Origin of the sequence: Streptomyces triticagri, from assembly GCF_003429565.1 — a bacterium.
GTDB lineage: Bacteria > Actinomycetota > Actinomycetes > Streptomycetales > Streptomycetaceae > Streptomyces > Streptomyces triticagri.
In genome coordinates, this window is sequence record NZ_QUAK01000064.1 from 1 (window position 1) to 56,797 (window position 56,797).

Here is a 56,797-nt window from a genome sequence, read left to right on the forward strand (position 1 = left end):
CGCAGCCGTTTCGAGCACGATCGTGTCGCCGACGCCGGCCTTCGCCGTCCGGGCCGTATCCGCGTCGAGTACGACCTCGCCGCTACGGGGCGCGGAACCGGAGGCGAGCGCCGTGCCCGTGAAGGCATGCGAGCCCCAACCATGCCCGGTCAGCGCGCCCTTGCCCTGCCGTACCGGGAAGCTGAAGTCCGCCACCGCCGCCCGTGCACCGGGCGCGCGAGCCGCCCTGTCCACGAGCGCGGCGTCCACCCGCGCCGTGTCCGGCAGCGGATGCGCCGACTCGTACCGTTCGTCGCCGCTGCCGACGGCGAGGCGGGCCTGCTGGTCGGCCGCGGCGACGACGGGCGCGTGCGCGTACCGGTCGGCCGGCACCGAGGCACGCAGCCCGGTCTCCAGGAGGATCCCGCAGGCCGACACGATCAGCGACGCCATCAGCAGCGCGACGAACGTCCCCACGAACGACGCAGGCTTGAAACGGACCGCCGCACGCGCCAGCCCGTTCGGTACGCACCTCACGCCGCGACACCCGCCACACCTGCGACATCTGCCTGCGGGCCGGTGCGGGCGCCGGCGGTGAGCGCCGCCATCCGTGCCGCGATCTCCTCGGCCGTGCCGTCGTCGACACGGCCCGCGAAGGCGCCGTCCTGGAGGAACAGGACGCGGTCGGCCCAGGCCGCGGCGGCCGGGTCATGGGTGACCATGACCACCGTCGCTCCCAGGCGCGAAACGGCGTGCCGCAGCAGACCGAGGACCTCCGCGGCCGTGCCGGTGTCGAGAGCGCCCGTCGGCTCGTCGGCGAAGATCACATCCGGCTCTGTCACCAGTGCCCGCGCGATCGCCACCCGCTGCTGCTGACCACCGGAGAGCTCGCCGGGCCGGCGCTTCGCCTTCCCGTCGAGACCGACACGGGCGAGCGCCTCCGCGGCCAGGCGCCGGTCCTGTCGCCGGCCGGCGAGCCGCAACGGCAGCAGCACGTTCTGCTCCACGGTGAGGGACGGCAGCAGGTTGAAGGCCTGGAAGACGAAACCGATACGGGCACGGCGCAGCTCGGTCAGCGCGTTCTCCCGCAGCCCCGTGATCTCCGTACCGCCAAGGCGCACCGAACCCGCCGACGGGCGGTCGAGGCCCGCGGCGCACTGCAGGAAGGTGGACTTGCCGGACCCGGACGGGCCCATCACCGCGGTGAACGTGCCGCGCGGCAGGGCCAGATCGACACCGGCGAGCGCCTGCACGGCCCCGGCGCCCCGGCCGTACTGCCGCCGGACGCCGCACAGTTCGACGGCGAGACCGGGAGTGCCCTCGGCCTCCGGCCGTTCGTCCGGCATCCGCCGCCTGCTCCTGCGCAGCCCCATGATCCGCCCTCTCACGATCTGCTCGTTCCGGTGCTTTCGAAGCTACGGATCGTGGTGATCACGGACCATGGCGGCTGCCGCCGAATCAGGGGTGGGGAAAACCCGACCGTCCCGCCGATCAGCCCTTGACGGACTCCGCGACACGCAGGGCGGCCTCGGCGGGTGAGAGGTGCGTGGTGTCGACGACCTCGGCGTCCTCGTGCAGCCAGGTGCGGCACGCCTCCGCGTACGGCTCCAGGTGGTCGAGGCGGAACTCCGAGGGCCCCATGACCTCGTCCCCCTCGATGCGCCGGCGCAACGTGTCCTGGTCGGCGTGCAGGACGAAGTGCCGTACGGGGATGGCGTGTCGGGCGAGGCCTGCGCTGATCTCGCGCCAGTACTCCTCCACCAGCACGGTCATCGGCATCACCAGGGTGCCGCCCGTGTAGTCGAGCACCCGCCGGGCGGTCTCGACGACGAGCGGCCGCCACGGCGGCCAATGCTGGAAGTTCCCCGTCGAGGGCAGCGCCGGCTTGATGTCCATCAACGCCTCGCCGACCTTCTCGGCATCGAACACCCGCGAGTCCGGCAGCAGTTGCTGCACCAGCGCGCTGGTCGTCGTCTTGCCGGCCCCGTGCGTCCCGTTCAGCCATACGATCATGGGCGTGACGCTAGCGTCCGCACGGTCCCGGGCGACAGGTCTCACCAGGCGTCGATGACCGGCGCGTCGGATGCGTGGCTCCCCCACGCCTCACTGAGGCGCTGCAGCCGCGCCGCGTTGCCGACGCCGCAGAGGGACGCGACCTTGCCGTCCCGCACCTCGATCGCCACGGCACCGACCACACGGCCCTCGATCACGGCCACGACGGCCGTGGCGCCGTTGACCTGCGCAAGGTGCATCGCGGGCGAGCCGCCGGCGAGGCGTCGCTTGGCGGGCGTGGGCGTGAAGCCGGCGCGCACGAAGGAGGCGACCCGCTCGGGCGTCGTGTGGTGCACGAGCCGCTTGCTCAGTCCGGCGCCGTCCGACACCACCGTCACGTCGTCGGTGAGCAGCGCCACCAGACGTTCGGTGCGCCCCGACACGGCGGCGGCCAGGAACTCCTCGACCACCGGGCGCGCGGAAGCGGGGTCGGCCGCGGCACCGCCTCGGCGCTCGACGGTGACCCGGGTGCGCGCCCGGTGGGCGTGCTGCTGACTCGCGGCCTCGGTGATGTCGAGGATCCCGGCGACCTCGGCATGGCTGTACGAGAAGGCCTCCCGCAGCACATAGACGGCTCGCTCGACCGGCGAGAGGCGTTCCAGGAGCAGCAGTACGGCCAAGGACACCGACTCGCGCTGCTCGACGGTATCGGCGGGTCCCAGCATCGGATCGCCGTCGAGGAGCGGCTCGGGCAGCCAGGCACCCGCGGCGCGCTCGTGGCGCATCTGTGCCGAGCGGAGCCGGTCGAGGCATACGCGGGTGACGACCTTGGTGAGCCATGCCTCCGGCACCTCGACCCGGGCACGGTCGGCGGCCTGCCAGCGCAGGAAGGTGTCCTGCACGGCGTCCTCGGCGTCGGCCGCCGAGCCGAGCAGACGGTACGCCAGCGAGGCCAGCCGGCCGCGGCTGGCCTCGAACCGGTCGACGGCGGTGCGCTCCATGCGGGACAGCCTATGCAGCAGCCCGCACGCCGGGCCGCTCGGTCGCGGCGGCCAGCCGGCGCCTGCGCTTCGGCATGCCGAAGGTCGGGTGGACGATGCTCCATCCGGCGCCGTTGAGTATGCCCGCCTTGAGCCGAGCGGCGGCCCGGCCGCCCAGGTACCAGGCCTTCGCGTGGGCGTCCTCGTCGACCATCTGGAAGATGGCGTCGCGCCGTCCGAGGCTGATGTGGTTGCCGACGTAGTTCATCCGGGTGGCGGGGACTTCGCTGCCGGTCAGGCGGGCGATGATCGCGGCGGTCGCCTGCATGCTGGTGTGGCCGGCCGAGGCGCAGGACATCGGCAGCGGCAGGCCGTTCGCGCCGATCGCGTAGGCGCTGTCGCCGGCGGCGTAGATATCCGGGTGCGAGACCGAGCGCATGCTGCGGTCGACGACGATCTGGCCGGTGCCGGCGACTTCGAGGCCGCTGTCGGCCGCGAGGGGCTGGACGGCGAACCCGGCCGCCCAGACGGTCACATCGGCGGGGACGGACCGGCCGTCGGCGGCGATCACCCGTGTCGGCTCGACTGCTTCGACGGCGGTGTGCTCGTGGACCGTGATGCCGAGCCGGTCGAAGGCCTCCCGCAGATGCCGGCGTGCCTTCGGGGAGAGCCAGGCGCCGAGCTCTCCGCGGGCGGCGAGCGCGACCGAGAGGTCGGGCCTGGTCTCGGCGAACTCGGTGGAGGTCTCGATGCCGGTGAGCCCTTCGCCGACGACGAGGACGCTGCTTCCCTCGGCAAGGTCGGACAGGCGCCGGCGCAGCCGCAGCGCCGACGACCGGCCGGTCACGTCGAAGGCGTGCTCGGCCACGCCGGGGACGCCGCCGCGGTGGTCCGCGGAGCTGCCGAGCGCGTAGAGCAGCGTGTCGTACTCGATCTCGGCGTCGCCTCCCTCACCGGTGACGGCGACGGTCCTGCGCTCGGGGTCGACGCCGGTGACGTGTGCCAGGCGCAGCCGAATCCCGGTCCCAGCGAAGACGTCGGCGAGCGTGCGGGGTGCGAGGTCCCGACCGCTCGCGAGCTGATGCAGCCGCATCCGCTCGACGAACACGGGTGCGGCGTTGACGACGGTGATCTCGGTGTCGGCCGGGGAGAGCCGGCGGGCCAGGTTTCCGGCGGCGTAGGCGCCGGCGTAACCGGCTCCCAGTACGACGATGCGGTGCTTCATGGCGTGCTCCTGTTCTCCTGCGCGGGCCCTTTGAACGAGATGGCGGCCCGATTGCTGACAGGCACCGCATGTGATGTGGATCACTACGACGACGCGACGCCCACCACCCCCGCCGAAATGCGTCGCAACACTCCGCCCTCGCTTCGCACGATCAAGGGAACATGTGTTCTATTCTCGATGCAGTGCTATCCAGGAGGCGACATGCGCTGGGACAACCTCACCGAGGGGACGACGGACGCCGCGCTCTTCGGCGCGGATTCCGTGACCACCAGGACGTTCGACACCCCCGAGTTCCGGGGCGTGACCTTCCACGAGATCCGGGCCAGGTCGATCGTGAACCGGGTGCCCGGCGCCTCGCGGATGCCCTTCGAGTGGACGGTCAACCCCTATCGGGGCTGCACACACGCGTGCGTCTATTGCTTCGCGCGCAAGACGCACAGCTATCTCGACCTCGACACCGGCCTCGGCTTCGACTCGCAGATCGTGGTCAAGGTCAACGCGCCCGAGCTGCTCCGCCGCCGCCTCGCGGACCGTCGCTGGCACGGCGAGCACATCGCGATGGGCACCAACGTGGACTGCTATCAGCGGGCCGAGGGCCGCTACCGCCTGATGCCCGGGATCATCGCGGCCCTGCGCGACCACGCGAATCCGTTCTCGATCCTCACCAAGGGCACGCTGATCCTGCGCGATCTGGACCTGCTGCGGGAGGCGGCCGCGGTCACCGAGGTCGGCATCTCGGTCTCGGTCGGCTTCACGGACCAGGCACTGTGGCGCACGGTCGAGCCCGGCACCCCTTCGCCGCAGCGCCGACTCGACGTCGTACGGACCCTCACCGAGCACGGCATCGGCTGCGGCGTCCTGATGGCCCCGGTGATCCCGTACCTCGGCGACTCCCCCGCCGCGCTCCGGTCGACGGTGCGGGCGATCGCCGAGTCGGGCGCGACCTCGGTCACCCCGCTGGTGCTGCATCTGCGGCCGGGGGCGCGCGAGTGGTTCATGGCCTGGCTCTCCGAGCACCACCCCCATCTCGTACGGCGGTACGAGCGGCTCTACGCCGGCGGGGCCTATGCGCCCACCTGGTACCAGCGCCGGATCACCGGCCAAGTGCACGAACTGGCCGAGGAGTTCGGCATCGGGCCCGGGACGCGCGGGGGCGCGCGCCGGATATCCCGCACGCCGGAGCCCGCGCCCGCGTCCGGGCGCGACGATGCACCGACCCAGCTCACACTTCTCTGACGCCCACTCAGGCCCGTACCAGCGGACGGGACATCCCGCCCCGCGCCGAGGGCCACTTGGGCGCTGATCGCCCACCCCGCGGCCCTCTTCCAGCCGACTTCGGCCCTGAATACGCCCCTCCGGGCGGGTTTTCCGGGACGATGCGCCTCGGACTGTGACCGGCACAGTCCGGAGGTTCCCCGTCCCGGGAGGTCGGATGAGAAAACGCGCAGTCGCCGTGCTCGGCACCGCCGCCGTACTGAGCGGCATGGTCACGGCGGTGCCGTCCGCGGCGGGCACCGCAGCACCCGCCGCCGCGCCCAGGCCCGCGGCCGAGCGAGCGCCCGTCAAGTGGACGGACTGTTCCACCGACGACTACCCCACGCTGCAGTGCGCCACGGTGAAGTCCCCCCTCGACCACGACCGGCCCGGCGGCCGGCAGATCACCCTGGCCCTGTCCCGGGTCCCGCACACCGCGAAGAAGTCCCAGGGCCCGCTGCTCGTGAACCCGGGCGGCCCGGGCGGCAGCGGCCGCTCACTCGCCGGCTTCGTGGCACGCTCCCTGCCGAAGGACGTCGCCTCCCAGTACGACGTGATCGGCTTCGACCCGCGCGGCGTGGGAGCGAGCAAGCCTGCGCTGGACTGCAAGCCGGGGTACTTCGACCCGGTCAGGCCCGACTCGCTGCCGGCCGGCGGCGGTGCCGAGCGCGCCAATCTGGCGCGGGTGAAGGACTTCGCCGAATCCTGCGGCAAGAAGCACGGCTCGCTGCTGCGGTACATGGACAGCGCGAGCGCCGCCGAGGACATGGACGTGATCCGTCAGCAGCTCGGCGCCGAGCGCATCAACTACCTCGGCTACTCCTACGGCACCTACCTCGGAGCCGTGTACGCCAAGCTGCACCCCGAGCGGGTGCGCCGCGCCGTCTTCGACTCCGTCGTCGACCCGTCCGGTGTCTGGTACGAGAACAACCTGGGCCAGAACGTGGCCTTCGAGTCCCGCCAGCAGGCGTTCACCGCCTGGATCGCGAAGCACGACGCCACCTACGGGCTCGGCGGGAACCCGGCCGAGGTCGAGGCCAAGTGGACCCGGATGCGCCAGGCGCTGGCCCGGAAGCCGGCCGGCGGCAAGGTGGGCGCGGCCGAGCTGGAGGACACCTTCCTGCCGGGCGGCTACTACAACGGCTACTGGCCCGACCTGGCCAAGGCGTTCGCCGCGTACGCCAACGACGGGAAGACGGCGCCGCTGGTCGACGCGTACCAGAAGTTCGGCGCGGTGGATGCCGCGGGCGACAACGGCTACTCGGTCTACACGGCCGTGCAGTGCCGCGACGCGGGCTGGCCGCGCGACTGGAACCAGTGGCGGCACGACATGTGGCGCTCGCACGCCAAGGCCCCGTTCATCACCTGGAACAACGCCTGGTACAACGCACCGTGTGCGTTCTGGCCGACGCGTTCGCTGCAGCCGACCGACGTGACCAATGCGAAGCTGCCGCCAGTGCTGCTCTTCCAGGCCACCGAGGACGCGGCGACCCCGTACGAGGGCGCGGTCTCGCTGCACCACCGGCTGCGCGGCTCGAGCCTCGTCGTCGAGGAGGGCGGCGCCAACCACGGCGTGACCCTCGCCGGGAACAAGTGCCTCGACCGGCACCTCGCGGACTACCTGGACACCGGCAAGGTCCCGCGCTCGGCAGGCGTCGCCGACGCGATCTGCGACCCGCTGCCCGAGCCGGAACCGGCGAAGGCCACCCGGGCGGCGTCCGCCAACGGTCCGGAGAAGGCTCCGGCCTCCCGCGGCTCACAGGCCGCCTCCCTGCACGACCTCCTCGGCCACGACTCCTGACCACGGCCGGCACGGCAGCCGGTGGCCCGCTCCCACGGACCACCGGCTGCCCGGGAGTTGCCCGCCGGCCGGTCAGACCACGTCGGCCGGCAGGATCGGCTCGGTGAGCAGGCGCCGCACCCGGGACTGCCGGTCCGGTTCGTCGATCCAGGTCTGCAGCAGCCGCCAGCCGTGGAAGTAGCCGAGGACGTACGTACCCATGACGGGTGTGCGCAGCGAGCCGAGCGCCCAGGCGGTCTCCGCTTCGGAGAGCAGGGCCCAGCGCTTCAGGTAGGCGGCGACCTCCGCGTCCGGCCGGCCCTCCGCGGCGAGCATCGCCGCATTGCCCCAGGCTCCCCAGAGTGCGTTGCGCGCGTCGTGGATCGCAGCGAAGTCGCTTCCGTCCAGGGGGATTTCGAGCGGGGTGAGCACCTTGTCGGTGATCCAACGCTGCGCCTCGTCGCCGGGGAAGGCGACCTGTTGGGCATGCAGGCCGAGGCCTTCGCTGACCACGAACGGCGGCGAGATCATGAAGCGGACCGCATGCTCCGGCTGGTGTGCGAGATGGACGCCCTTGAGCAGCGATTCGGCGATGTGGCCCGGGAAGCCCTCGTGGGCGACGACGTACAGCAGGTCGGCCGCGTTGAAGGGGAAGCTGTCGTTGATGTACATCGTGCCGCGACCGGCGCCCGCGTAGTGCCCGCGGTGCGGGCCGGGGTCGAGCCGCACGCCGATGTCGATGTCGAGCCCGTCGGGCAGCTCGACGATCGTGCGGGTACGGGCGACGGTCTCGGCGATGGCGGACCGCACCAGATCCGCGACGCGGTCGACCGGCACGCTGTGGGACTGCTGCCAGGCGTGCAGCCGCCCGGCCAGCGGACCGGGCCCTGACGGCAGCGCGGCGGACAGTTGGGCGTGGGCGGCCTCGAAACGGTCCTCGGGCTGCCGGTCCACGGTCACGCCGAGACACTGCCGCGCATGCTCGGGGAAGGGGACGTCCGCGCCGTCCACCTGCCGGACCATCGCACGCATGGCGGTGAGCTGCGCGGTCAGACAGGCGGCCCGGTGGCCTTCGAAGGGGATGTCCGCCTCGAGCGCGTCGCACTCCTCGACCAGCTGCGCCGGCGGGGCGGGCTCCGGTGCCGCCACCTCGGACCGCAAGGCGTCGGGGCCGTCGTAGATGAGCATGGTGCCGCCGCCCGACTCGGCGAGAAGGCGGTCGGTACGCAGGGCGAGCAGGGCATAGGAGCGCAGCCAGTCACTCGGGACCTGAGTCGTCATGACTCAACCATGGCGCAGTCGGACCGGGCTCGCGAAGACCTGCCGCAGCCGCCGCAGTCCCCGGGCGCATCGGACGCCCGAAGCGACACGGCTTACGCTCCGCACCATGGACGTACGGGTACGCGAGATGACCGCGGCGGACGCCGGGGCGGTGGCTTCGGTCCGGGTGCGGGGATGGCAGAGCGCCTACCGCGGCCTGATCCCGGACGGATATCTCGACGCGATGGACATCGCGGCGAACACGGCGCGGCTGCGCGCACGCGTGCTGCGGCGCGATCCGTCGGTCAGCGATCTGGTCGCCGAGCGGGAGGGTGCGGTGGTCGGCTGGGGGTGCGTCGGACCGTACCGCCACGACGAGGAGCCGGCACCGCAGCAGGGCACCGGCACGGACGGTGAGCTGTACGCCCTCTATGTCGACCCGGATCAGGTGGGCACGGGCGCCGGCCGGGCCCTGATGCAGGCGCTCCTCGATGCCGCGCGTGCGGCCGGGCACGGCCGGGTGCTCCTGTGGGTCCTGGAGGGCAACGACCGCGCCCGCCGCTTCTACGAACGCGCGGGCTTCGCCGCGGACGGCGCCAGGGAGCCGTTCGAGGTGGACGGCGTCGCGGCACCCGAGGTGCGCTACTGCCGTTCCCTGTCGGGCAGTTGAGGGAGTCGAAGGAGTCGTAGGAGCCGAGGGAAGAGGCTCAGACCTGGGCGACGCGGCCGAGCGCGCCGGCCGCCGCGGCCGCGAGGCGCGGATGTCCGGTGGCGGCGGTCAGCACCGGCTCGGCCCGGGGGTCACCGAGGGCGCCCAGGCCCTCGACACAGGCAAGCGCGACCCGCCAGTACGGGTCGTGCGGCGCCGCAAGTCGCCGCTCCAGGGCGGTGATCAGGGCCGGTGCGGACTCCGGTGCGCGCAGCGCGGTGAGCAGCCGTACCGGGTGCAGGGCATAGGCGACGCGGAGTTCGTTGGTGGCGAGGGCGGCGGCCGCGCGTGCGGTGCGCGGATCGCCGAGGCGGGCCAGGGCGTGTGCGGCGGCCTCGCAGCGGTCGGGGTCGCGGTGGTTGAGCAGCAGGACAAGGGTCTCGAAGGCCCTGCGGTCGCCCGCCCGGCCGAGCCGGAAGGCTGCCGTCTCCCTTGCCCACAAAGGGCGTTCGGGTTCCACCAGGACACGGGCGAGTGTGTCGTGATCGTCCGTCGAGCTGAGGAGTTCGAAGGCGGCTTCGGCGCCTGCCGCGCCGGCCTCTCCCCGTAAGCGTGCCGTCACCGATCGCAACAGTTCGTCCATGGGGCCAGGGTAGCGAGCGATCCAGCTCACATGCCCCGGACAGGATCCGGGTCTGGCGCGCTCGTTACTGGGCGGTTAAGCTCATACGAGCGGGTGACGGACAGTCCCTGATCCCGCACCTCACGGCGGCCTGGTGACGCAGCCGCCGAGAGCGCCAGTCGGTTCGGCATCGAGCAGTACGCGTACGACGTGGTTCCGGGACAGGACCCGTCGCTTCTCCCACCCGGCGCACCCGCGCCCGGTGGCGACACTCAACTCCCGCACCGGGCAGGCCACTTCATGCCGCCCCTCGTGCGCACCGACTCAGTCGTCACTCACTTCCTGGAGTCCGCGATGGACCGTACCTCCTTGCAGACCGTGGCCGTTGTCGGCCTCGGGACCATGGGCACCGGCATTGCCGAAGTGCTCACCCGCGCCGGCCGCGAGGTCATCGGCATCGACATCAGCGAGGTGGCGGCCGCTCAGGCGGTCACCGCACTCGAGACCTCCACCGCCCGCGCCGTGCAGCGCGGCCGGCTCACCGAGGAGCAGCGCGCCGACGCCCTCGCCCGCTTCCGTACCTACTCGGAGCTCGCGGCCGCCGCCGACGCGGACCTGGTCATCGAGGTCGTCCCGGAGTCGTACGAGATCAAGCACCAGGTGCTGCGGGAGCTCGACGGCGTGGTGCGCGCCGACGCGGTCCTGGCGACGGGCACCAACGCGCTGTCCGTGACGCGTCTGGCCGCGGACTCCGCCCGTCCGGAGCGCGTGGTGGGCCTGCACTTCTTCAACCCCGCACCGGCGATGAAGCTGGTCGAGGTGGTCTCCTCGGTGCTGACCGATCCGACCGTGGTGGACGCGGTGACAGCTCTCGCGCTCGACCTCGGCAAGGAGCCGGTCGCGGTCGGCGACCGCCCCGGATTCGTCGCGGACGGCCTGCTCTTCGGATACCTCAACCAGGCCGCGGCCATGTACGAGGCGCGCTACGCGACCCGCGAGGACATCGACGCCGCGATGAAGCTGGGCTGCGGACTGCCGATGGGCCCGCTCGAACTGCTCGACCTGATCGGCGTCGACACCGCACGCACCGTCCTCGAGGCGATGTACGCCGACTCGCACGACCGGCTGCACGCACCGGCGCCGATCCTGGGCCAGCTCAGCGAGGCCGGTCTGACCGGCCGCAAGGCGGGCCGCGGCTTCTACACGTACGAGGCGCCCGGCAGCGCCACCGTGGTCCGGGACGCCCTCACCCCGATCGAGGACGGCCCGCTGGCCGGCGGACGTCCGGTCTCGTCGGTGGGCGTCGCGGGCTCCGGGACGATGGCGTCGGGCATCGCCGAGGTGTTCGCGAAGGCCGGTTACGCCGTGGTGCTCGCGGCACGCAGCGACGAGAAGGCGGGGAAGGCCAAGTCCCGTATCGCCAAGTCGCTTTCGCGCTCTGTCGCCAAGGGCCGCACGACCCAGGAGAAGGCCGATCGGACGCTGGCCCTGATCACTCCGGCCGGTTCGCTCGACGCCTTCGCGGAGGTGGATCTGGCGGTCGAGGCGGTCGCCGAGGACCTGGAGGTCAAGCAGCAGCTCTTCACCACCCTGGACAAGGTGTGCAAGCCCGGGGCGGTGCTCGCCACCACCACCTCCTCGCTGCCGGTCGTCGCCTGTGCGCGGGCCACCTCGCGCCCGCAGGACGTGATCGGTATGCACTTCTTCAATCCGGCCCCGGCGATGAAGCTGGTAGAGGTGGTGCGCACGGTGCTGACCTCGGACGATGCCCACGCCACGGTCCGCGACGTGTGCACCCGGGTCCGCAAGCACCCGGTGGACTGCGGCGACCGGGCCGGGTTCATCGTGAACGCGCTGCTCTTCCCGTACCTGAACAACGCGATCAAGATGGTCCAGGAGCACTACGCGACCCTCGACGACATCGACACCGCGATGAAGCTCGGCGGCGGCTACCCGATGGGCCCCTTCGAGCTGCTCGACGTCGTCGGGCTCGATGTCTCGCTCGCCATCGAGCAGGTGCTGCACCGTGAGTTCCGGGACCCGGGTCTCGCGCCGGCGCCGCTGCTCGAGCATCTGGTGGCCGCGGGCTGCCTCGGCCGGAAGACGGGCCGCGGCTTCCGCGAATATGCCCGGCGCTGAGGAACGTACGGGCTGGGGAGGGCTGCTCGATCCGTCGGGCGGCCCTGCCCCGGTTCCGGGAAGGTCCGTACCGGAGCAACATCCGGGCCTGTACATGGGTTACGTTCAGTGCATGCCCAAGGCCGCCAAGTCCCCCCGTACGTCCCCCGCTCCCGACGCTCCCGAGAGTGCGGCAGGAAGCCGCGCGGCCGCCCAGCGGCTCAAGATGCGCAGGGAGCTCGCGGCCGCGGCCATGGAGCTCTTCGCGACGAAGGGCTACGAGGCGACGACGGTCGACGAGATCGCCGCGACCGCCGGAGTCGCCCGCCGGACCTTCTTCCGGCACTTCCGCTCCAAGGAAGAGGCGATCTTCCCGGACCACGACGACACGCTGATCCGCGCGGAGGCGGTGCTGAATGCGGCCGCCCCGCACGAGCACCCGCTCGACACGGTGTGCCGCGGCATCAAGGAAGTCATGAAGATGTACGCGGCCTCGCCGGCGGTCTCGGTGGAGCGCTACCGGCTGACCCGCGAGGTGCCGACCCTGCGCGAGCGGGAGATCGCCTCGGTCGCCCGCTACGAGCGGCTGTTCACCCGCTATCTGCTCGGCCACTTCGACGAGCACGCCCACCACGACGGCAACGACGACCCGTTGCTCGCCGAGGTCGCGGCGTCCGCGGTGGTCACGGCACACAATCACGTACTCCGCCGCTGGCTGCGCTCGGGCGGTCAGGGCGATCTGGAGATCCAGCTCGACCACGCCTTCGCGATCGTCCGCAAGACCTTCGGAACCGGTATCGGCGCCGGGCGCGACCCGCAGGCGCCCGCCACCGCCTCAGCCGCGACGGTGCAGAGCAGCGGGGACGTACTGGTCACAGTGGCCCGCACCGACGCCCCTCTCGACGAGGTCATGCGCACCATCGAGAGCGCCCTGCGCGAGCACTCCTGAGCGACCGTCCGGGCCGCCCGGACACTCCGTGCCATCCCGGGGTCCCGAGAGGGCTCCACAGAGCGCCGTACGAGCCGGTCACCGGCCCGTACGGCGCTTCCTTTGTGCTCGGACGACACCAGGGTGATGCATGGCACTGCATCTGACCTGCAATGATCGATCATCGCTCATTTGAAGCGGCGAAATGACAACTGAGAAAAATTGTTGGCACTGCGTGCCTTGTGGACTGGCACGCGGTGTCATACGTTGAAGGTGTCCGGGCGGCCGGCGTGCAGAGAACATCCGTACGCCGGCTGTCCCCAGGCACCCCTGCACGCCAGGGAGCCCAGCGCCCGGACGCCTGCGTCACAGGCACCTCCCGCGCCCACCCGGCGCTGCCGCACCACCGCTCCACCTCCGCCGAACCGACGGCACGAGCAGTCCCCAACAACATCCCGACGCCCCTCGAGCGTTCCCCTCGACGCTTCCCCAGGCGCCCGGCACGGCCGGCCCGGGGAGACCCTTTCGCCGGAGGCAACACCGTGAAGGAAATCCTGGACGCGATCCAGTCGGCCGACGCCACGTCGGACGACTTCGCCGCACTCCCCCTGCCCGACGCGTACCGCGCCATCACCGTGCACAAGGACGAGACCGAGATGTTCGCCGGTCTCGAGACCCGCGACAAGGACCCCCGCAAGTCGCTGCACCTGGACGAGGTGCCGGTCCCCGAACTCGGCCCGGGCGAGGCCCTGGTGGCCGTCATGGCCTCCTCGGTCAACTACAACTCGGTCTGGACCTCGATCTTCGAGCCGCTGTCCACCTTCGGTTTCCTGGAGCGGTACGGCAGGGTCAGCGAACTCACCAAGCGCCACGACCTGCCGTACCACGTGATCGGCTCGGACCTCGCCGGCGTCGTGCTGCGTACCGGGCCCGGCGTGAACGCCTGGAACCCGGGTGACGAGGTCGTCGCGCACTGCCTGTCGGTGGAGCTGGAGTCCTCCGACGGACACAACGACACGATGCTCGACCCCGAGCAGCGGATCTGGGGCTTCGAGACGAACTTCGGCGGACTGGCCGAGATCGCGCTGGTCAAGTCGAACCAGCTGATGCCCAAGCCCGACCACCTCAGCTGGGAGGAGGCCGCCGCCCCCGGCCTGGTCAACTCCACCGCGTACCGCCAGCTGGTCTCCCGCAACGGGGCCGGCATGAAGCAGGGCGACAACGTGCTGATCTGGGGCGCCAGCGGCGGACTCGGTTCGTACGCCACCCAGTTCGCCCTCGCCGGCGGCGCCAACCCGATCTGTGTGGTCTCCAGCGAGCAGAAGGCGGAGATCTGCCGGAAGATGGGCGCCGAGGCGATCATCGACCGCAACGCGGAGGGCTACAAGTTCTGGAAGGACAAGCAGAACCAGGACCCGCGCGAGTGGAAGCGATTCGGCAAGCGCATCCGTGAACTGACCGGCGGCGAGGACGTGGACATCGTCTTCGAGCACCCCGGCCGGGAGACCTTCGGCGCCTCCGTCTACGTCACCCGCAAGGGCGGCACCATCGTCACCTGCGCCTCCACCTCGGGCTACCAGCACGAGTACGACAACCGCTACCTGTGGATGTCCCTGAAGCGCATCATCGGCTCCCACTTCGCCAACTACCGGGAGGCCTGGGAGGCCAACCGGCTGATCGCCAAGGGCAAGATCCACCCCACTCTGTCCAAGGTCTACTCCCTGGACGAGACCGGCCAGGCCGCCCACGACGTGCACCGCAACGCCCACCAGGGCAAGGTCGGCGTCCTCGCGCTCGCCCCGCAGGAAGGCCTCGGCGTGCGCGACCAGGAGAAGCGCGAGCAGCACCTCGACGCGATCAACCGCTTCCGGAACGTCTGAACCCCGCGAGGAGCAGCGGCTTATGACTGAGCGTCAGGCACCCAGAGAAAAGGACCGGCCGTGGCTGATGCGGACCTACGCCGGCCACTCCACGGCGGAGGCGTCCAACGAGCTGTACCGGCGCAATCTCGCCAAGGGCCAGACGGGTCTGTCGGTCGCCTTCGACCTGCCGACCCAGACGGGCTACGACCCGGACCACATCCTGGCCCGCGGCGAGGTCGGCCGGGTCGGCGTACCGGTCTCCCATCTCGGTGACATGCGACGGCTGTTCCAGGACATCCCCCTGGAGCAGATGAACACCTCGATGACCATCAACGCCACCGCCATGTGGCTTCTGGCGCTCTACCAGGTCGTGGCGGAGGAGCAGGGCGCGGACACCAGCAAGCTCCAGGGGACGACGCAGAACGACATCGTCAAGGAGTACCTGTCGCGCGGTACCCATGTGTTCCCGCCGGGCCCCTCGCTCCGCCTGACCACCGACATGATCGCGTACACGGTGTCCCACATCCCCAAGTGGAACCCGATCAACATCTGCAGCTACCACCTCCAGGAGGCGGGGGCCACTCCGGTCCAGGAGATCGCGTTCGCGATGTCCACCGCCATCGCGGTGCTCGATGCCGTCCGCGACTCGGGGCAGGTCCCCGAGGAGAAGTTCGGGGACGTCGTGGCCCGTATCTCCTTCTTCGTGAACGCGGGTGTCCGCTTCATCGAGGAGATGTGCAAGATGCGGGCGTTCGGGCAGATCTGGGACCAGGTCACCCGCGAGCGTTACGGCATCGAGAACGCGAAGCAGCGCCGCTTCCGCTACGGCGTGCAGGTCAACTCCCTCGGCCTGACCGAGGCGCAGCCGGAGAACAACGTCCAGCGCATCGTGCTCGAGATGCTGGCCGTGACACTGTCCAAGGACGCCCGGGCCCGCGCCGTCCAACTCCCGGCCTGGAACGAGGCGTTGGGCCTGCCGCGGCCCTGGGACCAGCAGTGGTCGCTGCGCATCCAGCAGGTCCTCGCGCACGAGAGCGATCTGCTCGAGTACGAGGACATCTTCGCCGGTTCGCACGTCGTCGAGAAGAAGGTCGACGCGCTGGTCGCCGAGTCGCTCACCGAGATGGACCGGATCCAGGAGATGGGCGGCGCGATGGCCGCCGTCGAGTCGGGCTATCTGAAGTCTCAGCTCGTCTCCTCGCACGCCGAGCGCCGGGCCAGGATCGAGGGCGGCGAGGAGAAGATCGTCGGCGTCAACATCTTCGAGTCGACCGAGCCCAATCCGCTCACCGCCGATCTGGACGCCGCGATCATGACGGTCGACCACGAGGTCGAGGCGAAGGTGGTCCGGGCCATCGGCGACTGGCGGACCACCCGTCAGGAGTCCACGGACCGGCAGGGCATGGGCGATCCGTACCACTACCCGACCACCCAGCAGGCCCTGGAGCGCCTGAAGGAGGCCGCGGCCGGCACCGAGAACCTGATGGAGGCCACTCTGGAGTGCGCACGGACCGGGGTGACGACCGGCGAGTGGGCCGAGGCGCTGCGTGAGGTGTTCGGCGAGTTCCGGGCGCCCACCGGGGTCTCGTCGGCGCCGGTCGCGGTGGCCGCGGAGGAGGGCACGCCGCTCGCCGTCGTCCGCGAGAAGGTCCGCCGCACCGGTGACGAACTCGGCGGCAAGCTGCGCCTGTTGGTCGGCAAGCCCGGCCTCGACGGGCACTCCAACGGCGCCGAGCAGATCGCCGTACGGGCCCGCGACGCCGGCTTCGAGGTGGTCTACCAGGGCATCCGGCTGACCCCGGAGCAGATCGTGTCCGCCGCGCTCGCCGAGGACGTGCACTGTGTCGGCCTGTCGATCCTGTCCGGGTCGCACGCCGAACTGGTGCCGGATGTGCTCGACCGGCTGCGCGAGGCCGGCGCCCCCGACATCCCGGTGATCGTCGGAGGCATCATCCCCAACGCCGACGCCGAGGACCTGAAGCAGGCGGGAGTCGCCGCCGTCTTCACCCCCAAGGACTTCGGCATCACGGAGATCATCGGCCGTATCGTCGACGAGATCCGCACCGCGAACAAGCTCGACCCTCTGGAGGTCCCCGCATGACCAGCCCCGTCAACCGCCTTCGCCCCCGCCGTTCGTGTCTGGCCGTGCCCGGCTCGAACCCGCGCTTCCTGGAGAAGGCCCAGGGCCTCCCCGCCGACCAGGTCTTCCTCGACCTGGAGGACGCCTGCGCCCCGCTGGCCAAGCCGGACGCCCGGCACACCATCGTGAAGTTCCTCAACGAGGGCGACTGGACCGGCAAGACGCGGGTGGTGCGGGTCAACGACTGGACCACCGAGTGGACATACCGCGACGTCGTCACGGTCGTCGAGGGCGCGGGCCAGAATCTCGACTGCATCATGCTGCCGAAGGTCCAGGACGCCCAGCAGATCGTCGCCCTCGACCTGCTGCTCACCCAGATCGAGAAGACGATGGGCTTCGAGGTCGGCAGGATCGGCATCGAGGCGCAGATCGAGAACGCCCAGGGCCTGAACAACGTCAACGCGATCGCCGAGGCGTCCCCGCGCACCGAGACCATCATCTTCGGCCCCGCCGACTTCATGGCGTCCATCAACATGAAGTCCCTGGTCGTCGGCGAGCAGCCGCCCGGCTACCCGGCGGACGCCTACCACTACATCCTGATGAAGATCCTCATGGCCGCCCGCGCCAACGACCTCCAGGCGATCGACGGCCCGTACCTGCAGATCAAGAACGTCGACGGGTACCGCGAGGTCGCCGCCCGCGCCGCCGCCCTCGGCTTCGACGGCAAGTGGGTGCTGCACCCGGGCCAGGTCGAGGCGTCCAACGAGATCTTCTCGCCGTCCCAGGACGACTACGACCACGCCGAGCTGATCCTGGACGCGTACGACTACTACACGTCCGAGGCGGGCGGCAAGAAGGGCTCCGCGATGCTCGGCGACGAGATGATCGACGAGGCCAGCCGCAAGATGGCCCTGGTCATCTCCGGGAAGGGCCGGGCCGCCGGCATGCAGCGCACCACCCAGTTCGAGGCCCCGGAGGCGTAAGACATCATGCAGTTCGGCCGCACCTACGAAGAGTTCACCGTCGGGGACGTGTACAAGCACTGGCCCGGGAAGACGGTGACCGAGTACGACGACCACCTGTTCTGTCTGCTCACCATGAACCACCACCCGCTCCACATGGACGTCAACTATGCGGAGAGCACCACGGACTTCGGCAAGAACGTCGTGGTGGGCAACTACATCTACTCGCTGCTTCTCGGCATGTCCGTGCCGGACGTCTCGGGCAAGGCGATCGCCAATCTGGAGATCGAGTCGCTGAAGCACGTGGCGCCGACCTTCCACGGCGACACGATCTACGGCGAGACGACCGTCCTGGACAAGACGCCGTCGAGGTCGAAGAACGACCGCGGGATCGTGCATGTGGAGACCAAGGGCTACAAGCAGGACGGCACGCTCGTGTGCGTGTTCCGCCGCAAGGTGATGGTGCCCACCGAGACGTACATCAAGGAGCGCGGCGGCGAGCAGCCGGGCCGCCCCGAGCTGCTCGACGCTCCTAAGAAGACGCAGGAGAAGAAGTAACCATGAGCCGACTCGCGCAGACCGCCGGTCTCACCGACATCCAGCAGGAGATCCTCTCCACCGTCCGGGACTTCGTCGACAAGGAGATCATCCCGGTCGCCACGGAGCTCGAGCACCGCGACGAGTATCCGCAAGCGATCGTGGACGGACTCAAGGAGTTGGGCCTGTTCGGCCTGATGATCCCCGAGGAGTACGGCGGTCTGGGCGAGTCGCTGCTCACCTACGCGCTGTGCGTGGAGGAGATCGCCCGTGGCTGGATGAGCGTCTCCGGAATCATCAACACCCACTTCATCGTGGCGTACATGCTCAAACAGCACGGCACGCAGGAGCAGAAGGACACCTTCCTGCCGCGGATGGCGGCCGGCGAGGTGCGGGGCGCGTTCTCGATGTCCGAGCCGGCGCTCGGCTCCGATGTGTCGGCGATCACGTCCAAGGGTGTTCAGGACGGCGAGGAGTACGTCCTCAACGGCCAGAAGATGTGGCTGACGAACGGCGGTTCGTCCACTCTGGTCGCTGTTCTGTGCCGAAGTGACGAAGGACACCCCGAGGGCACTCCGGCGCACAAGTCGATGACCACTTTCCTTGTCGAGAAGGAGCCCGGATTCGGTGAGGTGCGCCCCGGACTCACCATTCCCGGCAAGATCGAGAAGATGGGTTACAAGGGCGTCGACACGACCGAACTCATCATGGACGGACTGCGCATTCCGGCCAATCGCGTGCTCGGCGGCACCACTGGCCGCGGGTTTTACCAAATGATGGACGGCGTGGAAGTCGGCCGGGTCAATGTCGCGGCCCGTGGTTGCGGTGTCGCGCAGCGTGCCTTCGAACTGGGCGTCTCCTACGCGCAGCAGCGGCACACCTTCGGCAAGGCCATCGCCCACCACCAGGCGATCCAGTTCAAGCTGGCCGAAATGGCCACCAAGGTCGAAGCCGCCCATGCGATGATGGTGAACGCAGCACGCAAAAAGGACTCCGGAGAGCGAAACGACCTCGAAGCAGGGATGGCGAAGTACCTCGCCTCCGAGTACTGCAAAGAGGTCGTGGAGGACGCGTTCCGGATTCATGGCGGTTACGGGTTCTCGAAGGAGTACGAGATCGAGCGTCTCTACCGCGAGGCACCCATGCTCTTGATCGGCGAAGGTACCGCCGAGATCCAGAAAATGATCATTGGCAGGCGGCTACTCGAAGAGTATCGACTCCAGGGCTGAATATCCCTTTCGGGATGTTTCCTTCGGGATGAAGCTCACGCCGAGTCAACACTCTTCGGCCGCCGACTCGGCTTCCTGGCTTGCCCAGTTGCAGCCCGCAACCGGTACCATCCCCGAAAGCCGCCGTCCCCCGTCACTGCGCGGCATCATCCGCTACGAAGGTCATCCATGCCCCACAGCCAAACCTCTGCACCACGCGACGGCGCCCTCAGGGGCCGACTTGCTCGCGGAGCATCGCCGTGGCTCCTGCCGACCGTCGCCACCGCAGCCATCAGCCTCGCCCGCTCGCGCCGTTCCGGCGCCGCGAAGGCCGTGGCCGTCCCCGCCACCGCGCTTGCGGCGGGGATGCTGTGGTTCTTCCGCGACCCCGAGCGCGAGATCACTCAGGGCCGGGTCATCTCCCCGGCCGACGGTGTGGTGCAGAGCATCATGCCGTGGAAGGACGGACGCACCCGCGTCGCGATCTTCATGAGCCCGTTGAACGTTCACGTGAACCGTGCGCCGCTGGCCGGCTCGGTGACCTCCGTGGAGCACGTACCGGGCGGATTCGTCCCGGCGTTCAACAAGGAGAGCGAGAACAACGAGCGGGTGGTGTGGCACTTCGACACCGAGCTCGGTGACATCGAGATGGTGCAGATCGCCGGCGCGGTGGCCCGCCGTATCGTCCCGTACATCCCGCAGGGCACGAAGGTGGAGCAGGGCGAGCGGATCGGCCTCATCCGGTTCGGCTCCCGCGTCGACCTCTACCTCCCCGAAGGAGTCGAGGTCGATGTCGAGGTCGGACAGAAGACCGTGGCTGGGGTGACTCGCATTGACCGTGCTTGATCCCGACACACCGACCGGGTGGGCGCCCGGAGCCGACGACGAGGACGACCCGACCGAAGACATGCCGCTGTCCATGCGGCTGTCGATAGCGGACACCCTCACCCTCGGCAACGCCACCTGCGGCTTCATGGCCGTGTACTTCACCACGACCGGCATCCTGATCCCGCACCTGATGGGCAGCGACGAGTCGGGCATGGCCCGGCACAGCGCGGCCACGGCCGTGATCCTGATGCTGTGCGCGGCCGTCTTCGACCTCTTCGACGGACTGGTCGCGCGCAAGCTGCGCAGCTCGCCGATGGGCGCCGAGCTGGACAACCTCTCGGACCTGATCAGCTTCGGCCTCGCGCCGGCGTACTTCGTCCTCGTCTACGGCATGGTCGCGGACGACGCGCACCAGCGGGTGGCCGCGGTGGGGGCGATCGTGGTGCTTCTGGCGGTGGTCCTGCGGCTTGCCAGATTCTCCTGCGTGACCCTGAAGGACGGCACCTTCCAGGGCATGCCGAGCCCGTTCGGTGCGCTCACCGTGGTCTCGATCGTGCTCCTCGAGCTGCCCTTCGTGGCGACGCTGCTCGCGATCGTGGGCACCGCCTGGCTGATGGTGAGCCGGGTCGAGTACCCGAAGCCGCGCGGCCCGCTGGCGGTGGCGATGCTCTCCTGGATCGTGGCGGCCATGGGGCTGCTCGCGGCCTGGGCCTTCGACGCCCCCGGCGGCCAGCTGCTCCTGCAGACCGGCTGCGCGCTGCAGCTGGTGCTCGGCGCGGTGATCCCGCTGTTCGCCACGGCCCGCCGGGTGAACAACTTCCGCGGCAACCGCCGGGACGCACGGGCGGCCCAGCTGCCCTGATCGACCCGCCGCAGACGTACGTACGACGAGGGCCCCGAACCGGCGCGATCGGTTCGGGGCCCTCGTCGTATCTGCACATTCTCCGTGGGATCAGTCCTCGCCGGGTGTGAAGTCCTTCGCCTCGGCCGCCGTGCCGGCCTCCCTGACCACCGACGAGCCGCCCTTCGCGCCCTTGTCCGGGCGGATGATCACGCTCTCGGTCGACGAGGGCGCCTGTGGGTCGGAGAAGTCCTGGGCGCCGAAGCCGGTGTCGTAGGAGTCCATCGTCAGGAGGGCCTTGCCGACGCCCTCGCGTGTGAGGTCCTTGGCCTTGCAGGCCCGCTTCAGGGCCTCGCCGAAGGTGGAGGCCGCCGTCCAGCCCGCGACCACGCCGTTGTCCAGCGCGTCCTTCGGATAGGCGGCCGCATAGTCCTTCGCCAGCTTGCTCGGGCCCTCGGCCTTGTCACCGATGGGCAGCGAGGGCGTGGAGACGTAATACATCTTCTCGAGCGCCGGGCCCGCCTGGGTGGCCAGGAGCTGCGGGGCGAACGCCGAGTTGTTGCCGATCACCGGGACCTTCAGGCCGCTCGCGGCCGCCACGCCCACCAGAGAGGCGGCCTGGCGCGGGCCGGCGCTGATCACCACGGCCTTGACTCCGGCCTTCTTCAGGGCGACGACCTGCGCCGACATGTCGTTGTCGGTCGGCTTGATCTTCTGCTCCACGACGGTCAGACCGGACTCCTTGGCCATGTGCCGGGAGCCGGCCAGGGCATTCTCGCCGTAGTCGCCCTCGAAGTAGACGTGCCCGATCCTGTCTCCCTTCTTCAGGCCCTTCTCCTTCAACAGGAAGTCGATCGCGTTGATCGTCTCCAGGTCGTACGTGGAGCCGAGGACCCGGACGTACGGGTTGCCGAGCAGATCCGCGGACCAGGCCTGCGGGATGACCAGGGCCTTGTCGGAGCGGATGCGGCCGTCCACCGAGGCGACGAACGGGGAGCCGATGAACTGGGCGAAGCCGAGCACCTTCGGCTCCAACTCGGTGTACGCGGCCACCGCCTTCTGCGGGTCGTAGCCGTGGTCGCGGACCGTGAGGGAGAGTTTGCGGCCGCAGATGCCGCCCGCGGCGTTGGTCTGCTTCACATACAGCTGCTGTGCCTGGGTGACGCTCTTGCCGAGGGTGGCGTAGACGCCGGTGCGGTCGGTGAGGGCGCCGAGCGGGATCTTCTTGTCGGTGACGCCGTCGCCGGTCTTCACTCCCCCGGCGCCCGCCTTGCCGCCGTCGTCGCCGTCGGTCGCCTTGGAGCTGCAGGCGGCCGCGCCGAGGGCGAGCAGCGTGGCGAGCGCGGTGGCCGCGGCCCGGGTGGAGCGCCTGGCCCGGTGGGTCCTGGTCTGCGCGTTCATCGTTCCTCCCCTGAGGGTCCTGGAGTTCCAGGTGTGGGCTTGTCGGGGTGCTTCGGGGGTGCGGTTCGGCGGGTGACCAGCCTGATCAGGCCGCCCGGCAAGAACAGGACGACCGCGACGACCGCGGCGCCGTACAGATAGCGGGCCGCCTCGCCCGGCGCGACGCCGCCGGTGCCCGATTCGGCGACCAGCGGCAGGGCGTCGCTGTAGCGCGTGAGCACCTGCGGCAGGAGCGAGACGAAGGCCGCGCCGACCACCGCCCCGGCGACCGAGCCGAGGCCGCCGATCACGATCATGGCGAGGTACTCGAGTGACAGGACCATGCCGAAGTAGTCGGGCACGGTCCGCTGGAAGACCAGGGCCAGCAGGACGCCCGCGAGGCCCGCGTACATCGAGGACAGGACGAAGGCCGCCGCCCGGTAGCGGGCGACCGGCACGCCCATCACACCGGCCGCGATGCGATGGTCGCGGATCACGTTCATCGCCCGGCCGGGCCGGCCGCGCAGCACTCCGCGGGCGAAGAGTGCGCAGCCGGCGAGCAGCACGAGTCCGGCGTACCAGAGCTTCTCGGCGGAGCCGAACGGGATGGCCGCGACGACCAGTTCGCTGTCGTCGAAGCGGAAGCCCAGGATGTTCAGGGGCGGCACGTCCCGGCCGTTGAAGCCGCCGGTCAGGTCGTGGGCGTTGAAGAGCACATGCTGGCCGATGAAGATCAGGGCGAGGGTGGCGATGCCGAGATAGGCGCCGCGCAGCCGGCCCGCGATGGGGCTGAAGAGCCCGCCGGCCAGACCCGCGAGGGCCACCGCGAGGACCGCGGCGACGGCGGTGGGCAGGCCCAGTCCGGTCAGCTCGTCGCCGCCGTCGCCGGCGAAGGCGCAGTATCCGTACGCCCCTACGGCCAGGAAGAAGGCGTGACCCATGGAGAGTTGGCCGGTGGAGCCGGTGAGCATGTTGATGCCGATCGCGCCGATCGCCGCGGCCATCGCGAACAGGCCCGCCTGCAGCCAGAACCGGTCGAGATAGAACGGCAGCGCGAGCAGCAGCACAGAGCCCGCGATCCAGAGGTACGTACGGGGGCGGGGTGGCCAGGCGGGGCGCAGGGCGGTCTTCGCCGGCGGTGCTCCCCTGCCCGCCACGACGGTCGTTCCTGGTGCGTCAGACACGGGCGAGCTCCTTCGTACCGAACAGTCCGGCCGGCCTGACGAGCAGGATCACGATCATCACCAGATACGGTGCGAGGTCGCCGAGGCCGCGGCCGAGGAAGGTCAGATCGCTCTGGTAGCCGGTGGCGAGTGACTCGGTGACGCCGACCGTGAGGCCGCCGACCAGGGCTCCGGTGGTGGAGTCGAGGCCGCCGAGAATCGCCGCGGGGAAGGCCTTCATCGCGGCGAGCGAGGTGGAGCGTTCGAGCCCCGGGGTCGGGAAGACGGTGAGGAACAGGGCGGCCACCGCCGCGAGTCCGCCCGCCACCGCCCAGGCGCCGAGGGACACACGGCCGAGCCGTACGCCCATCAGGGCGGCGGTCTCGGCGCTCTCCGCCGCGGCCCGCATCGCCACGCCCCACGAGGTGTGCCGGAAGACCAGCAGGAAGGCGGTGATGAGCAGGCCCGCAGCGATCAGTGCGGCCACCCGTGTCTCGGCGATGGTGACGGAGCCGATGGTGAGCACGGCGTCGCCCCAGGGGTCGCCGACGGCCAGCACATTGGTGCCGATGCGCCGGGTCAGCTCGGTGACCAGGAGGATGTCGACGCCGATGGTGACGATGGCGAGGACGCTGTGGTCGCGGCCGCGGTAGCGGCGCATCACCAGGAACTCGACGGCCGCACCGACAAGGGCGGCACCCGCGACTCCGGCGAGGAGCGCCGGCCAGAAGCCGATGTCGTCGTGCAGCACCGCGGTGACGTAGCCGCCGGCGAGCAGCAGGGACGCATGGGCGAAGTTGACGACCTCGGTGGCCTTGAAGATCACCACGAAGCCGAGGGCGATCAGGGCGTAGACGGAGCCGAGCGAGACGCCGTTCAGGAGCAGTTCGGCGAAGGTGGTCATGAGGGTTCCTCCGCGTCCTCGCCCAGGTAGGCGCGTACGACCGCCGGGTCGTTCTGTACGGCGGCGGGGGTGCCGTCGGCGATGCGGCGGCCGAAGTCGAGGACGGTGACGGTGTCCGCGAGGCGCATCACGACGCCCATGTCGTGTTCCACCAGGACGATCGAGATGCCGAGGCTGTCGCGGACGCCGGCGATGACGGCCGCGGTGCGGCGCCGTTCGTCGGCGGTCATGCCGGCCACCGGTTCGTCGAGCAGCAGCAGGCTGGGTTCCATGCACAGGGCGCGGGCCAGTTCGGCGAGCTTCTGCGCGCCGTACGGCAGGGAGCCCGCGGGGCGGTCGAGTGCGTCGCCCAGGCCGACGAACTGGGCTATCTCACGGACTCGTTCGCGGTGCCGGCGCTCCTCCCGGAGGGCGGACGGCAGGCGCAGGCCCGCGGCGACGAAGCCGGTACGGGTCAGGCGGTGCCGGCCGAGCAGCAGGCTGTCGGCGACGGTGGCGGTGGGCGGCAGGGCGAGGTTCTGGAAGGTGCGGGCGACTCCGAGTGCGGCGATCCGGTGCGGGGGCAGTCCGGTGAGCTCTTCGTCGCCGAGGCGGACGCTGCCGGAGGCGGCGCGGTAGACGCCGGAGAGGACGTTGAAGCAGGTGGACTTGCCCGCGCCGTTGGGTCCGATCACGGCGTGCACGGTGCCGGGCGCGACACGGAAGTCCACCGCGTCCAGGGCGGTGAGACCGGCGAAGCGCACGGTGAGGCCGGTGACCTCGAGGGCCGGTACGGCGGTCATCGGCTGTCCTCCCAGCGGCTGAGCACGGGGTGGGCGGCCGTGGCGCGGGAGGCGTCGTCGGCTGCGGTCTCGTCGACCACGCCGAGGTAGCGGCGGCGCACTTCGTCGGAGGCGGCCAGTTCGGCGGCGGGGCCGGAGAGGGTCACCTCGCCGACTTCGAGGACGTAGGCATGGGTGGCGAGGCGGAGTGCGAGGGCCGCGTTCTGCTCGACCAGGAGCACCGAGGTGCCCTGGCCGTTGATCTCGCGGATGGTGTCGCCGATACGGGCGGCCATCAGCGGGGCGAGGCCGAGCGAGGGCTCGTCGAGCAGCAGCAGGCGTGGGGAGGCCATCAGGGCGCGGCCCACGGCGAGCATCTGCTGCTCGCCGCCGGAGAGCAGTCCGGCCTGCTGCCGGGCGCGTTCGGCGAGCACGGGGAACAGTTCGTGGACGCGGCGCAGGGCGGCGGCCTTCGCGGTGCGCGGACCGCGTGCGCCGAGGGCGCCGGCCCGCAGGTTGTCCTCCACGGTCATCCGGGCGAACACCTGGCGGCCCTCCGGCACTTGGGACACTCCGGCGGCGACGACCCGGTCGGCGCCCCGGCCGTCCAGGGGCCGGCCGTCGAGGGTCACGCTCCCGCCGGTCATGGCTCCGCCATGGAACGACAGGGTCCGCGAAATGGCCCGCAGCAGTGTGGACTTGCCCGCTCCGTTGCCGCCGAGGACGGTCACGACGGCTCCGTCGGGCACGTCGATCGACACGTCGCGCAGTGCGCTCACGGGTCCGTATCCGGCGACGAGATCTCGTACGGCGAGTGCGGCACCCCCCATGGCTCCCCTTCCCTGGATCGCCCGGCCGCCCTGCGCGGCCCGGTCGGTGGCGCACAGCCCAGCACCGACCGGTCGGTACGTCTACGTGCCCCTGGCTAATCGCTGCCGGTGACCAGTGGGGGTGGCGCGGCATTGTGCACGAGCACAACATCCCTTGTCAGGGGCCTGCCGGGGTGCCGTCCGCGATGGCATGCTCCGGCCCATGGGTGGGCGCAGGCCCCGGACGGGGCACGACTGGAAACTCCTTGCAGAGGCCTGCGGCGGTCTGCTCGAAGGACTGCCGGACCTGGTCGACGAGTACCTGCGGCGGCTTGCGGCGCATTCGCCGACGTACGCCCGGGTGATCCCGCACGACCAGCACTGGCAGGAGGCGCAGGAGGCGATGCGCATCGGGATCGAGGCGATCCGGGCGCCGCGGGCCTCGCCGCGCCGGGATCTGGAGCACGCCGAGCAGCTCGGCCGGCGGCGTGCGCAACAGGGGCTGCCGCTCGACCTGCTGGTGCACGCCTATCGGCAGGCGGGTCAACTGGTCTGGGAGCGGCTCGTGGAGGAGTCCTCGAGCCGGCGGCCGGAGCGGCTCGCGGTCCTGATGCTGTCGGCGACGATGGTGTGGCGGGCGGTCGACGAACAGGCCGACACCGTCTCGGAGGCGTATCGGAGTACGGAGTTGGAGCTGCGCCGGCGGACCGACGAGCGGTTGAAGGCGCTGCTCGACGCGCTCCTGGACGGCGACCGCTCGCCCGGCCTCACCTCCCGTGCGGCGGCCGGGCTCGATCTGCCCGAGCAGGGGCGGTACGCGGTGGTGGCGCTGCGGGTCGAACGGCGTGACGGGCGGGAGCCGTTCCATCGGCTCGTGCAGGGCTCGGGGGTGCGGTGTGTGTGGCGGATGCGTGCGGACTACGAGTTGGGGGTGGCGTCGCTCGCCGCGGACACCGGCCTCGATGCGCTGGCCGAGCTCCTCGGCAGTGCGGCACCCGGGCCCGGCGGGGTCTCGCCCGTGGTGGCGGGGCTCGCGGAGCTGGGGCGGGCGCGGCGGCTCGCGGAGCTTGCGCTGCGTACGTGTCCGCCGGACGCGAGCGGGATCGTGCGGCTTGACCGGCGGATGCCGGCCGCGCTCGTGGTCAGTCAGCCGGACCTGGCGGAGCTGCTCGTGTCCGATGTCTTCGCGGCGCTGCTCGCGCTGGATCCGGCGGATCGGGCGGTGCTGCTCGAGACGCTCGATGCGTGGCTCGCCTGTGAGGGGTCGGCGGGGCGGGCGGCGGGGCGTCTCTACTGTCACCGGAACACGGTCTTCAACCGCCTGCGGCGCTTGGAGCAACTCACGTCCCGCTCTCTGTCCCGCCCTCGCGACCTCACGGAAATAGCCCTCGCACTGGACGCGCACCGCCTGACGTCCAGCCCGTCCGGCACGACGTAGCCCGTCCGGCACCACCCAGCCTGTCCGGCGTTTGAGGACATTTTTCAGCCCGTCCGGCGTTTGAGGACGAGGCCGCCAGGCCTACGCCTGGAACCGCAACGGCCCTGAACGGGCCTTGTCCTCAAACGCCGGACAGGCTGGAAATGCATCGGCCTGGCGGCCTCGTCCTCAAACGCCGGACGGGCTGGATGGTGCCTGACCGGCTGGATGATGCCCGCCCGGCGACGTGGTGGCCGGTCAGCTACGTCGTCGCCGACCTGCGGCGGTCATGCAATAGAAGACCCCGGTCAGGACACGTAGTCCTCCGCGATCCGCGCGGCGAGGCTCTCCAGGATCGGCCCCGCATCGGAGATGCACCGCTGGACATCCGGCTCGATGTCCGTGAGGGCATACGCACGGCGAATCCCCGCCGCCCCCAACGCCTCCGCCGGCAGCGCAAGCCGTCCGCACACCGCGATGACCTCGACGCCCGCCGCCCGCGCCGCCGCCGCGACCCCAGCCGGCGCCTTCCCGTGCAGGGTCTGCTCGTCGAGGGAGCCCTCGCCCGTGATCACCAGCGTGGCCCGCTCCAGGGCCGGCGCGAAGCCCAGGACGTCGAGCATCACCTCGATCCCGGGACGGAAGCTCGCGTTCAGGCCCACCAGGGCGCCGTACCCGATGCCACCCGCAGCGCCCGCCCCGGGCGCCTTCGCATGGGTCGCCGCCTGCGGCCCGACCGCCTTCTCCAGGACCGTCGCGAAGTGCGCGAGCGCCGCGTCCAGCGTCTCGACGTCCTCCGGGCTCGCCCCCTTCTGCGGCCCGTAGACCGCGGGCGCGCCCTTCGGGCCCGTCAACGGATTGTCCACATCGCTGGCGAGGACGAGGTCGACGTCCGCGAACCGCGGGTCGAGTCCGGACAGGTCTGCGGTCACCAGGTCGCGCAGCGGCCCGCCGCCTGGCGCCACCGGCTCAGCGTCCGCATCCAGGAACCGTGCCCCGAGCGCGGCCAGCATCCCGGCCCCGCCGTCGGTCGTGGCACTGCCGCCGACGCCGAAGACGATGGTCCGCGCACCCGCGTCGAGCGCGGCGCGCAACAGCTCGCCCGAGCCGTACGTGGTCGCGGTGAGCGGGGCGAACACCCCGTCCGGCAGCAGCTGCAGGCCGGAGGCCTCGGCCATCTCGACCACCGCGGTGTCGCCGCGCAGCGCGTACGCGGCGGTCACCTCGGCCCCCACCGGACCGGTCACCCGCACCTCACGGCGCTCGAACCCGCCCGCGACCGCCGCGGCGACCGTGCCGTCACCGCCGTCGGCGACGGGCAGCGCCTCGACGCTCAGCTCCGGCACGACGCGGCGCAGACCGGCCGTGACATGCTCGGCGACGGCCACGGCCGTGAGCGATCCCTTGAACTTGTCCGCGGCAATCAGCACACGGTCCCTGCCGTGAGCCGTCGTGCTTGCGGCATTTACTGCGTCCGCCACCTTGGTACCCCTTGCTTCTTGGGCCTCGCTCGCGGCAAGGCCGTCGCGCCGCTGCGACCTTAACCGGCCCGGAGGGCTCCTGCCCATGCCCGGCCTCGCGACCACCGGCGGAGGAGGGTGTCCAAATCGGCCGATGGCGGGCGATGCCGGGCGCGATCCGACCGGAAATGATCGATCATCCCGCCTCGAAGTCGAGCAGCCGCTGCTTACGGGCGAGCCCGCCCCCGTATCCCGTCAGGCTGCCGTCGGCCCCCACGACGCGATGGCAGGGCACGATGATGCCGATCGGGTTCTTGCCGTTGGCCAGACCCACCGCACGGGCCGCCGCGGGTGCGCCGATGGACTCGGCGAGCTCGCCGTAGCTGCGGCGTTCGCCGTACGGGATGCGGCGCAGCTCGGCCCAGACGGTGCGCTGGAAGTCGGTGCCGAGCAGGCTGAGCGGCAGGTCGAAGTCGGTGCGCTCGCCCGCGAAGTAGGCGTGCAGTTGGCGCGTCGCCTCCTCGAAGCCGGAGGGGTCCCGGTCGCCGAAGGTCTCCTCGGGCGGGCGGTGTCGCTGCTCGGTCATGTAGAGACCGGACAGGACGCCGTCGGTGGCGACGAGGGTGAGCGGGCCGTAGGGGCTGTCGATCACGGTGTGGGTACGCATCGGTGCTTCCTCACATTCACAGTGCGCGGGGCCGTCGCGGTCACGACGGCAGATGGTTGATCGGGTGGTCGTCGACGGTCCAGAGGTACTGGACGGCGTACGCACGCCACGGGCGCCAGGCGGCCGCACGTGCGGTGAAGGCGGCCGGGGTGGACGGCAGGCCGAGGCTCTCGGCCGCCCGCCGGACGCCCAGGTCGGTGGGCAGGAACGCGTCCGGGTCGCCGAGCGCACGCATCGCGATGACCTCGACGGTCCACGGGCCGAAGCCGGGCAGTTCGGTCAGCCGGGCCCGGGCCTCGGCCCAGTCGCCCTCGACGCCCAGCCGGAGCGAGCCGTCGGCGAGCCGGCCGACCAGGGTGGTGAGCGTCGTACGGCGGCTGTGTGGCAGCGCGAGTGATGCCGGGTCCAGGGCGGCGAGCGCGGCCGGTGACGGGAAGAGGTGGGTGAGACCGCCCTCGGGGTCGTCGATCGCTTCGCCGTGCGCGGTGACAAGGCGGGCCGCGTGGGTACGGGCCGCGGCCGTGGAGACCTGCTGGCCGAGCACGGCGCGGACCGCGAACTCCGCCTCGTCCACCGTGCGCGGCACCCGGCGCCCCGGCCCCTTGTCCACGAGCGGCGCGAGCAGCGGGTCCGTACGCAGCTGGTCGTCGACGGCGACGGGATCGGCGTCCAGGTCGAGGAGCCGGCGGCAGCGCGCGATGGCCACGGCGAGATCGCGCTGGTCGGTGAGCGAGAGCCGGCATCTGATGTGTCCTTCGGCCGGGGCGAGGGCGACCACTCCGTGGCCGTGCGGCAGTCGGAGGGTGCGCCGGTAGGCGCCGTCGCGCCACTCCTCCACGCCCGGCACAGCCGTCGCGGCGAGGTGGCCGAAGAGGTTGCCGGGGTTGAGCGGCGCCCGGTACGGCAGCCGCAGGGCGAGGACTCCCGGGGTCGCGTCCGCGGACTTCGGCGGGCGCCCTCCGGCCCGCGCGCGCAGTTCTCCCGGCGTGAGTGCGTAGACCTCTCGTACGGTGTCGTTGAACGTACGGACGGAGGCGAAGCCGGCCGCGAACGCGACGTCCGCGAGCGGCAGTCGGGTGGTCTCGACGAGCAGCCGCGCGGTCCGGGCGCGCTGGGCGCGGGCCAGGGCGAGCGGGCCTGCGCCGAGTTCGGCGAGGAGTTGGCGTTCGATCTGCCGGGTGCTGTAGCCGAGGCGGTCCGCAAGTCCGGTGACGCCCTCCCGGTCGACGATTCCGTCGCCGATCAGACGCATCGCGCGGGCGACGGCGTCGGCCCGGTGGTTCCACTGCGGGGATCCGGGGGTGGTGTCGGGGCGGCAGCGTTTGCAGGCGCGGAAGCCGGCCTGCTGACAGGCTGCCGCGCTCGGGAAGAAGCGCATGTTGCGCGGTTTCGGGGGCACGACGGGACAGCTGGGCCGGCAGTAGATGCCGGTGGTCACGACGGCTGTGTAGAACCAGCCGTCGAACCGCGCGTCCTTCGCCTGGACGGCCCGTACGCAGCTCTCGGTGTCGGTGTGCATGGGTCAAGCTTCACCGATGGTCAGGGCATCGGCTGGCGGAAATCCGACATCATCGTGGGACCGTACCGGCCACGCATGTGCGACCCGGCGGGCAGCGGCGGACAATGGGTGCGGCAATCGGCGAAGGAGCGGCGATGACGGACGGTACCGATCCGCAGGGCATGTCCGATGCACGGGGCGTTGCCGATCCGCGGGCCAAGGCCGAGGGCGACGCCTCCGCGGGGAGCGATCTGGGCCGCAGAGTGGCCGCGCTGCGCAGTGACCACGGGCTGACCGTGGACGAACTGGCGGAGCGGGTGGGCTCGTCGCCGGAGTACATCCACTATGTGGAGAACCATCCCGCCGCCCCCGGCATCGGTTTCGTCACCCGGGTCGCCGATGCGCTGGGCAGCTCGCCGGCCGAACTGGCCGGGGCGGATCTCGACCAGCCGCCGGGCCGCGCGCCCGCGGCCCGCGACGCCGATCTGGTACGGCTGTCCGAACACGACTGCCGGGATCTGGTGGGCTCGCACGGCATCGGCCGGATCGGCCGCACCGACAGGGACGGGCTCCCGGTGGTGGTGCCGGTCAACTATGTGGTCACACCGGACGGGCATCCGGCGTTCCGTACGGCGGCGGGGACCGTCGTCGCCGGGGCGGCGGGCGAGACGGTGGCGTTCGAGGTGGACCGGATCGACGAGGTGACACGCACCGGCTGGAGTGTGCTCTTCGTCGGCGAGGCGCGTGAGGTGTACGGGCCGGCCGAGCAACAGCGCCTGGACGCGCATTCACCCAACTCGCCCTGGGCTGGCGGTCCGCGCGAGCAGTGGGTGGTGCTGACACCGAAGCGGGTCACCGGACGCCTGATCCACCGGCCGGCCTGAACTCACCGGCCGGTGGAGGGCGTTGCCCGCGCCGTGGTCGATCGTGGCGCGGGCGGGCGGCGTGCTGCGTTCGCGTCACATATTGATCATGTGGCCGGCGAGTCCGTGCACCGCTTCCTTGACCGCCTCACCGAGCGTGGGGTGCGCGTGCACATTCCGGCCGACCTCGTGCACGGTCAGGTCCCACTGCTGAGCCAGCGTCAACTCCGGGAGAAGTTCGGTGACTTCGGGACCGATGAGGTGGGCGCCGAGCAGTTCGCCGTACTTCTTGTCGCTGATCACCTTGACGAAGCCGACCGGCTCGCCGAGGCCGTGCGCCTTGCCGTTCGCGGTGAACGGGAACTTGGCCACCTGGACGTCGAAGCCGGCCTCGCGGGCCTGCGCCTCGGTGTATCCGAAGCTGGCGACCTGCGGCTGGCAGTAGGTCGCCCGCGGAATCATCCGGAAGTCGACCTCCATCGTCTCCGCGTCCGCGATGGTCTCCGCCGCGATCACGGCCATCGCCTCGGCCGCGTGCGCGAGCATCAGCTTGGCGGTCACGTCGCCGATGGCGTAGATGTGCGGGACGCTGGTGCGGCCCCGGCCGTCGATGTCGATCGCGCCGCGCTCGGTCAGGCGTACGCCGGTCGCCTCCAGGCCGTAGCCCTCGACGCGGGGCGCGAAGCCGATGGCCTGCAGCACCTTGTCGGTCTCCAGGACCTCCTGGGTGTCGCCCTTGGTGACGGTGACCTTGACGGGCTTCGACGGGTCCGAGTCGTCGATCGCGTCGACCCGGGTCGAGGTGAGCACCTTGATGCCCAACTTGCGGTAGTGCTTGGCGAGTTCCTTGGACACATCGGCGTCCTCGGTGGGCACCATGCGGTCCAGGAACTCCACGACGGTGACGTCCACGCCGTAGTTGTGCAGCACATAGGCGAACTCGGCGCCGATCGCGCCGGCGCCCGCGATGACGATGCTGCCGGGCAGTTCCTGGTCGAGGATCTGCTCCTCGTACGTGACGACCCGGTCGCTGAGGCTCGTGCCGGGCAGCAGCCTGGTGGTGGCACCGGTGGCGATGATGCAGTGGTCGAAGGTCACCGTGCGGGTCCCGCCGTCGGCAAGGGACACCTGCAGGGTGTGGTCGTCGGTGAAGGTGCCGCGGCCGTCGTATTCGGTGATCTTGTTCTTGCGCATCAGGTAGTGGACGCCGGCCACCCGGCCGTCGGCGACCTCACGGCTGCGCTTGAAGGCGGCTCCGTAGTCGACCGTGACCTGGCCCTCGGTCCGGATGCCGAACTTCTCCGCCTGCCGGGTCACGATGTGCGCGAGCTCCGCGTTGCGCAGCAGGGCCTTGGACGGGATGCAGCCGACGTTCAGACACACGCCGCCCCAGTACTTCTCCTCGATCACGGCGACCTTGCGGCCGAGTTGTGCGCTGCGGACCGCCGCGGTGTAACCGCCCGGACCCGCACCCAGTACCACGACTTCGTAATGCTCACTCATGGCCCCACTGTTGCACGATCCGGTCAGGAGGTGCTGCGCAGGTGACGCCAGACGGCCTTGGCCGCGTTGTGCCCCGGCATGCCGTGCACGCCCGGGCCCGGTGGGGTCGCGGACGAGCAGAGGAAGACCGCGGGATGCCGGGTGTTGTACGGCCTGAGCGAGAGCTTGGGGCGCAGCAGGAGCTGGAGACCGGAGGCGGCGCCGCAGGCGATGTCGCCGCCCACGTAGTTGGCGTTGCGCCGGGCGAGTTCGGGTGGGCCCGCGGTGGCGCGGGCCAGGACGCGGTCGCGGAAGCCGGGTGCGAAACGCTCCAGTTGGCCCTCGATGGCGTCGGTCAGATCGCCGGTCCAGCTGTTCGGCACGTGGCCGTACGCCCAGAAGACGTGCTTGCCCTCCGGGGCCCTCGACGGGTCGGCGAGGGTGGGCTGCACGGTGATCAGGAACGGGCTGTCGGGGGCCTGGTCCGTGCGGGAGGCCTGGTGCAGGGCGCGGGCGATCGCCCGGCTCGAGGCACCGACCTGGACCGTGCCGGCGCGGCGTGCCTCCTGGGCGGCCCACGGAACCGGTCCGTCCAGGGCGTAGTCGATCTTGAAGACGCCCGCGCCGTACCGGTAGTGGTCGTAGGCGCCGCCGAGGCCGGCGATCCGGGCGAGTGCGGTGGGTGAGGTGTCGAAGACGTAGGCGCGGGCGGGCGGCAGGTCGTCCAGGCGCTTGACCTCGTAGTCGGTGTGCACCGCGGCGCCGAGATCCTTGAGGTACCCGGCGAGGGCGTCCGAGATCGACTGGGAGCCGCCGCGGGCGACCGGCCAGCCGTTGGCGTGCGCGGCCAGGGCGAAGACGAGGCCGACTGCGCTGGTGGCGATGCCGCCGAGCGGGGCCATCACATGCGCGACGAGTCCCGCGAACAGGGCGCGCGCTCGGTCGTCGCGGAATCGCTCGCGCAGGAGCCAGCTGGAGGGCTGGAGTCCGGTCAGGCCGAAGCGGGCCAGGGTGACCGGGTCCCTGGGCAGGGCGCTCAGCGGCAGCGACATGAAGTCGCGGGCCAGGCTGTCCCATTTGCCGAGGAAGGGTGCGACCAGCCTGCGGTACGCGCCCGCGTCGCGCGGCCCGAAGGACAGGGCCGTCTCGGCGACCGACCGGGACAGGACGGCCGCGGTCCCGTCCGGGAAGGGATGCGCCATGGGCAGCGGTGCGTGCAGCCACTCGAGGCCGTACCTGTCGAGGGGCAGTTCGCGGAAGGCGGGTGAGCCGATGCCGAGCGGATGCGCCGCGGAACAGGGGTCGTGGCGGAAGCCGGGGAGAGTGAGCTCCTCGGTACGGGCGCCGCCTCCGATGGTGTCCTTGGCCTCGTACACGGCGACCGAGTGGCCGCGGCGGGCCAGCTCGACGGCCGCGGTCAGGCCGTTCGGCCCCGCCCCCACGACGACGGCATCAAGCATCGACGGCACCTTCGGACTCCTTTGTCTGCCGATGGCCACTGGCGCCCAGGATAGGCCCGGGCCCGGACGGGCCCTGCGGCGGTAGGGTCCGGATGATGCTGCACCGATTCCGCCGCCGCACGCCCGGGGAGCGCCCGGGGGCTGCGGGTGCCGGCCCTCCGGCCCCGGCCGACACCCTGGACTGGTTCGAGACTGATTCGGCCGGCGCCGTCCTGCGGCAGGCCTCGTTCGCCACGGACCTGGATCCGCCTGCCCGTGCCCGCGAGCACGGGCCCCGACAGGCGGGGACGCACGGTGCGGCCACGGTGGCCGCCTCCCGCGCCGAACTCACGGCGCTGTGTGAGGATTTCGGGCCGCTGGGGGTGCGTCTGTACCGGGCCGTGTACGGGGTGCCGCTGGTGTCGACCGCGCAGGTCACGACCGTGGGACCCGTCGGGAACCGGCAGCCGGCCTCGGCCGAAGTCCCCGTCACCGCCGAGGAGTTCGAGCGCGCCTGGTCGATCGCGCGCAGGGACCGGCACTTCGCGCCCTGCGACCGCGGACCGCTGCCGGACGGCGCCCGCCTGACCGGCACCGTGGTGGCCGCACCCTGGGGCATCGGCGTCACCGGACTCTTCGTCGAACTCCCGCTGCCCGTGCCAGGGTTCGTGGACATGGGGCATCTGGGCGCCGCGGAGAACTGGCCCGCCATCGGCACTGCCGCCGAGTTCGAGGTCCTCGCCGTACGGTTCGACGCCGAGCGCCGGGCCCGGCCTCAGGTCAGGCTCCGGCCGACAGGAGGCCGAGGATCCGGTCGAGGGTGACCTCGTCGCGGGCCGCGGAGAACGGCAGGACGTTCCCGCCGGCCAGGCGGAACGGCTCGCCGCCGAGGGTGCGCTGCGCACCGCCCGCCTCGGCGACCAGGAGGAGTCCGGCGGCGTGGTCCCAGGCGTTCTCCCAGGAGAAGGCGATGGCGTCCAGTTCGCCCCTGGCTATCGCCAGGTACTCCAGGCCCGCTGAGCCGCACGGCCTGGGGTCCACGCCCGGAACCTGCAGGCCGAGCAGGGCGCGCTTCTGGTCGTCCGTGGTGAAGTCCGGGTGGGAGGTGGCGACTTCGAGGGCCCCGCCTTCGGCCGGGGAGCCGGAGCGGAGCCTTTCGCCGTTCAGCCGGGCGCCGCCGCCGCGGATGGCGACGGCCATCTCGTCGAGGGCGGGGGCGTACGTCCAGGACGCGAGCAGCTCGCCGCGCAGGGCGAGGGCGACCAGGGTGCAGAAGCCCGGGTCGCCGTGCACGAACTGACGCGTGCCGTCGACCGGGTCCACGATCCACACCGGTGCCTCTCCGCCGAGCGCCCCGTATATCGACGGGTCGGCGTGCACCGCCTCCTCGCCGACCACCACCGAACCGGGCAGCAGTCGGCCGAGCGACTCCGTCAGGTGCTCCTCGGCACGCCGGTCGGCGACCGTCACCAGGTCGTGCGGTCCGTGCTTCTCCACGATCTCGTGTGCGGCCAGCTGCCGGAATCGGGGCACGATCTCGGCCGCGGCCGCCTTGCGGACCGCCTCCTCCACCTCGGTCAGGCCGTCCGCCAGGAAGACCTCAAGCTCTTCGATCATGTGCCCCATCAGAACACGCGCCACTGACAACGCCGACCGCGCCCGGTGCACGAGCGGTGACTCCTGGGTGAATACCGGGGGCCGGCACCCCCGGCGATCATGTGGCGCCGGGACGTGCCGATTCAGCGGCCCACCGCGTATCCCTGCATCCCCCGTGGGTTGGCGGCCGCCGAGAGGATCCCCGTCCTCGGGTCGCGGGCGACCGCGCACAGCCGTCCCTCGGACCACGGCCCGCCCACCGTGACGTGGTGCCCCCTGGCACGCAGACCGTCGATGACGTCCGCGCCGATCCGGTCCTCCACGGTGACGCTGCCTGGACGCATGCCCCGCGGGAAGAAGGAGCTGGTGAAGGAGTCGTTGTGCCAGTGCGGTGCGTCGATCGCGCCCTGCAGGTCGAGCGTGCCGCGGACCTGCTCGCGCAGCGCCACTCCGAGGAAGAAGTGCAGTTGCCACTGGTCCTGCTGGTCACCGCCCGGCGTACCGAAGGCGAGCACGGGCACGCCGTCGCAGAGCGCGAGGGACGGCGTCAGGGTGGTACGGGGCCGGCGCCCGGGGGTGAGGGACGCGGGCAGGCCCGGCTCGAGCCAGGTCATCTGCAGTCGCGTGCCCAGCGGGAAGCCGAGCTCGGGGACGACGGGGTTGGACTGCAGCCAGCCACCGCTCGGGGTGGCGGCGACCATGTTGCCCCAGCGGTCGACGACGTCGAGATGGCAGGTGTCGCCACGAGTGCGGCCGTCGCGCGCGACGGTGGGCTCGCCCACGCCGGGTTGCGGGGTGCCCATGGCGTATCCGTCGGCGATGCCGGCCGTCGCGGCCGCGCACAGGCGCGGGGCGCGGCCGTCCGGGCTGCCCGGGCGCAGTTCGTACGAGGCGCGCTCGCCGATCAGGGTGCGCCGGGCGGCGCTGTACTCGGGCGACAGGAGCGCGGCGAGCGGTACGTCCGTGGCGTCGCCGTACCAGGCCTCGCGGTCGGCCATGGCGAGCTTGCAGCCTTCGATGAGCAGATGCACATATTCCGTCGAACCGGGGGCGGGCAGTTCGTCGGGGCCGGGCAGCAGCGCCAACTGCTGCAGCAGAGAGGGGCCTTGACTCCAGGGGCCCGCCTTGCAGAGGGTCCAGCCGTTCCAGTCGTACGTGGCCGGGGCCTCGTAGTGGGCGTGGAAGGCCGCCAGATCGGCGTGGGTGAGCGTGCCGACGTGGGCCGAGCCGCTGGTGTCGAGGGTGGGACGGCCGGACTGGCGTATGAGCGCGTCGGCGATGAAGCCCTCGCGCCAGATGCGGCGGGCGGCCTCGATCTCGCGGACGCGGCGGGAGCGCGCACCGCCCGCGGATCCGGCGGCGCCGACTCCGCCCTTCGCTTCCGCATCCGCATCGGACTGCGCCTCGGCTTCGGCCTCCGTGACGAGCCGCCGCCAGGTCGCGGCGAGCGCGGGATTGCGAAACAGGTCTCCCGCGCGCGGGGGCCGCCCGTCCGGCAGGTACACCGCGGCGGACGTCGGCCACTCCTTCTCGAAGAGTTCGCGTACGGCGGTCACCGCGGCGCCCACGTTCTCCACCGGAGGGTGCCCGTCCGCGGCGTATCCGATGGCGTACTTGAGGACCTCGGCGAGCGATCTGGTGCCGTGGTCGCGGAGCAGCACCATCCAGGCGTCGAAGGCCCCCGGCACGGCGGCCGCCAACGGGCCGGTCCCAGGGACCGCGTCGAGTCCGAGGGACCGGTAGTGCGCGATGCTCGCGCCGGCCGGCGCCGGACCCTGCCCGCACAGCACCTGCACCGCGCCACCGGCGGGTGCCAGGAGGATCGGCACCTCGCCCGCCGGGCCGTTGAGATGCGGTTCGACCACATGCAGCACGAAGCCCGCGGCCACCGCCGCGTCGTAGGCGTTTCCGTCCTCCTCGAGGACTGCCATCGCGGACTGGGACGCCAGCCAGTGCGTCGTCGAGACCATTCCGAAGGTGCCTTGCAGTGTGGGCCGGGTCGTGAACATGCAGCCAGTCACCTCGTCAGTCGCGTGGATCGGCGTCGCTCGCGTCGATCGCCGCCCGGCAAGCTCTCGTGGATCGCCGCCCGGCAGGCTCTCGCGTGGATCGCCGCCCGGCAGGCTATCGACCCGCACAGGCCGCGCCCCAGGTGTGGGAGCGGCGGAGTCCTCAGGCCAGCGAGGTGTCGCCCTGCGCCTCCAGGAGCTTGCGCAGGGTCGCGCCGGCCTGCTCGCATTCGTCGCGGTCCAACGCCTCGCAGATCCGGGCGTAGTTGACCAGATGGTCCGCGATGAGGTCGTCGGCCAGCTGGAGGCCGCGGTCCGTGAGGCTGATGCGGACGGTGCGCCGGTCGGCCGTGTCGCGGATCCGCTCGACCAGGCCCTTGGCCTCCATCCGGTCGATGCGGTTGGTGATGGCGCCCGAGGTGACCATGGACGCCTTGAGGAAGGCACCCGCGGTCAGGGCGTACGGCGGGCCCGAGCGGCGCAGGGTGAACAGCACGTCCACCTCGGCCTGCTCGAGACCGCGCTCGGCGGCGAAGGCCTTGATCTCCTTGGTGAGGATCTGCCCCATCCGCTGCACACGGCTGAGCAGCTGCAACGGCCACATTCCGTCGGCCAGTTCGGGCCGCTGCTCCGCCCACTGACCGACCATCACGTCCACCACGTCACTCATCCCGCGCTCCCTCGGCTCTCTCTCGACACTCCCCGACGCGAACCTTCTCGAGGGGCATCTTCTCAACGCAATTCTTCTCAACGTAATTTTTCTCAACAGGCTTCTTCTCAACGTTAAGACACTTGACGTTGAACCACCCGAGCTGTTTTTATCTCAACGTTGAGATTATCAAGACTGAGCGAATCGGAGCTTCCGCATGTCCCTCCTGCTGCCGCCGGACGCCCAGGACCTCCTCTTCCGCGAGGCCCGCACCGCCAACACCTTCACCGACGAGCCCGTCTCCGACGCCCAACTCCGTGCCGTCCACGACCTCGTGAAGTACGGGCCCACCGCCTTCAACCTCGCACCCCTGCGCACCGTCCTGGTCCGCTCCACCGAGGCCCGCGCCCGGCTCGTCCCGCACATGGATCCGGGCAACGACACCAAGACCGCGGCGGCACCCCTCGTCGCGATCCTCGCCACCGACTGCGAGTTCCACGAGGAAACCTCCCGCCTCTTCCCGCACGCACCCGGAGTGCGGGACGCCTACTTCGCGGAGCGGCCGGTGCGCGAGGACTCCGCCCGGTTCAACGGCGCCCTGCAGTGCGCGTACTTCATCGTCGGCCTGCGGGCGGCCGGCCTCGCGGCAGGCCCCATGACCGGATTCGACCACGAGGGCGTACGCAAGGAGTTCCTCGACGGCGACCACCTTCCGCTGATGGTCGTCAACATCGGCCGGCCCGGCCCCGAAGCCTGGCACCCGCGCCTTCCGCGCCTGCCGTACGACGAGGTCGTCACCACCGTCTGACCCGAGACCGCCCCGCCCGGAGGACCGCCATGCCCGCCACCGCATCGTCGCCCGCCCGCACCGCCGCCCCGGCGCCGCCCGCCGCCGTGCCCGCGCTCTGGCTCGCCCTGCTCGCCACGCCCACGGCCGTCGGGGCCAACGCCCCCACGCTGATCCTGCCCGCCATGGGAAGCGACCTCGGGGTGTCCACGGCCACCGTCACCTGGCTGGTGACCACCTTCGCCTGGGGCATGGCCGTGGGCACCCCGCTGATGGCAGGCTTCCTGCGGCTGCGCGGCGCGGCCGCAACTCTCAGGTGGAGCACGGCACTCGTCCTGGCCGGGACACTGACCGCGAGTCTGTCGCCGTGGCTGCCGCTGCTGCTTGCCGGCCGTGCGGCGCAGGCCTTCGGCGGCGCCGGGCTGATCGCGGTGGCCATGAACCTGGCCGCCGGCGCGCCCCGCCGCATGGGCGTCATCAGCTCCGGCTTCGGCGTACTCGGCGCCTGCGGCCCACTGGCCGGGCAACTGCTCGCCTCCGAGGTGTCATGGCGGCTGTCGCTCGCCCTGTCCGCCCTGTCCCTGCTCGCCGTGCCCGCGGTGCACCGATACGTCCGCGGCGCACCGCGACCCGCGGGTGAGACCTTCGACGGACGCGGCGCCGCCCTGCTGCTCGCCTTCGCCTCCGCGCTCGTACTCCTGCCGATGGCGCCGCTGCCCGCGATCGCGGCCGCCCTGCCGTCCGCCGCCCTGCTCGCCCGCCATCTGCGCCACCGGCCCGACGGATTCCTGCCGGCCGTCCTGGTGCGCAGCCGTGCCTTCCTGACCGCGGCGGGTGTCGCACTGACCCTGTCCACCTCGTACTTCACGCTGCTCTTCGCGGTGCCCCGGCTGATGCAGGACCGGTCCGCCTGGTCGACGGGCGCCGTCGGCACCGGTCAGCTGGTCGCGCTCCTGACCGGTGCGGCCCTGTCCTGGCTGCTCGCGGCCGCCTCCCCACGCCTGGGCCGGCCCGCGGTGTACGCCACGCTGCTCGGACTCGGCGCCCTGGCCGCCACCGCGGCCGCCACGGCTTCGGCCCCCGCGCTGCTCCTGGGCGCCGCGGCCCTCGCCGTACTGGCCGCCACGGGCAGCAACGCGATCCTCTCCGGCTATGCGGCCGGCACCGCACCCGCCGCCCAACGGCCCGCCGCCATCGGCGTGTTCGTCCTCTTCTACCAGCTCGGCGGCGCGCTCGGCCCGGCCGCGGCGGCCCTGCTCGTACCGGCGTGAACGCCGAACGGCCACGCCGGCCGCGGACGGTCACGCCGACCGCCGCCGGTCACGTCAGCCACCGACGCCCCCGCCCTCCGCGGTACCGGCCGCACCCGTCCGCGGCTCCGCCGACCGCACCGTGACCAGGCCCGACTCATAGGCGTGGACGACCAGTTGGGCGCGGTCCCGAGCGCCGAGCTTGGTCATGGCCCGGCTGATGTGCGTCTTCGCCGTGAAGGGGCTGATCACCATGTGCGCGGCGATCTCCTCATTGCTCAGACCACGGGCAGCGAGCGCCGTGACCTCGCGTTCGCGGCGGGTGAGCTCCTCGAGCCCGGATGCGGTGATCCGGTCCGGCGGGCGGGCGACGAACTCGCCGATGAGGCGGCGGGTGACCGAGGGGGACAGCAGTGCGTCGCCGGCCGCGACGACCCCCACGGCCTGCAGCAGGTCGGCCGGCTCGGTGTCCTTCAGGAGGAACCCGCTGGCGCCGGCCCGCAGCGCGTCGAACACATAGCTGTCCAGGCCGTAGTTGGTGAGGATGACGACCCGTACGCCGGCAAGGTCGGGATCGGCGACGATCCGACGGGTCGCCTCGATCCCCGTCATGACCGGCATCTGTACGTCGATCAGCGCGATGTCGGGGCGGCTCTCACGCACCAGGGCCACGCCCTGCAGGCCGTCGGCGGCCTCCCCGACCACCTCGATACCCTCCTCGGCGTCGAGCAGCGCTCGGAAGCCGGCCCGCATCAGGGCCTGGTCGTCGACGAGCGCGACGCGGATCATACGGTCCTCCCCACGACCGGACCCGAGACGGGCGAATCCCCGGACTCCCCCTCCGCACCCGCCCCGGGCAGCCGGGCAAGAACCGAGAAGCCCCCGCTCGGCCGCGGCCCCGCCTCCAGCGTGCCGCCGAGCTCCGTGACCCGCTCCCGCATCCCGGTCAGACCGGTCCCGGGCACGAACGGCCGCTCGGGCGCGCCACGCCCGTCGTCCTCGACCCGTACGGTGAGCCCGTCCTCGGTGTGATCGATCACCACGGCGACCTCGGCGGGCGCCGCATGCCGGGCCGCGTTGGTCAGCGCCTCCTGGACGATGCGATAGACGGCGAGCCCGGTCTCCGGAGGCAGTGCGGGCTCCGGACCCGACACCGTGAGTTCCACCGCCAGACCGGACGACCGGGCCCGCTCCACCAGATCCTTGACCTGTCCGGGCGACGGCTGTTCGCGCAACACGTCGAGCGTGGACCGCAGTTCACGCATCGCCTCGCCGCTCGCCTCCTGGATCGCGAGCAGCGCGGGCGGCACCTCGTCACCGCGCTTGCGCGCCAGATGCACGGCAACTCCCGCCTGCAGCTTGACGATCGAGATGCTGTGCGTCAGCGAGTCGTGCAACTCCCGTGCGATACGCAGCCGTTCCTCACCGGCCCGGCGCCGCGCCGCCTCCTCGCGGGTCCGCTCCGCCTCCAGGGCCCGCTGCTCGGTCTGCCGCAGATACGCCTGCCAGTTCTTGTCCGCCACGCCCGTGACCACCGCACACAGGAACCACCCCGCGAGCAGCAGCGTCCGCCCGGAGTCACCACCGGAGATCGCGGTCGCCGCCAGGAAACCCGCGGCCGCGACCGCCCCGAACGCACGGTGCCCGGCCCGCGCGGCGACATGCACGGCACTCACCACGGGCAGCGCCGCCACGGCTCCCGCCGAGGAGTGCAGCACATAGCCGCCCAGGCAGACCGTCGTCACCGCCAGAACACCCCGCGGCGCCAGTCCGTAAGCGGCCAGCGCGCCGGAACCGGCCACCACGAGCACGATGTCGAGCGCGTCGGGCCGGGAGGCGGCGGCAAGCACGAGTGCCGCGACCGCTCCCGCGACCACCCCCGGCAACACGGCCTTCACCAGCCGCGCACGGAACCGCCCTCGTCCCGACCCGCCAGCGTCTCCCGGCCCACTCCGCACACCCCGCATCCCGGCAGCCTAGGGTCCGCACAGCGGCCCGCACCTCCCCCGCGGGGACGGCTTCCCGACTACTTCCCGTGCAGTAGTCGCGGTCCGCTCCGGCATCCCCCGCAGCAGCACCGATCGGCTCCTGACGTACGACGACCCGGAGCGGTCCGGCGGGACAGCATCACCGGTGTCGCCGCGGCTCGCGGCGCGTTCCGAACGAGCACCGGGGAGTTCACCGTGTCAGGATCGTTCCGCTTCACTGCACCCACCCCGCCGAAACACGCCACCGGCCGGTCCGCCGAGGTGTACCGGCAGCTCGCCGACGACTTCGGCACCGACCGCGCCGCCACGTTCACCGTACTGTCCGCCTCGCCCGAACTGCTCGCCTCCGCCTGGGCGTTGGTGCGTGAATCCCTGCTCGCCGGCCCGGGGACCCGCACCGGAAGGGAGGTCGCCGCCCTCGGTGTCTCGCTTGCGAACCGCTGCCGCTTCTGCATCGACGCGCACACCATGTTCCTGCACGCCACGGGCGACGCCGACCTGGGCGAGACCATCGCGGCCGGGGGCGTGCCCGGCGACCCCGAGTACGCCCGTCTGCTCGCCTGGGCCAAGGCGAGCCGCGCCCCGGCAGCCGCCGGGAGAACCGAACTCCCCTTCCCCGCGGACCAGTCACCGGGCTACGTCGGCACGGCCCTCGCCTTCCACTTCATCAACAGGATCGCCTCCGCTCTACTCACCGAGAGCGTGCTGCCGTGCGACCTGCAGCGGCTCCGGGCGGTGCGGAGCGCGGCCGGCCGATCCTTCCGCCGTGCGGTACGTGCCGAACTCGCCCCGGGCGAGAGCCTCGTGCTGCTCCCCGAGGGTGAGCGCGCCGTGCCGCAGTGGGCCGGCGACTCGCCCGTCGGTCCCGCGTACGCGGCACTGCGTTCGGTGGCCCTGATGGGCGCAGCGTTCCTCGACGAGGACGAGCAGGCACGGGCGCGCGAGATGCTCTCCGCCTGGGACGGCGCACATCCCCCTGCGTACTGGCCGGAGTTGCCCGGCCGCGACCGTCCGGCGCTCCGCCTCGTGCTGCTCGCCGCGATCGCCCCGTACCGCATCGAGCAGGAGGACGTCGACGCCTGGCGGACACCGCAGCACACCGACCACTGCCTGGTCCACCTCGTCGCGTACGGCGCCTGCCTCGCGGTCGAGCGCGCCGAGGCCGCCCTGACCGCAACCACCGCACGCATGCACACCGTGCGCCCGACCGCCGCCCAGGAGGCACAGTGACCACCCGTACAGCACAGGCCAACTCCGCCCAGTCCGCGGTCTGGAACGGCCCGGTCGGCCGCCACTGGGCCGAGCACCACGCCCGGTACGACGCGATGCTGGCCGGCGCGAACGACGCCCTGTTCCAGGCCGCGGCCGTCACCGACGGCGACCGGGTCCTGGACATCGGCTGCGGTGCCGGCGCCACCACGCGCGAGGCGGCCCGCCGCACCCCGAACGGGCATGCGGTCGGCGTCGACATCTCGGCTCCCCTCCTCGCCCGTGCCCGCACGGCCACCGACGAGGCGAGCATGCGGAACGTGTCGTACGAGCTCGCCGACGCGCAGACGCACCCGTTCCCCAAGGCCCGCTACGACGTGGCGGTGAGCCGGGGCGGGGTGATGTTCTTCGCCGACCACCGGGCCGCGTTCGGCAATGTGGCGCACGGGCTCCGACCGGGCGGACGGCTCGCGTTCATCTGCCCGCAGACGCCCGGTCCGGACAGTGCGGAGGCGCGGGTGATGTCCCTCTTCCAGAGCCTGCTGCACGACGCGACGGGTCCCTCGGATCCCACGCGGGGCGAGGACGCGGCGGACGCACGTGCCGCGATGGCGTCACTGTCCGACCCCGCGGCCGTACGCGGCGCACTCGCCGACTACGCCTCCGTGCGCATCACCGGAGTCCGCATCGTGAGCCACTGGGGCAAGGACCCCGCCGCGGCCGTCGACTTCCTCCTGTCCCAGGGCCCCGGGCATGCGGTCCCCCAGGCGGCCCGAGCCCGCCTCGCCCGGCCCTTCGAGCCGTATACGACCCCGGACGGCGTCCGCATCCCGGCCTCGGTGTGGCTGGTCACGGCGGTACGGCCGCACTAGCCCTGACCAGGGGAGATCCGGCGGGCGCGGGATGCCTCACCGTGCCTGCCGATCAGGTGCCGGAACGGCCTCGCGCGGGACCCTGTCTCCGGACCCGCCGAAGCTGTACAGTCCTTCCACCTCGACAAGATCTACGCGAGTAACTCCCCGGTCAACTCCTGCTGAGGCAAGGGAGCTTCGCCGATGACCACCACCGAATCGAGCGGCCCGGAGGCGACGGACGGGCAGGTCACACTGCCCGACGGCCGAGTGGCCCTGACCGCCGGCGTCACCCTGGACGACCCGCGGTTCGCCAACTCCGACCTCGCCCCCGTACCGCTCGAGAAGCGCACCTGGGGCGTCTACAACTACACCGCCCTGTGGATCGGGATGGCGCACAACATCCCTTCCTGGACGCTCGCCTCCGGTCTGGTCGCGCTCGGCATGGACTGGAAGCAGGCGGTGTTCGTCATCGCCCTGGCCAATGTCATCGTGCTGCTTCCGATGCTCCTGACCGGTCATGCGGGGCCCAAGTACGGCATCCCCTTCCCGGTGTTCGTACGCGCCTCGTTCGGGATGCGCGGAGCGAATCTGCCCGCCCTCATCAGGGCCGCGGTGGCCTGCTGCTGGTTCGGCATCCAGACCTGGATCGGCGGCCAGGGCATCTTCCTGCTGCTCGGGAAGGTCTTCGGCGGGTGGACCGAGGCGGCCGAGGTCGGCGGCTATCCATGGACCCTGTGGCTGTGCTTCGCGATCTTCTGGGTCCTCGAACTCGCCATCATCTACCGGGGGATGAACGCGCTGCGCCGCTTCGAGAACTGGGCGGCGCCGTTCGTACTGATCGGCGCCGTGGTCCTCCTGGTGTGGATCGCCGACAAGGCCGGCGGCTTCGGGCCGCTGCTCGACCAGCCCTCCGAGCTCGGCTGGGGTGCGGACTTCTGGCCGGTGTTCTTCCCGTCCCTGATGGGGATGATCGGCTTCTGGTCCACGCTGTCCCTGAACATCCCGGACTTCACCCGCTTCGGCAAGGGCCAACGCGCCCAGGTCTGGGGCCAGTCGCTCGGTCTGCCGACCACCATGACCGCCTTCGCCCTGATGTCGGTGTTCGTCACCTCGGGCTCGCAGGCGGTGTACGGGGCGGCCATCTGGGACCCGGTGGAGCTGGCCGCCAAGACGGACAATGTCTTCGGTCTGCTCTTCGCCCTCGTCACGGTCCTGGTGGCGACGATCTCGGTGAACATCGCGGCGAACGTCGTCTCGCCCGCGTACGACCTGTCCAATCTGGTGCCGAAGCACATCAGTTTCCGCACCGGGGCGCTGATCACGGGCATCGTCGGTGTCCTGGTGATGCCGTGGAAGCTCACCTCCACGCCCGAGTTGTACATCTTCACCTGGCTGGGCGTCGTGGGCGGGCTCCTCGGCACGGTCGCCGGTGTCATGATCGCGGACTACTGGATCCTGCGCCGGACCGTCCTTCACCTGGCGGACCTGTACCGCAGGGACGGCCGCTACTGGTACACCGGCGGGTGGAACTGGCGCGCGCTGGCCGCCTTCGTGATCGGCGGCACCCTGGCGGTCGGCGGCTCGTACTCCACGGTGAGTGCGAAGGGCGTCAAGCAGGGGCCGTTCCCGGTGGACGGCCTGATCCCGTTCCTCAAACCACTGGCCGACTACGGCTGGGCGGTGGGTCTCGCCTCTGCCCTGGTCGTGTACGTGGCGCTCGGACTCACCCGTACACGCACCGCCGATGCCGTCTGAACCGCGGCGCCGACGTCACCCCAGAGCGGGGATGACCTCGGCGCCGTAGGTGTCGATCACCGACTCGCGCGCGTCGTGCATGGCGTACACGGCGAACTGGTCCACGCCCAACTCCCGTAGCCGGCGCAGCCGTTCGACATGCGCGGAGACCGGTCCGAGCAGACAGAAGCGGTCCACGATCTCGTCGGGCACGAAGGCCGTGTCCGGGTTCCCGGCCCTCCCGTGGTGGCTGTAGTCGTACCCCTCACGCGCCTTGATGTAGTCGGTCAGGGCGTCGGGGACGAGGCCGGAGTGTTCGCCGTAGCGCTTCACCAGGTCGGCCACGTGGTTGCCGACCATGCCGCCGAACCAGCGGCACTGTTCGCGTGCGTGCGCGAGGTCGTCGCCGACGTAGGCGGGCGCGGCGACGCAGATCTTGACGTCCGCGGGGTCGCGCCCGGCGTCCGCGGCGGCCTGCCGTACAGCCTTGATCATCCACTCGGTGAGGAACGGGTCCGCGAGCTGCAGGATGAATCCGTCGGCCCGCTGCCCGGCCAGGGCGAGCGCCTTGGGCCCGTACGCCGCCATCCACACCGGAAGGCGCCCGTCGCGCACCCAGGGCAGCCGCAGCGCCTGCCCGTCGACGTCGGCCTCGCGGCCCTCGGCGAGGTCACGGATGACGTCGATGGCCTCGCCGAGCCGGGCGAGGGTGTTGGGCTTGCGGCCGGCCACCCGCATCGCCGAGTCGCCGCGTCCGATGCCGCAGACGGTGCGGTTGCCGTACATCTCGTTGAGGGTGGCGAAGGTGGATGCGGTCACCTCCCAGGTCCTGGTGCCCGGATTGGTGACCATCGGGCCGACGATCAGGCGTGAGGTGTGCTCGAGGACGCGGCTGTAGATGACGAACGGCTCCTGCCACAGGACGGCCGAGTCGAAGGTCCAGCCGTAGCGGAAGCCGTTGCGTTCGGCGCGGCGCATCAGGCCGACGACGGCGGACCCGGGCGGGTCGGTCTGCAGCACGAGTCCGAAATCCATGGCCGGAGCCTCCTGGTTCAGATGCGGTGGGACGGTACGGAGGGGCTGGCACCCCGGTGGATCAGGGAGCGGTCAGCCGACGTACTGGCTGATGCCGCGCGGGACGTATGCACCGTGCCCTGCGCGTCCGGTGAACTCCCGCTGGTCGATGACGAGTTCACCGCGGGAAAGGACCGTCTCCACCCGTCCGGTGATGCGCTTGCCCTCGTACGGCGAGTAGTCGACGTTCATGTGGTGGGTCTCGGCCGACAGGGTCTGCTGGGCGTTCGGGTCGTAGATGACGATGTCCGCGTCGGCGCCGGGCGCGATGGTGCCCTTCTGGCCGTAGAGTCCGAACATCCGGGCCGGTGCCGCGCAGGCGATCTCGATCCAGCGCCGGCGGGTGATGTGCCCGTCCACGACGGCCTGGTGCAGGAGGTCCATGCGGTTCTCGACGCCGGGCATGCCGTTGGGGATCTTCGAGAAGTCGCCGCGGCCGAGCTCCTTCTGGCCGACGAAGCAGAACGGGCAGTGGTCGGTGGACACCACCTGGAGGTCGTTGGTGCGCAGTCCGCGCCAGAGGAAATCCTGATGTTCCTTGGGGCGCAGGGGAGTCGAGCAGACGTATTTGGCACCTTCGAAGTCCGGCTCGGCCAGATTGTCGGTGGAGAGGAAGAGGTACTGGGGACAGGTCTCGCCGAAGACCGGCAGCCCCTCGTCGCGGGCCCGGGCCAGCTCGGCCACCGCCTCACGGGCCGAGACATGCACGACGTACACGGGGGCGCCGGCGACCTGGGCGAGCTTGATGACCCGGTGGGTGGCCTCGGCCTCGAGCAGCGCCTTGCGCACCTCGCCGTGGTAGCGGGGGTCCGACTCGCCGCGGGACAGGGCCTGTTGGACGAGTACGTCGATGGCGATGCCGTTCTCGGCGTGGGTCATGATCAGCCCGCCGTTGCCGGCGGCCTGCTGCATGGCGCGCAGGATCTGACCGTCGTCGCTGTAGAAGACGTCGGGGTACGCGGTGAACAGCTTGAACGAGCTGATGCCCTCCTCGACGAGCAGGTCCATCTCCTTGAGGGACCCGTCGTTGACGTCGGAGAGGATCATGTGGAAGCCGTAGTCGATGGCGCACTGCCCGTCGGCCTTGGCGTGCCAGGCGTCCAGGCCCTCGCGCAGGGCACGGCCCTTGGTCTGGATGGCGAAGTCGACGATCGTGGTGGTGCCGCCCCAGGCGGCGGCCCGGGTGCCGGTCTCGAAGGTGTCGGAGGCGTAGGTGCCGCCGAACGGCATCTGCATATGGGTGTGGGCGTCCACACCGCCCGGGATCACGTACTTGTGGGTGGCGTCGACGACCCGGTCGGCCGACCAGTCCTGGCTGCCGTGCGCGGCCAGCGCGGCGATCCTGCCGTCCTCCACCAGGACATCGGCGTGGGTCTCGTCGGCGGCGGTGACGACCAGTCCGCCGCGGATCAGGGTGCGGGTGCTCATGGGTCCCCCTGGAGTGGGATGAACGGGACGGGTACGGGCTGCCGGTCGGCGGCGAACGGGAGGAGCGCGTGAACTACAGGGTGCGCAGGGCCCGTTCGAGGACGGACGCGCCCTCCTCCGCTTCCGCCACGGTGAGCGAGAGCGGTGGCGCGATGCGCAGGACGCTGCTGTCGTGGCCGCCGCCCTTGCCGATGAGCAGCCCGCCCTCGCGGGTCGACTCCAGTACGGCGGAGGCGAGTTCGGGAGCTGCGCGTCCCGTGCTGGGGTCGGCGAGTTCCACGCCGATCATCAGGCCGCGCCCGCGCACCTCGCGTACGTGGTCGAGGCCGGCGCCGATCGCCCGCAGCCGCTCCAGGAGCAGTCCGCCGACTCGACGTGCGTTGCCCTGCAGATCGTGCTCGAGGAGGTACGAGAGGTTGGCGACGCCGGCGGCCATGGTGACCGGTGAACCGCCGAACGTGGAGATGGAGTTGGCGTCCAGGCAGTTCATGACCTCGGCGCGGGCGACGACGCCGCCGATGGACATGCCGTTGCCGATGCCCTTGGCGAAGGTCAGCATGTCCGGCGGCCCGGCGGCGGCGTGCGCCTGCCAGCCCCAGAAGTGGTCGCCGGTCCGGCCCCAGCCGGTCTGCACCTCGTCGCTGATCCACAGGATGCCGTGGGCGTCGAGGACTTCGCGGAACGCGGCGTACAGCCCGTCCGGCGGGGAGGTGAACCCGCCGACGCCCTGCACCGGTTCGGCGATCAGGGCGGCCACTCCCCCGCGGGTCTGGCCGAGGATGTCCTCCAGGTCGGCGACGCAGGCGGCGATGAACTCGCCGTCACTCAGGTGCGCGAAGGGTCCGCGGCCGCGGACGCCCCCGTGCACGTACAGCGTCTGCAGCGGGGACAGGCTGGTCGGGGACCAGCTCTTGTTGCCGGTGATGGAGACCGCGGAGAAGGAGCGGCCGTGGTAGCTGTTGCGCATCGCCAGGATCTGATTCGACCGGCGGTAGGTGGTGGCGAGCAGCAGGGCCGCGTCATTGGCCTCGGTGCCGGAGGTGGTGAAGAAGACGCGCGCGTCGGGGATCCCGGACAACGCGGCGATGCGCTCGGCCAGTTCGACCATCGGCCGGTCGAGATAGAGGGTCGAGGAGTGGATGATCCGGCCGGCCTGCTCGGCGACTGCCTTGGTGACCTCGGGCAGGGCGTGCGCCGTCATCGTGGTGAGGATGCCGCCGAAGAAGTCCAGGTAGCGGTTGCCGTCCGCGTCCCAGACGTGCCGGCCCTCGCCGTGCGTGATCTCCAGCGGCTGCGCGTAGTAGAGGGCGAGCCAGTCGGGCAGTACGGCGCGGTGACGCTGGTGGAGGGTGGTCACGGCTGCACCAGTCCTTCGTACGCGTCGGGGCGGCGGTCGCGGTAGAACGCCCATTGGTGGCGGACCTCGTCGATCAGGTCGAAGTCGAGGTCGCGGACGAGGAGTTCCTCGGTCTTGTCGCTCGCCGTCTCGCCGACGAACTGGCCGCGCGGGTCGACGAAGTAGCTGGTGCCGTAGAAGTCGTTGTCCCCGTACTCCTCCTGGCCGACGCGGTTGATGGCGGCGATGAAGTACTCGTTGGCGACGGCGGCCGCGGGCTGTTCGAGCTGCCAGAGGTACGCGGAGAGGCCGCGCGAGGTGGCGGACGGGTTGTACACCAACTGGGCACCCTCCAGGCCGAGTTGCCGCCATCCCTCCGGGAAGTGCCGGTCGTAGCAGATGTATACGCCGACCCGGCCGACCGCGGTGTCGAAGACGGGCCAGCCGAGGTTCCCCGGCTTGAAGTAGTACTTCTCCCAGAAGCCCTTGACCTGCGGGATGTGGTGCTTGCGGTACTTGCCGAGGTACGTGCCGTCGGCGTCGATCACGGCCGCGGTGTTGAAGTAGAAGCCGGACTGCTCGACCTCGAAGACGGGCACGACGATCACCATGCCGGTCTCGCGGGCGAGTTCCCGCATCCGCTGGACGGTGGGACCGTCCGGCACGGGCTCGGCCCAGCGGTAGTGCTCCTCGTCCTGTACCTGGCAGAAGTAGGGGGCGTTGAAGACCTCCTGGAAGCCGATCACCTTGGCACCCTGCCGCGCGGCCTCTCTGGCGTGTTCCTCATGCTTGGCGATCATGGATTCGGTGTCGCCGGTCCAGGTCGCCTGAACCAGTGCGGCACGTACGACATTGGCCATGAGCTGCTCCTTCGCCGAGACGTCGGTCCGCCCTCTACGCCCGTAGAGCCCGGGGCTGAGCGTCGAACGTAAGCCCCGTCACAGTCCGGGGCAAGACCATCGTCGTGAACCCGGGGAGTCGATCATGTTTCGCACCCGACCGGGCGATACCGGACGTCCCGCCCCGGCGGCCTCGTAGCACCCCGCCGGGGCCTTCCCCGTCCCTGGTCAGGCGGTGAGTCCGGCGACGCGCAGGGCGTGCGTCAGGTCCCAGTGGTGCTCGCCGGAGACGTCGGTGGCGGCGTCGAGGAGGCGGGGCACGAGCCGTGGGGGATCCGTGGCGGCGATCGCGGCGCAGTCACCCGGTGTACGCGCGCGGATGCAGGCGTCGAGCAGTCCGTCGGCCTCCCGGGTGCGGCCCGCCGCATCGAGGGCGAGTACGGCCTCGGCGATCTCGGAGGCGGGGCGTGCGGTGCCCTGCCGCAGCAGGTGCCGGCAGTCCTCGGTGCGGCCGACGGCGGCGAGCGCGTCGGCGGCCGCGGCCAGCTTCTCCGGCGGCATCGAGGCGGCCTCCCAGAGGAAGGTCGCCCAGTCGGCTCCGAGCCCGGCCCGGTGCAGTTCCGCGGCGAGCAGCGGGAGGCGGACGGCCGGCCAGTCGAGGGCCTCGCACAGGATCGCGTGGGCCTCGCCGCCCCTGCCCTCGGTGCGCAGCTGGATGAGGGTGGAGACGGTGCGGGCGGTGGCGCGGTGCGCCTCGGCCGACCCATGGCTGTCCTGCGCGGGCTCCGGCGCCTGGCCGGAGCGCGCCATGCCGGCGTAACGGGCGCCTCGGGGTGTGTCGGGAGAGGGCGCGGAGGGCGCGTGTCGCTGTGCCGGTACGGCCGCTTCGGCCGTCAGGGCGGTCTGTTCGGCCCCGTAGTCCTGATCGGTGTCGAGACCTGCGAATCGAGCACCGCGAGGGCACCCGGCACCCGGATTCCGCTGCTCGGGCAGCCGGGACACGGTGAGCATGTCCGGGACGGCGAACACCCCCGAATCGGCGAGCAGTTCGTCCTCGGTACGGGAGTCGGCGCCCGGCACCCGGTCGTACGTCTCCCCCACCCCCAGGGGGTCGTCGAAACGGCTGACCGCCTGCCCCGGTCCGCCACCCCCTGCCGGCCGCGCGGCGCCGACGTCCACACTCCGATAGATCTCGGCCGGCGGCAGATCGAGGCGCGGCGGCTCCTCCGCGGGCGCCCCGGCCGTCGCCCCGAGGTCCAACTCGTCAAGACGGGACTGCAGTTCGGTGCACCGGGCGGACGCCCGCTCGTGGTCGTCCCGCGCCCAGGCCAGCTCGAGGGAGAGCCGCTCGGCCTCCTCCGGGGACGCCCGGTGGATCTGCGCGCCGAGTTCCTGCTGGCGTCCGGCCGCGTAGCGCAGCTCGTCGCGCATCACGTCCAGACGCTCACCGAGGAGTTTGCGTGCCCCCTCGCCCGCGTCATGGGCGACGACGGCGGCCCGGTGCAAGGCGCGTGCGCGCACCGTCTCCCGTTCCGCTTCGGCCCGGCCGCGGCTCTCCGCCAGATCGTGGATCAGCGACTCCACCACGTCCCACGGCGGTACTTCACGGCCCTCGAAACAGGCGGACATTCCGTCGGGATCGCGCTGCCAGAACACCCCGCACCATCCGGCAGCCGCATCGAGCCGCGCGACGAGACCCTGCAAATATGCGCCGAACTCGCCCGGGGACCCCGGAAGTTGCTGCCCTGCCATCGCCATCCGCCCCATCGCCTGGAACCTTCCGACCCGCTCCGCACCGACCGGTATTCGACACCCGTGGTGTTACGCACGGGCTACGAACGGTTTGCGGAGGGACGCGAGCCACGCCGGAAGTGAGACTGGTCGATCGGAACGTTCCGTTCAAGGGTCCGGCGGTCCTAATCCTGACCCAAGGCGGTACCCGCGTCCGCCTTCAGCCGTACGGAGATCGCCGTGTGCGGCCGCTTCCCGCCGCGCAGCAGCCGGATCGGCGCATCGGACATCCAGAACTGCCATCCGTACTTGCGGGCCAACGCCTTGCGCACCCGCGGCAGTTCGGCATCGTCCAGGAGCCGCGCCGTGCCCTGCGCACGCACCGCACCTTCCTCGATGCGGCCGCGCAGATCACACACGACGACCTCGACCCGGCCGTCGTTGCGCAGCCGCTTGACCTTGCCCGCGTCGTTCTTGCTGATCACCAGGAGTTCGCCACCGTCGGGGGCGGCCCAGACCGGGGTGGGTACCGCGGTGCCGTTCCTGCGGTAGGTGGTGAGGCTGACGTAGCGGGCGCGGCCGAGGGTCTCGAGACTCATGCGGCCGCAGCCTACGTCGTCCCGCCCGCCCCGGGATTGCGGGCATGTGTCAGGGTCTCCCAGGCGACGAACAGGTCGTCCGTGCCGGCGGGACGCATCCGCTCGGCGAGGCGTTCGGCGTTCGGCACCGGGACTCCGAGCCGGTTCTGCAGATGGTTGAGCATCACCTCGAGATCGGGGCCCATCGTCAACTCGGGTTTGCCGCCGCAGAGTTGCTTCGGCATCGGCTCGCCCAGCTGGTGCCGTGCATGCCACTCGACGGCGGCCCGCATCCTGTCCCGCACCTCTGCGTACAGGTCGACGCCCTGGTGGTGGGCCGTCTCGGCGATGTGCGCGGTGGCTGCCAGTGCATATCCGACGTGCTCGAAGTTGCGGCAGCTCTCCTGCCCGAGTCCGTCCACGAAGGTGCGCTGGCCGAACCAGTACTCCCGGATCTTCTGCGGGCTGTCCGCCGTCCCGCCCGGCGGCGGCACCGGCAGCGGACCGTCGGTGCGCAGATAGAAGTACGCCGGCACCCGCGCCCGGAAGCGGGCGACGGCCCGGTCGAAGAGCGCGCGGTCGTCCAGGAACACGGCGATGGCGAGTGTGGCGTCGGTCATCGTGAGGTCCCAGTTGCCGTTGTAGTCGGCCACCTCGGCATCGAACTCGCCCAGATACGCGTGCCGCAGCATGTGCTCGAAGCGCTTCACGCGCGCGTCCGGCCAGCCGTCGTAGCTGTGCTTCATCAGTTCCGCGGCGCGCGCCCAGGTCGAGCCGGCCCAGGCGGCCTGCAGCCCCGCATTGCCCTCCGTGTGGTCCTTCAGGACCCCCGACCAGGCGTCCATCAGGCGCACCGCGTGCTCGGCGTGCGAGCGGTCGCCGGTCACCGCCCAGAGCAGCGCGTGCGTCCAGGCGGCGATGGCGTCCTCGCGCTCGGCGGTGCAGGCGGCCGGCTTGGCGTACGGCTTGCAGGCGACCACGGCGACGGGCCGCGCGGTGTAGTCGTCGGCCGCGTAACGGCTCTTGCGCATGGCCTGGAAGGCGGAGGCCCAGGGTTCGGCGCCGGCCCGCACCTTGCGGCGGACCCGGTCGAGCTGGTCGCGGCTGACCAGGACGCCCGGATGGGTGAAGGCGCCCGCGTCGTCCGGGCCCTGTGCGTCGTCCCGTGCTCCGAGGTCCGGTGCACGCGGCGGCTCGGGGGCGTCACGGGGTGGGGCGAAGGCGAGCACCGGTGCGAGAAGTGCGGTGCACAGAAGGCTGAGTACGGCTCTCGGTCGTGGTCGTGGCATATCGGCAGCCTGCTCCCGAGTCGCCGGGCCCGCAGGATCTGTTGCTCCTCACGATGCGCCGGTGTCAGCCGATTGCCGCTGCGTCCCCGGTCGGTTGGTCCGCATCAAGGTGTCGGCTCATCAGCCGTCGCGCGTCAGCCACCCCGTACGAACCGCTCGGCGAGCTCCCGTCCCCGGCTGACCGCGTCGTCACGGCTCTCGATCGGAGTCACCCGGGAGTTCTTGAACAGCACATAGGTGACACCGGATCCGGTGCCGCCGCGCACGGGATCCGGGTCGATGCCCAGGGACTTGGCGGCGGCGTAGGAGGCCTCGCCGATGATGTCGGTCGGCCCGGTGTCGCCGACCACCGCGTAGGTCAGGCGCCCACCGTGGATGACGGCCGCCACCGCGCCGCCCTTGATCCCGGACTCCTCGTGCTTCCAGATCCTGCTCGCACCCGGCACCACGACGTACGGCAGCCGGGCGGAGTCCAGGGGCTTGCCGTCGGACTGCTGGAAGGCGGTGGCGGCCTGGAACAGCGGATCGGTCTTCCTGCTGCACTGCCGGCTGACCTGCCCGTCGCAGTCGATGTCCATGTCCGCCTCGAAGAACACCGCGCCCTTCGTGTCGCAGACCGGGATCCTCGCCGGCGCCCCGTCGTCGGCGCGGTACTTGCCGTGCGAGACCTGTCGGCACGAGGTCAGTCCGGCGAGTATCTCCTCGGCCCCGACCTCCTCACCGGCGGCCGCCGGAGGTGAGGCAGTGGCGAGCAGTACGGGTACGAGGGCGGCCGGGATCAGAGCACGCACGGGCTGTCCTTCGGTCAGTTGCTCGGGTTCACCACCCTTGCCGAGGGCCAGGACCTGCGCACCTTTTGGGCGCCCGGGGGATCAAGGCCGTACATCCCCTGCGACCGCCCGGAACACGACACAGCGGAACGGAGCAAACCGGAGCTGCCAATTCCGGGCATCCGGCCAACCGATCCGCACCCTGGGTCAAGAGCCGCCTGCGCAGCGTGACTTCACCGTCCGGAGGCCACCGGCCCCCTCGAACACCGGTCCGCGCTCCGGCTAGCATGCCCGCCCATGAATGGAGACCTGCTCATCATCGTCCTCGGCGTGCTCGCCGCGGCGATCGCGGCCTCGCTCGGCTGGTTCGCCCGTACGTACCTCTGGCGGCGCAAGCTCCGGCGCAAGCAGGCCTTCTTCGGCCTTCCGGACAACTCCGAGTCCCTGCTCGTGGTCAACCGCGACGCCGGCGGCCCGGAGCTGACCGTGGCCCGCCACGACGTCTTCGCACTGCTCGAACTGGCGGCGATCATCAAGGACTGCGGGGCCCACTCCCAGGTGGTCACCCATGACGCGGCCCAGCAGGGCTTCGGCGAACGCACCGAGTTCTGCGTCGGCGGCCCCGCCTCCAACCGCCGGATGGCCGCGCACATGCACTCACTGCTGCCGGGCATCCGGGTGAACACGGACCCCGAGCCGGGTCCGGACCGCGGCGCCTTCCAGATTGG

50 protein-coding genes and 1 pseudogene (1 of these 51 cut by a window edge) are annotated in these 56,797 nt (G+C 71.3%); 21 read left to right on the forward strand and 30 right to left on the reverse strand.

What is annotated here, in order from left to right:
• The 5 genes and pseudogenes from DY218_RS11240 to DY218_RS11260 all read right to left on the reverse strand — a co-directional run.
• Positions 1–516, reverse strand: a pseudogene (locus tag DY218_RS11240) (ABC transporter permease); the annotation flags it as partial.
• The gene (locus DY218_RS11245) at positions 513–1,352 is read right to left on the reverse strand and encodes an ABC transporter ATP-binding protein (protein ID WP_128555923.1); all 840 of its coding nucleotides are present in this window, start codon (positions 1,350–1,352) and stop codon (positions 513–515) included. The gene DY218_RS11245 and the pseudogene DY218_RS11240, both read right to left, overlap by 4 nt.
• 118 nt (positions 1,353–1,470) lie before the next feature.
• Positions 1,471–1,992 carry an AAA family ATPase gene (locus DY218_RS11250; RefSeq protein WP_128555813.1) on the reverse strand — a complete coding sequence of 174 codons (522 nt, stop codon included), beginning with the start codon at positions 1,990–1,992 and terminating at the stop codon, positions 1,471–1,473.
• 41 nt (positions 1,993–2,033) lie between these two features.
• Complete coding sequence (locus DY218_RS11255; protein ID WP_128555814.1) at positions 2,034–2,972, reverse strand: sigma-70 family RNA polymerase sigma factor; 939 nt, start codon at positions 2,970–2,972, stop codon at positions 2,034–2,036.
• A gap of 10 nt (positions 2,973–2,982) precedes the next feature.
• Positions 2,983–4,176: an NAD(P)/FAD-dependent oxidoreductase gene (locus tag DY218_RS11260; RefSeq protein WP_128555815.1), complete on the reverse strand. Its 1,194-nt coding sequence runs from the start codon at positions 4,174–4,176 to the stop codon at positions 2,983–2,985.
• A 201-nt stretch (positions 4,177–4,377) separates the two neighbouring features.
• Between DY218_RS11260 and DY218_RS11265 the strand changes: the two genes are divergently transcribed.
• The gene (locus tag DY218_RS11265; RefSeq protein WP_128555816.1) at positions 4,378–5,412 is read left to right on the forward strand and encodes an Rv2578c family radical SAM protein; all 1,035 of its coding nucleotides are present in this window, start codon (positions 4,378–4,380) and stop codon (positions 5,410–5,412) included.
• Between the two features lie 196 nt (positions 5,413–5,608).
• Positions 5,609–7,231: an alpha/beta hydrolase gene (locus tag DY218_RS11270; RefSeq protein WP_128555817.1), complete on the forward strand. Its 1,623-nt coding sequence runs from the start codon at positions 5,609–5,611 to the stop codon at positions 7,229–7,231.
• A 72-nt stretch (positions 7,232–7,303) separates the two neighbouring features.
• On the opposite strand, the gene DY218_RS11275 is transcribed toward DY218_RS11270, so the two are convergent.
• Complete coding sequence (locus tag DY218_RS11275) at positions 7,304–8,491, reverse strand: hypothetical protein (protein ID WP_199566699.1); 1,188 nt, start codon at positions 8,489–8,491, stop codon at positions 7,304–7,306.
• A gap of 106 nt (positions 8,492–8,597) precedes the next feature.
• On the opposite strand from DY218_RS11275, the gene DY218_RS11280 reads away from it, so the two are divergent.
• A complete protein-coding gene (locus DY218_RS11280) occupies positions 8,598–9,140 on the forward strand; it encodes a GNAT family N-acetyltransferase (protein WP_233521513.1) in 543 nt (180 codons plus the stop codon).
• Between the two features lie 37 nt (positions 9,141–9,177).
• Here the strand turns inward: DY218_RS11280 and DY218_RS11285 are convergent, their stop codons facing one another.
• A complete protein-coding gene (locus DY218_RS11285) occupies positions 9,178–9,762 on the reverse strand; it encodes a HEAT repeat domain-containing protein (RefSeq protein ID WP_128555818.1) in 585 nt (194 codons plus the stop codon).
• A 333-nt stretch (positions 9,763–10,095) separates the two neighbouring features.
• Here DY218_RS11285 and DY218_RS11290 point away from each other — a divergent pair, with 333 nt between their 5' ends.
• The 9 genes from DY218_RS11290 (at position 10,096) to pssA (ending at position 21,126) form a co-directional block, all read left to right on the forward strand.
• Positions 10,096–11,880, forward strand: a complete 1,785-nt coding sequence (locus tag DY218_RS11290; RefSeq protein ID WP_128555819.1) for a 3-hydroxyacyl-CoA dehydrogenase family protein — start codon at positions 10,096–10,098, stop codon at positions 11,878–11,880.
• 112 nt (positions 11,881–11,992) lie between these two features.
• Positions 11,993–12,808 carry a TetR family transcriptional regulator gene (locus DY218_RS11295; RefSeq protein WP_233521514.1) on the forward strand — a complete coding sequence of 272 codons (816 nt, stop codon included), beginning with the start codon at positions 11,993–11,995 and terminating at the stop codon, positions 12,806–12,808.
• 521 nt (positions 12,809–13,329) lie between these two features.
• Entirely contained in the window at positions 13,330–14,667 is a 1,338-nt protein-coding gene (gene ccrA, locus DY218_RS11300; RefSeq protein ID WP_128555821.1) for a crotonyl-CoA carboxylase/reductase, read from the forward strand.
• A gap of 22 nt (positions 14,668–14,689) precedes the next feature.
• Complete coding sequence (locus tag DY218_RS11305; protein WP_128555822.1) at positions 14,690–16,750, forward strand: protein meaA; 2,061 nt, start codon at positions 14,690–14,692, stop codon at positions 16,748–16,750.
• On the forward strand, positions 16,747–17,712 hold the full coding sequence (locus tag DY218_RS11310) for an HpcH/HpaI aldolase/citrate lyase family protein (RefSeq protein ID WP_128555823.1): 966 nt from the start codon (positions 16,747–16,749) through the stop codon (positions 17,710–17,712). Before DY218_RS11305 ends, DY218_RS11310 begins: the two co-directional genes overlap by 4 nt.
• 6 nt (positions 17,713–17,718) lie before the next feature.
• The gene (locus tag DY218_RS11315; RefSeq protein WP_128555824.1) at positions 17,719–18,249 is read left to right on the forward strand and encodes a MaoC family dehydratase; all 531 of its coding nucleotides are present in this window, start codon (positions 17,719–17,721) and stop codon (positions 18,247–18,249) included.
• 2 nt (positions 18,250–18,251) lie between these two features.
• Positions 18,252–19,457, forward strand: coding sequence for an acyl-CoA dehydrogenase family protein (locus tag DY218_RS11320; protein ID WP_128555825.1), 1,206 nt, complete (start codon positions 18,252–18,254; stop codon positions 19,455–19,457).
• Positions 19,458–19,625: 168 nt separating this feature from the next.
• The gene (locus DY218_RS11325) at positions 19,626–20,282 is read left to right on the forward strand and encodes a phosphatidylserine decarboxylase (RefSeq protein ID WP_128555826.1); all 657 of its coding nucleotides are present in this window, start codon (positions 19,626–19,628) and stop codon (positions 20,280–20,282) included.
• Positions 20,269–21,126: a CDP-diacylglycerol--serine O-phosphatidyltransferase gene (gene pssA / locus DY218_RS11330; RefSeq protein ID WP_128555827.1), complete on the forward strand. Its 858-nt coding sequence runs from the start codon at positions 20,269–20,271 to the stop codon at positions 21,124–21,126. Before DY218_RS11325 ends, pssA begins: the two co-directional genes overlap by 14 nt.
• A 90-nt stretch (positions 21,127–21,216) precedes the next feature.
• Here the strand turns inward: pssA and DY218_RS11335 are convergent, their stop codons facing one another.
• From DY218_RS11335 to DY218_RS11355, 5 genes are read right to left on the reverse strand one after another with little or no spacing between them, the layout of a single operon-like run.
• A complete protein-coding gene (locus DY218_RS11335) occupies positions 21,217–22,506 on the reverse strand; it encodes an ABC transporter substrate-binding protein (RefSeq protein WP_128555828.1) in 1,290 nt (429 codons plus the stop codon).
• Positions 22,503–23,606: a branched-chain amino acid ABC transporter permease gene (locus tag DY218_RS11340; protein ID WP_233521532.1), complete on the reverse strand. Its 1,104-nt coding sequence runs from the start codon at positions 23,604–23,606 to the stop codon at positions 22,503–22,505. Before DY218_RS11340 ends, DY218_RS11335 begins: the two co-directional genes overlap by 4 nt.
• A gap of 55 nt (positions 23,607–23,661) precedes the next feature.
• Positions 23,662–24,552, reverse strand: a complete 891-nt coding sequence (locus tag DY218_RS11345; RefSeq protein ID WP_128555829.1) for a branched-chain amino acid ABC transporter permease — start codon at positions 24,550–24,552, stop codon at positions 23,662–23,664.
• Entirely contained in the window at positions 24,549–25,334 is a 786-nt protein-coding gene (locus DY218_RS11350) for an ABC transporter ATP-binding protein (protein WP_128555830.1), read from the reverse strand. Before DY218_RS11350 ends, DY218_RS11345 begins: the two co-directional genes overlap by 4 nt.
• Complete coding sequence (locus DY218_RS11355) at positions 25,331–26,143, reverse strand: ABC transporter ATP-binding protein (RefSeq protein ID WP_128555831.1); 813 nt, start codon at positions 26,141–26,143, stop codon at positions 25,331–25,333. Before DY218_RS11355 ends, DY218_RS11350 begins: the two co-directional genes overlap by 4 nt.
• Positions 26,144–26,345: 202 nt before the next feature.
• Between DY218_RS11355 and DY218_RS11360 the strand changes: the two genes are divergently transcribed.
• Positions 26,346–27,560, forward strand: coding sequence for a PucR family transcriptional regulator (locus DY218_RS11360; RefSeq protein ID WP_128555832.1), 1,215 nt, complete (start codon positions 26,346–26,348; stop codon positions 27,558–27,560).
• A 287-nt stretch (positions 27,561–27,847) separates the two neighbouring features.
• Here DY218_RS11360 and DY218_RS11365 read toward each other — a convergent pair whose 3' ends face one another.
• From DY218_RS11365 to DY218_RS11375, 3 genes are all read right to left on the reverse strand, one after another.
• Positions 27,848–28,969 (reverse strand): glycerate kinase, encoded by a 1,122-nt coding sequence (locus tag DY218_RS11365; RefSeq protein WP_407703604.1) that lies wholly within the window; start codon positions 28,967–28,969, stop codon positions 27,848–27,850.
• Positions 28,970–29,195: 226 nt separating this feature from the next.
• Positions 29,196–29,666 (reverse strand): methylated-DNA--[protein]-cysteine S-methyltransferase, encoded by a 471-nt coding sequence (locus DY218_RS11370; protein ID WP_128555834.1) that lies wholly within the window; start codon positions 29,664–29,666, stop codon positions 29,196–29,198.
• 40 nt (positions 29,667–29,706) lie between these two features.
• Positions 29,707–31,185: a DNA-3-methyladenine glycosylase 2 family protein gene (locus tag DY218_RS11375; protein ID WP_128555835.1), complete on the reverse strand. Its 1,479-nt coding sequence runs from the start codon at positions 31,183–31,185 to the stop codon at positions 29,707–29,709.
• Positions 31,186–31,319: 134 nt separating this feature from the next.
• Between DY218_RS11375 and DY218_RS11380 the strand changes: the two genes are divergently transcribed.
• The gene (locus DY218_RS11380; protein ID WP_233521516.1) at positions 31,320–32,048 is read left to right on the forward strand and encodes a helix-turn-helix domain-containing protein; all 729 of its coding nucleotides are present in this window, start codon (positions 31,320–31,322) and stop codon (positions 32,046–32,048) included.
• Positions 32,049–32,123: 75 nt separating this feature from the next.
• Here the strand turns inward: DY218_RS11380 and lpdA are convergent, their stop codons facing one another.
• Positions 32,124–33,530: a dihydrolipoyl dehydrogenase gene (lpdA, locus tag DY218_RS11385; RefSeq protein WP_128555836.1), complete on the reverse strand. Its 1,407-nt coding sequence runs from the start codon at positions 33,528–33,530 to the stop codon at positions 32,124–32,126.
• A 23-nt stretch (positions 33,531–33,553) separates the two neighbouring features.
• On the reverse strand, positions 33,554–34,969 hold the full coding sequence (locus DY218_RS11390) for a phytoene desaturase family protein (RefSeq protein ID WP_199566704.1): 1,416 nt from the start codon (positions 34,967–34,969) through the stop codon (positions 33,554–33,556).
• A 95-nt stretch (positions 34,970–35,064) separates the two neighbouring features.
• Between DY218_RS11390 and DY218_RS11395 the strand changes: the two genes are divergently transcribed.
• A complete protein-coding gene (locus DY218_RS11395; protein WP_147336135.1) occupies positions 35,065–35,772 on the forward strand; it encodes a hypothetical protein in 708 nt (235 codons plus the stop codon).
• Here the strand turns inward: DY218_RS11395 and DY218_RS11400 are convergent.
• The 3 genes from DY218_RS11400 to DY218_RS11410 form a co-directional block, all read right to left on the reverse strand.
• Positions 35,729–36,565 (reverse strand): inositol monophosphatase family protein, encoded by an 837-nt coding sequence (locus DY218_RS11400; RefSeq protein ID WP_128555839.1) that lies wholly within the window; start codon positions 36,563–36,565, stop codon positions 35,729–35,731. The genes DY218_RS11395 and DY218_RS11400 overlap by 44 nt on opposite strands.
• Positions 36,566–36,687: 122 nt before the next feature.
• Positions 36,688–38,553: a gamma-glutamyltransferase family protein gene (locus DY218_RS11405; RefSeq protein WP_128555840.1), complete on the reverse strand. Its 1,866-nt coding sequence runs from the start codon at positions 38,551–38,553 to the stop codon at positions 36,688–36,690.
• 163 nt (positions 38,554–38,716) lie between these two features.
• The gene (locus tag DY218_RS11410; RefSeq protein WP_128555841.1) at positions 38,717–39,223 is read right to left on the reverse strand and encodes a MarR family winged helix-turn-helix transcriptional regulator; all 507 of its coding nucleotides are present in this window, start codon (positions 39,221–39,223) and stop codon (positions 38,717–38,719) included.
• Between the two features lie 196 nt (positions 39,224–39,419).
• On the opposite strand from DY218_RS11410, the gene DY218_RS11415 reads away from it, so the two are divergent.
• Both DY218_RS11415 and DY218_RS11420 read left to right on the forward strand, forming a co-directional pair.
• Positions 39,420–40,010, forward strand: coding sequence for a malonic semialdehyde reductase (locus tag DY218_RS11415; RefSeq protein ID WP_128555842.1), 591 nt, complete (start codon positions 39,420–39,422; stop codon positions 40,008–40,010).
• A gap of 29 nt (positions 40,011–40,039) precedes the next feature.
• A complete protein-coding gene (locus DY218_RS11420; RefSeq protein ID WP_128555843.1) occupies positions 40,040–41,260 on the forward strand; it encodes an MFS transporter in 1,221 nt (406 codons plus the stop codon).
• A 54-nt stretch (positions 41,261–41,314) separates the two neighbouring features.
• Here the strand turns inward: DY218_RS11420 and DY218_RS11425 are convergent, their stop codons facing one another.
• Positions 41,315–42,028, reverse strand: coding sequence for a response regulator (locus DY218_RS11425; protein ID WP_128555844.1), 714 nt, complete (start codon positions 42,026–42,028; stop codon positions 41,315–41,317).
• Positions 42,025–43,206, reverse strand: coding sequence for a sensor histidine kinase (locus tag DY218_RS11430; RefSeq protein ID WP_128555845.1), 1,182 nt, complete (start codon positions 43,204–43,206; stop codon positions 42,025–42,027). Before DY218_RS11430 ends, DY218_RS11425 begins: the two co-directional genes overlap by 4 nt.
• A 216-nt stretch (positions 43,207–43,422) precedes the next feature.
• Here DY218_RS11430 and DY218_RS11435 point away from each other — a divergent pair, with 216 nt between their 5' ends.
• From DY218_RS11435 to DY218_RS11445, 3 genes are all read left to right on the forward strand, one after another.
• Positions 43,423–44,457 carry a carboxymuconolactone decarboxylase family protein gene (locus DY218_RS11435; RefSeq protein WP_128555846.1) on the forward strand — a complete coding sequence of 345 codons (1,035 nt, stop codon included), beginning with the start codon at positions 43,423–43,425 and terminating at the stop codon, positions 44,455–44,457.
• Positions 44,454–45,308, forward strand: a complete 855-nt coding sequence (locus tag DY218_RS11440; RefSeq protein ID WP_233521518.1) for a class I SAM-dependent methyltransferase — start codon at positions 44,454–44,456, stop codon at positions 45,306–45,308. Before DY218_RS11435 ends, DY218_RS11440 begins: the two co-directional genes overlap by 4 nt.
• A gap of 183 nt (positions 45,309–45,491) precedes the next feature.
• Positions 45,492–47,045 (forward strand): NCS1 family nucleobase:cation symporter-1, encoded by a 1,554-nt coding sequence (locus tag DY218_RS11445; RefSeq protein ID WP_128555847.1) that lies wholly within the window; start codon positions 45,492–45,494, stop codon positions 47,043–47,045.
• A 15-nt stretch (positions 47,046–47,060) separates the two neighbouring features.
• On the opposite strand, the gene DY218_RS11450 is transcribed toward DY218_RS11445, so the two are convergent.
• The 8 genes from DY218_RS11450 to DY218_RS11485 form a co-directional block, all read right to left on the reverse strand.
• Positions 47,061–48,059: a TIGR03842 family LLM class F420-dependent oxidoreductase gene (locus DY218_RS11450; RefSeq protein ID WP_128555848.1), complete on the reverse strand. Its 999-nt coding sequence runs from the start codon at positions 48,057–48,059 to the stop codon at positions 47,061–47,063.
• A gap of 72 nt (positions 48,060–48,131) precedes the next feature.
• Positions 48,132–49,526, reverse strand: a complete 1,395-nt coding sequence (hydA, locus tag DY218_RS11455) for a dihydropyrimidinase (RefSeq protein WP_128555849.1) — start codon at positions 49,524–49,526, stop codon at positions 48,132–48,134.
• Positions 49,527–49,599: 73 nt separating this feature from the next.
• The gene (locus tag DY218_RS11460; protein WP_128555850.1) at positions 49,600–50,883 is read right to left on the reverse strand and encodes an aspartate aminotransferase family protein; all 1,284 of its coding nucleotides are present in this window, start codon (positions 50,881–50,883) and stop codon (positions 49,600–49,602) included.
• The gene (locus tag DY218_RS11465; RefSeq protein ID WP_128555851.1) at positions 50,880–51,722 is read right to left on the reverse strand and encodes a nitrilase-related carbon-nitrogen hydrolase; all 843 of its coding nucleotides are present in this window, start codon (positions 51,720–51,722) and stop codon (positions 50,880–50,882) included. Before DY218_RS11465 ends, DY218_RS11460 begins: the two co-directional genes overlap by 4 nt.
• A gap of 207 nt (positions 51,723–51,929) precedes the next feature.
• Positions 51,930–53,453 carry a hypothetical protein gene (locus tag DY218_RS11470; RefSeq protein ID WP_128555852.1) on the reverse strand — a complete coding sequence of 508 codons (1,524 nt, stop codon included), beginning with the start codon at positions 53,451–53,453 and terminating at the stop codon, positions 51,930–51,932.
• 164 nt (positions 53,454–53,617) lie between these two features.
• Positions 53,618–54,031: a PPOX class F420-dependent oxidoreductase gene (locus DY218_RS11475; RefSeq protein ID WP_128555853.1), complete on the reverse strand. Its 414-nt coding sequence runs from the start codon at positions 54,029–54,031 to the stop codon at positions 53,618–53,620.
• 11 nt (positions 54,032–54,042) lie between these two features.
• Entirely contained in the window at positions 54,043–55,299 is a 1,257-nt protein-coding gene (locus DY218_RS11480; protein ID WP_128555854.1) for an alginate lyase family protein, read from the reverse strand.
• A 134-nt stretch (positions 55,300–55,433) separates the two neighbouring features.
• Entirely contained in the window at positions 55,434–56,090 is a 657-nt protein-coding gene (locus DY218_RS11485) for a glycoside hydrolase family 75 protein (RefSeq protein ID WP_233521520.1), read from the reverse strand.
• Between the two features lie 276 nt (positions 56,091–56,366).
• On the opposite strand from DY218_RS11485, the gene DY218_RS11490 reads away from it, so the two are divergent.
• Positions 56,367–56,797: the 5' portion of a hypothetical protein gene (locus tag DY218_RS11490; protein ID WP_128555856.1), read on the forward strand. Its footprint extends 337 nt past the window's final position; only the first 431 of its 768 coding nucleotides appear in the window; it begins with the start codon at positions 56,367–56,369; the stop codon falls past the right edge of the window.

Bases quoted from the DNA above. Each gene is read 5' to 3' on its own strand.
- DY218_RS11250 (WP_128555813.1), bottom strand. From the start codon at position 1,992: ATGATCGTATGGCTGAACGGGACGCACGGGGCCGGCAAGACGACGACC.
- DY218_RS11360 (WP_128555832.1), top strand. From the start codon at position 26,346: ATGGGTGGGCGCAGGCCCCGGACGGGGCACGACTGGAAACTCCTTGCA.
- DY218_RS11390 (WP_199566704.1), bottom strand. From the start codon at position 34,969: ATGCTTGATGCCGTCGTCGTGGGGGCGGGGCCGAACGGCCTGACCGCG.
- hydA (WP_128555849.1), bottom strand. From the start codon at position 49,526: ATGAGCACCCGCACCCTGATCCGCGGCGGACTGGTCGTCACCGCCGCC.
- DY218_RS11315 (WP_128555824.1), top strand. From the start codon at position 17,719: ATGCAGTTCGGCCGCACCTACGAAGAGTTCACCGTCGGGGACGTGTAC.
- DY218_RS11445 (WP_128555847.1), top strand. From the start codon at position 45,492: ATGACCACCACCGAATCGAGCGGCCCGGAGGCGACGGACGGGCAGGTC.
- DY218_RS11345 (WP_128555829.1), bottom strand. From the start codon at position 24,552: ATGACCACCTTCGCCGAACTGCTCCTGAACGGCGTCTCGCTCGGCTCC.
- lpdA (WP_128555836.1), bottom strand. From the start codon at position 33,530: ATGAGTGAGCATTACGAAGTCGTGGTACTGGGTGCGGGTCCGGGCGGT.
- DY218_RS11305 (WP_128555822.1), top strand. From the start codon at position 14,690: ATGACTGAGCGTCAGGCACCCAGAGAAAAGGACCGGCCGTGGCTGATG.
- DY218_RS11430 (WP_128555845.1), bottom strand. From the start codon at position 43,206: ATGCGGGGTGTGCGGAGTGGGCCGGGAGACGCTGGCGGGTCGGGACGA.
- DY218_RS11270 (WP_128555817.1), top strand. From the start codon at position 5,609: ATGAGAAAACGCGCAGTCGCCGTGCTCGGCACCGCCGCCGTACTGAGC.
- DY218_RS11415 (WP_128555842.1), top strand. From the start codon at position 39,420: ATGTCCCTCCTGCTGCCGCCGGACGCCCAGGACCTCCTCTTCCGCGAG.
- DY218_RS11480 (WP_128555854.1), bottom strand. From the start codon at position 55,299: ATGCCACGACCACGACCGAGAGCCGTACTCAGCCTTCTGTGCACCGCA.
- DY218_RS11450 (WP_128555848.1), bottom strand. From the start codon at position 48,059: ATGGATTTCGGACTCGTGCTGCAGACCGACCCGCCCGGGTCCGCCGTC.
- DY218_RS11260 (WP_128555815.1), bottom strand. From the start codon at position 4,176: ATGAAGCACCGCATCGTCGTACTGGGAGCCGGTTACGCCGGCGCCTAC.
- DY218_RS11245 (WP_128555923.1), bottom strand. From the start codon at position 1,352: ATGGGGCTGCGCAGGAGCAGGCGGCGGATGCCGGACGAACGGCCGGAG.
- DY218_RS11320 (WP_128555825.1), top strand. From the start codon at position 18,252: ATGAGCCGACTCGCGCAGACCGCCGGTCTCACCGACATCCAGCAGGAG.
- DY218_RS11380 (WP_233521516.1), top strand. From the start codon at position 31,320: ATGACGGACGGTACCGATCCGCAGGGCATGTCCGATGCACGGGGCGTT.
- DY218_RS11285 (WP_128555818.1), bottom strand. From the start codon at position 9,762: ATGGACGAACTGTTGCGATCGGTGACGGCACGCTTACGGGGAGAGGCC.
- DY218_RS11425 (WP_128555844.1), bottom strand. From the start codon at position 42,028: ATGATCCGCGTCGCGCTCGTCGACGACCAGGCCCTGATGCGGGCCGGC.
- DY218_RS11355 (WP_128555831.1), bottom strand. From the start codon at position 26,143: ATGGGGGGTGCCGCACTCGCCGTACGAGATCTCGTCGCCGGATACGGA.
- DY218_RS11295 (WP_233521514.1), top strand. From the start codon at position 11,993: ATGCCCAAGGCCGCCAAGTCCCCCCGTACGTCCCCCGCTCCCGACGCT.
- DY218_RS11280 (WP_233521513.1), top strand. From the start codon at position 8,598: ATGGACGTACGGGTACGCGAGATGACCGCGGCGGACGCCGGGGCGGTG.
- DY218_RS11325 (WP_128555826.1), top strand. From the start codon at position 19,626: ATGCCCCACAGCCAAACCTCTGCACCACGCGACGGCGCCCTCAGGGGC.
- DY218_RS11395 (WP_147336135.1), top strand. From the start codon at position 35,065: ATGCTGCACCGATTCCGCCGCCGCACGCCCGGGGAGCGCCCGGGGGCT.
- DY218_RS11310 (WP_128555823.1), top strand. From the start codon at position 16,747: ATGACCAGCCCCGTCAACCGCCTTCGCCCCCGCCGTTCGTGTCTGGCC.
- DY218_RS11370 (WP_128555834.1), bottom strand. From the start codon at position 29,666: ATGCGTACCCACACCGTGATCGACAGCCCCTACGGCCCGCTCACCCTC.
- DY218_RS11255 (WP_128555814.1), bottom strand. From the start codon at position 2,972: ATGGAGCGCACCGCCGTCGACCGGTTCGAGGCCAGCCGCGGCCGGCTG.
- DY218_RS11465 (WP_128555851.1), bottom strand. From the start codon at position 51,722: ATGGCCAATGTCGTACGTGCCGCACTGGTTCAGGCGACCTGGACCGGC.
- DY218_RS11410 (WP_128555841.1), bottom strand. From the start codon at position 39,223: ATGAGTGACGTGGTGGACGTGATGGTCGGTCAGTGGGCGGAGCAGCGG.
- DY218_RS11375 (WP_128555835.1), bottom strand. From the start codon at position 31,185: ATGCACACCGACACCGAGAGCTGCGTACGGGCCGTCCAGGCGAAGGAC.
- DY218_RS11420 (WP_128555843.1), top strand. From the start codon at position 40,040: ATGCCCGCCACCGCATCGTCGCCCGCCCGCACCGCCGCCCCGGCGCCG.
- DY218_RS11475 (WP_128555853.1), bottom strand. From the start codon at position 54,031: ATGAGTCTCGAGACCCTCGGCCGCGCCCGCTACGTCAGCCTCACCACC.
- DY218_RS11290 (WP_128555819.1), top strand. From the start codon at position 10,096: ATGGACCGTACCTCCTTGCAGACCGTGGCCGTTGTCGGCCTCGGGACC.
- DY218_RS11405 (WP_128555840.1), bottom strand. From the start codon at position 38,553: ATGTTCACGACCCGGCCCACACTGCAAGGCACCTTCGGAATGGTCTCG.
- DY218_RS11275 (WP_199566699.1), bottom strand. From the start codon at position 8,491: ATGACGACTCAGGTCCCGAGTGACTGGCTGCGCTCCTATGCCCTGCTC.
- DY218_RS11350 (WP_128555830.1), bottom strand. From the start codon at position 25,334: ATGACCGCCGTACCGGCCCTCGAGGTCACCGGCCTCACCGTGCGCTTC.
- DY218_RS11470 (WP_128555852.1), bottom strand. From the start codon at position 53,453: ATGGCAGGGCAGCAACTTCCGGGGTCCCCGGGCGAGTTCGGCGCATAT.
- DY218_RS11265 (WP_128555816.1), top strand. From the start codon at position 4,378: ATGCGCTGGGACAACCTCACCGAGGGGACGACGGACGCCGCGCTCTTC.
- DY218_RS11335 (WP_128555828.1), bottom strand. From the start codon at position 22,506: ATGAACGCGCAGACCAGGACCCACCGGGCCAGGCGCTCCACCCGGGCC.
- DY218_RS11400 (WP_128555839.1), bottom strand. From the start codon at position 36,565: ATGATCGAAGAGCTTGAGGTCTTCCTGGCGGACGGCCTGACCGAGGTG.